Source organism: Streptomyces sp. NPDC005706, assembly GCF_040631045.1.
Taxonomy (GTDB): domain Bacteria; phylum Actinomycetota; class Actinomycetes; order Streptomycetales; family Streptomycetaceae; genus Streptomyces.
The window spans coordinates 55,646-113,316 of sequence record NZ_JBEXYS010000024.1 but is presented as its reverse complement, the minus strand read 5'-3'; the positions used below and the strand labels follow the sequence as shown (position 1 = coordinate 113,316).

Below are 57,671 nucleotides of genomic sequence, written 5' to 3'. Positions count from 1 at the left end.
AGTTACGGCGGTGAGCACGTGGTCCGGCGCAAGGACATCGACGGTTCGGTCAGCGTCCCCGACTTCTACGGCAAGGAGTTGAGGTGGCAGCGGGAGGCCGCGGGGCTCTCGCTGGAGCGGTTGGTCGAGGGCAGCTTCTACGGCAAGTCGCACCTCAGCGACATCGAGCACGGCAAGCGGCGCATGCCGATGGATCTGGCCCGCCATGTGGACCGGGTCCTGGGCACCGACGGCTACTTCGAGCGGCACTGTGAGGATGTGCGGAGGGCGCGGCGGGGGCCGCACGCCGCTTACTTCGAGAGGGCTTTGGAGGCGGAGAAGCACGCCGAGTCGATCGAGTTGTGGTCTCCGAGCATCCTGCCCGGGCTGTTGCAGACAGCACCCTACGCACGTGCGCTGGTCCACTCCGCTCACCCGTCCGCGTCGGACGAGTGGGTCGAGGAGAAGGTGCGGGCGCGGCTCGATCGTGCCCGTCTCTTCGAGGGCGATCACGCGGTCCCGGAGTACTGGGCCATCCTCCACGAGTCACTGCTCACGGACGCCATCGTGCCGCTTGAGGGCATGGCTGAACAGCTCGACCGCATCGTGGAACTGACGGACCGGCGCCGGATCGTTCCGCAAGTCGTTTCGCGGAGGAGTGGCGCGTATCCCCTCATGGCCGCCTCCATCATGATCATGACCTTCCCGGATGCCCCGCCGCTGATCTACACCGAGGCGTCCTACAGCGGAGACACCATCGAGGATCCGGCTCTCGTGAAGCAGTACCGCAAGGCATACGATCGGCTCAGGGCCGTCGCGCTGTCACCGGGCGCGTCCCTCGCCATGATCAAGGCAGCCGCAGAGGATTACCGAAATGGCAAGCGACCGGATCGACTTGAGTGAAGCGCTCTGGCTCAAGAGCAGCTACAGCAATGGCGATGGCGGGGAGTGCGTCGAAGTGGCGAGCGACTTCCCCGGCGCTGCCCTCTGGCGCAAGTCGAGCTACAGCAACGAGAGCGGCGGCAACTGCCTGGAAGTCGCCCGCAACATCCCCGGCCTCGTCCCCGTCCGCGACTCCAAGGTTCCGCACGGCCCCGCCGTCGTCCTCGGTGCCGCGGCCTGGGCCGGTTTCGTCGCCTCGCTCAAGCGGTGAAAAGGATTGGACGGGACGATGCCGGGCTTGTAGCTTGCGGTTGACCGTGACGCCGCCCGAGGAGGTGAGACCCATGAACGCTGTATCGACGTGGGTGCTCCCCCTTCCCGTCACGGCCGGCGACTGACGTAGGTGTCGCCGGGAGCGCCTCGACAACAAGGCACTCCCGAAAGGCAACACCCGTGCATTCTCTTCGGTTCACCGCCGAGTCGTCGTCGAACGGCGTGGTCGAGCGCGACTTCACCGTGGGCGACGTCCCCGGCGTCCTCTGGTCGCCGGCCTCCGGCGCCGATCGCGCGCCGCTCGTCCTGCTGGGCCACGGTGGCGGCGCCCACAAGAGGCACCCGGCGGTGACGGGCCGCGCCCGCCTTCTCGTGACCGGCTGCGGTTTCCATGTCGCCGCCATCGACGCGCCCGGTCACGGCGACCGTCCGCGCACCGCGTACGACGAGCGGGAGATCGCCGAGCTGCGCAGGGCGCAGGCGGCGGGCGAGCCGGAGGGGCCGGTCGTCGTCCGTTACAACGCCCGTCTGGCGGAGCTCGCCGTGCCCGAGTGGCGGGCGGCCCTGGACGCCCTTCAGGGACTTCCGGAGATCGGCGCCGACGGGCCGGTGGGCTACTTCGGCATCGCCATGGGCACCGCGATCGGGGTGCCGCTGGTGGCGGCCGAACCCAGGATCACGGCCGCGGTACTCGGCCTGATGTGGCCCGATGCCCTGGTCGAGACGGCGAAGCGGATCACCGTTCCGGTCGAGTTCGGCATGCAGTGGGACGACGAGCGCATCCCGCGTGAGGCCGGTCTCGCGCTGTTCGACGCCTTCGCCTCGAAGGAGAAGACATTGCACGCCAACGCGGGCAAGCACTTCGACTTCCCCAGGTTCGAGGCCGACGGCGCGGCCCGGTTCCTCGCCCGGCATCTCGGCCGGGCGGTCACCTCACCGGCCTGAACGTGAGCGGCGGCGTCCGGTCCGTCCGTCGGGCGCCGCCCCCGAAGCCCAGGGGGCCGTCGTCCTCACGCCTCCGGGATGTCGAACCGGGCCAGGTCCCGCAGCCAGGCACGCGCGTTGCCGTCGGACGGGGCGCGCCAGTCGCCGCGCGGGGAGAGGGAGCCGCCGGCCGAGACCTTCGGGCCGTTCGGCATCGCCGAGCGCTTGAACTGCGCGAACCCGAAGAAGCGACGGCAGAAGACCTCCAGCCAGCGCCGGATCTCGGGCAGGTCGTACGCCACCCGCTTGGCCTCCGGGAAGCCCGGCGGCCAGTCGCCGGCGTCCGGGTCGTGCCAGGCGTGCCAGGCCAGGAAGGCGATCTTCGACGGCCGGAAGCCGTAGCGCAGCACGTGGAAGAGGGTGAAGTCGTGCAGCGCGTACGGGCCGATCTTCGACTCCGTCGACTGCATCTCCTCGCCCGGGACCAGCTCCGGGCTGATCTCGGTGTCGAGGATCGCGGCGAGCGTCCGGCCGGTCTCCTCGCCGAACTGGCCGCTGCTGATGACCCATCGGATCAGATGCTGGATCAGTGTCTTCGGCACGCCGCCGTTGACGTTGTAGTGGCTCATCTGGTCGCCGACGCCGTACGTGGACCAGCCGAGCGCCAGCTCCGAGAGGTCACCGGTGCCGAGCACGATGCCGCCGCGCTGGTTGGCCAGCCGGAACAGGTAGTCGGTGCGCAGACCCGCCTGCACGTTCTCGAAGGTGACGTCGTACACCGGCTCGCCGGAGGCGAACGGGTGGCCCATCTCCTTCAGCATCAGCCGCGCGGTCGGCGTGATGTCCAGCTCGGCGGCGGTGACCCCGAGCGACTCCATCAGCTTGTGGGCGTTGTCCTTGGTGTGGTCGCTGGTGGCGAAGCCGGGCAGGGTCCAGGCCAGGATGTCGCTGCGCGGGCGGCCCGCTCGGTCCATCGCGCGGGCGGCGACGATCAGCGCGTGCGTGGAGTCCAGGCCGCCGGACACCCCGATGACCACCTTCGGGCCGCCGATCGCCTGCAGCCGCTGCTGAAGGCCCTCGACCTGGATGTTGTACGCCTCGTAGCAGTCCTGGGCGAGGCGGTCGGCGTCGGACGGCACGAACGGGAAACGCTCCAGGCGGCGCCGCAGACCCAGGTCGGTGGAGGGCGGGTCGAGTTCGAAGGCGACCGTACGGAAGTCGTCGGTGCGCGCCTTGTGCGTACGGCGGTTGTCGTCGAACGTGCCCATCCGCTGCCGCTCCTGCCGCAGCAGGTCGAGGTCCACGTCGGCCACCGCGTAGCTGTCGCCGAGCGGGAACCGCTCGGTCTCGGCCAGCAGCACACCGTTCTCGTAGACCATCGCCTGGCCGTCCCAGGACAGGTCGGTGGTCGACTCACCGAGACCGGCCGCCGCGTAGACGTACGCGGCGAGGCAGCGGGAGGAGGCCGAGCGGCACAGCAGCTTGCGGTCCTCGGCCCGGCCGACCGTGATCGGGCTGCCCGAGAGGTTGACCAGGACGGTCGCGCCGGCGAGGGCCGCCTCCGCGCTGGGCGGCACCGGCACCCACATGTCCTCGCAGATCTCGGCGTGCAGCACCAGGCCGGGCACGTCCCCGGCCGTGAACAGCAGGTCCACGCCGAACGGCAGGCTCTCGCCGCCGAGCCGGATCGATCCGCCGCGCTCGTCGGCGCCGTCGCCGATCTGCCGGCGCTCGTAGAACTCCCGGTAGTTCGGCGGGTACGACTTGGGCACGACGCCGAGGACCCGGCCGCGGTGCACGATCACCGCGCAGTTGTAGACCCGGTTGCGGTGGCGCAGCGGGGCACCGACGACCAGCACCGGCAGCAGATCCGCCGACCCCGCCACCACCTGCTGGAGCGCCTCCTCGACCTGGTCGAGCAGCGCGTCCTGGAGCAGCAGGTCCTCGATGGAGTAGCCGCACAGCACCATCTCCGGGAAGACGGCGACCGCGACGCCCTCCTCGGCGCACCGGCGTGCGTGACGCAGGACCGCTTCGGCGTTGGCGGGCGGGTCCGCGATGACGGTGTGACCCGTACACGCGGCGACCCGTGCGAAGCCGTGCTGATAGATCGACCTGAAGTTCAACGGAGGCACGCGCCCAGTGTAATCGTCAGAGCGACACGATAGGGGGTGCGGGGGTGTGTGCCGCGCCCGGGAACGACGAGGGGGCGTGGGGTGCGAGCACCCCACGCCCCCTCTACCGGGTCAGCGGATCAGTGACGCCGGTACGACTGGACGTAGCCGTTCGCGGGCGAACCCACGCCGGTGACGTCGTCGTAGCCCTTCACCGCGGACAGCGAGCTGTCCTTGCCGAGGCTGCGGACCGAGGTCGCGAGGCCGTCGGCGGCGTCGAAGCCGTTCAAGAAGTCGATCCGGGCGACCGCCAGGCCGGAGCCCGTCGGGTTGTCCGTGACGTCGTGGAAGACGCCCTTCTTGCCGTACTTCGCGTAGATCGCCGGGTTGGCGAAGCCGAGCGCCTTGCCGCCGCGCGCCTCCTGGGCCAGGGCCTGGACCGCCGCGATCACCGGGGCGGCCAGCGAGGTGCCGCCGATGCGGTACTCGCTGTACTGCTCGGTGCCGTCGGGGAAGGTCTGGGTCTGGCCGACCAGGAAGCCCGTGTTCGGGTCCGCGATGGCCGCGATGTCCGGGACGACGCGGTTGCCGGCGGCGTTGTTGGCCGTGGCGAGCGCCTTCGGGACGACGTTCTTCTGGTAGTACGGCTGCGGCACCGTCTTGCTGGTGCCGCCGCCCGCGCCCGAGGTGTAGGCGCCCGGGAAGCCCGTCCAGCTCTTGCCGTCGGCCGACAGGGACGCCTTCTCGGTGCCCCAGCCGGTCTCCCACTGGTACTTGTCGCCCTTGCCGACGGCCAGCGAGGTACCGCCGACCGCGGTCACCCACGAGGAGTTGGCCGGGGTGTCGACCTGCTTCACACCGGTGTTGGCGACCTCGTCGCCGTTGTCACCGGAGGAGAAGTAGAAGCCGATGCCCTGCACCGCGCCGAGCTGGAAGACCTGGTCGTAGGCGGCCAGGAGGTCCGGCGTCTGGTTGGCCTCGATGTCGCCCCACGAGTTGGAGACGATGTCGGCCAGGTGACCGTCGACGATCTTGCTGAGCGAGTCCAGCAGGTCGTCGTCGTAGCAGGACGCGGCGCCCACGTACGTGACGTCGGCGGCCGGCGCGACCGCGTGCACGGCCTCGACGTCGAGGGTCTCCTCGCCGTACCAGCCGGCCGCGCCGCACTCCTCGGTCTTGGTGTAGTTCTTCGGCAGCACCTGGTGGAGCTGGCCGGTCTTCCAGGCCGCGTCACCGTTCTTCACCGCGTACTTGCCCGCGTCGAAGGCGATGGTCGGCGAGGCGTACGCGTCGGTGATGGCGATGCGCACGTGCTTGCCGGTGTAGCTGCCGGCGCCGTAGGCGGAGCGCAGCTGCTTGCCGGTGTAGCCCTTGATCGCGTACGGGACCTTCTGGCCGTACGCGTCCGGCAGCGTGCTCGCGGTCTTCGAGCCGTAGTACGAGGAGAACGGCCCGGAGTTCTTGAACACGGCGTCCGGCGGCGGAAGCTGGTCCTTGTGGTGCGCCTTGTGCGGGGCGTTGTCCAGACCGGTGACGGTCAGGACGGCACCCTTCAGACCGGCCGGCGCGGACGCGGTCGTCGCCGGGGCGCGGTAGGTCTTCGAGCCCTTGGCGAAGTTGTGGAACTGGGTGCCGAACGCCTTCTCGGCGGCGGCCACGTCACCGGAGACGGTGACGTAGTGCGAGGTGACCTCGGTGACCGTCAGACCGGCCGACTTCAGCCAGGACTTGACGGCCGTCACCTGGGCCTTGGTGGCACCGAAGCGGGCCTGCGCCTTCTTGGCGCTCAGGAACTTGCCGTACAGCGGCGAGTTCGGGTCGGACACGGCCTTGGCGTAGGCCGACAGACCGGCCGCGTCCCGTCCCGCCAGATAGACCCGGGCCTTGACCTGGGCGTCGTTCGAGGTGGCACCCTTGTCCGCCTTGGCGGTGGCCCACGCGGGCCGGGTGCCCTTCAGCGCGTCACGGGCCGGGCCGTCCGCGGCGTGCGCCGTGGGTATGCCCAGCGCCAGCGCACCGGCGATCATCGGCAGCGTCGCTGCCATGCTCACGCCGGCGCGCACCTTGGCGCGGTTGGATCTCATAGAACCCCCTGCGATGCGGTTCGCATGCACGTAGTGGCTGGTACGTCGTGGAGGAACGCACCGGCCCGCGGCGGTTCGGACCGGCGAATGGATCACACGACGATGGCCACTCTTGCGATGAACCGTTCATGCCAGGGGAACGCAAAGGTCAAGAGAAGCTCAAACAACCTTCATTCAAGGCGATTTGAGTTTTTTACGATGAGAGTCCGGATGGTGATGCTATGAACGGGGCTGTGCGCCACGCTCCTTGAGCATCCCGGCCATCAGCTCGATCTCCGACTGCTGCGCCTCGACCATGCCCTGCGCGAGCCGCTTCTCCACCCCCACCGTGCACTTGGCGGCACAGCCCTGGGCCATGTGGACGCCGCCCTTGTGGTGGTCCGTCATGAGCTGGAGGTAGAAGACCTCCGCCTGCTTGCCGTTCAGCGTGCCGAGCTTCTTCATCTCGGCGTCGGTCGCCATCCCCGGCATCAGCGCCCCGTCCTTGCCGGCGGGCATGTCGCCCATGCCCATCCAGGTCATCGGCGGGTCGGCGGACACCTTCGGCAGCTCCCAAAGGTCCAGCCAGCCCAGCAGCATGCCGCGCTGGTTGGCCTGGGTCTGCGCGATGTCGTAGGCGAGGCGGCGCACCTCCTCGTTCTTCGTGCGGTCCCGCACGATGTACGACATCTCGACGGCCTGCTGGTGGTGGACGGCCATGTCCCGCGCGAACCCGGCGTCGGCGGACCCGGCCGCCGGCGTCGCGGTGTCCGTCCCGCCGGAGTCCTCGGCCACCGCGTACGTGATCGCGCCGGCCGCGACGAGCACCGCCGCGGCCGCGCCCGCCGCCCAGCCGACGTGCCGCCGCCTCACTTCATCGCCCCACCGGTGCACGAGGCGCCCGGCTCGGGCGTCTGCTTGCCCTGCACGTACGTGGCGAAGAACTTGTCCACCTCCGGGTCGCTCGCGCTCTTCACGGTCACCTGGTGGCCCCACGCGGACAGGATGATCGGGGCGGCCTGGTTCTCGAACGGGCTCATCAGCGAGTACGGCGTCTTCTTCACCTTCGCCGAGAGCGCGTCGACGTCCGCCTTGGCGGCCTTGCCGGTGTACGTCACCCAGACCGCGCCGTGCTCCAGCGCGTGCACGGCGTTCTCGTTCTGCACCGGCTCGGTGTAGACGTCGCCGTTGCAGTTGAGCCACACCGGGTTGTGGTTGCCGCCGACCGGCGGCTGCATCGGGTACGACACCTTGCTGGTGACGTGCGTCCGCGACAGCTTCCCGGACCAGGTCCGCACCCCGTCCTTGCCGGTGGTGAAGTGCCCCGAGTCGCCGGAGTTCTTGGCGTCGCCGCTCGCTGCCGAGTCCTTCTTGCCGGACTGCGAGTTCACCAGCACCACACCGCCCACGGCGAGGCCGGCGACGACCACCACGCTGGCGGCGACGGTGAGCACCCGGTTGCGGCGCGCGCGGGCGCGCTCGGCGCGCCGCATCTCCTCGATGCGTGCCTTGCGCGCGGCGGCGCTGCTGTTCTTGGCGGAACCCATGAGGCGTGTCCTTCTGGGGGAAGTGGCGTGGACGATGGGGCTCGCCGATCGTAGTGCGCTCGGCGGGCCGTGCCCCAGCGAGGGCACCGGAACCGAATAATTTGAACCCGCGATGCGCATTACCTACTCTCGTGGTATGCGGCTGCTGCGCTCCACCGACCTGGCCCTGCGGGTCCTCATGCGACTCACCGTCGCCGACGAGACCAGCCCCACGACCCGTCAGGTCGCGGGGGACATGGACGTGCCCTACACCCACGCGGCCAAGGTCGTCGCCGAACTCCAGCACATGGGGCTGCTCGACGCCCGGCGCGGCCGGGGCGGAGGCCTGAGTCTGACCGAGAAGGGGCGCACGGCGTCGGTGGGCGCCGTGGTGCGCGCCTTCGAGGGCGACGGCGACGTCGTCGACTGCGAGGGCGCCGGCCAGGGCGTCGCACCCTGCCCGCTGAACACGGGCTGCCGGCTGCGGGGCGCGCTGCGCGGAGCCCAGGAGGCCTTCTACGCGGCGCTGGACCCGGTGACGGTGCAGGACATCGTCGTGAACCCGACGGCTCCGCTGCTGCTGGAGATCGGCCGGGCGCCGCAGCCCCGGTAGGGGAGCCCCCCGATCCAGGCAGGGGGGGGGTGACGTGCCCGGTGACACGGAAGGGAGCCCCGCGGGACCGGTGAGGTCCCGCGGGGCGCCCTTCGCGCCCGTCCGGGTCAGGCGGCCTTGGCGAGCCAGAGGTCCGGGCCGAACACCTCGTAGTGGATGTCGGCGGGGGCCACGCCCTTCTCGATGAGCTGGGCGCGCACCGCGCGCATGAAGGGTAGCGGACCGCAGAGGTAGGCGTGCGTGCCGGCCGGGACGTCCACGTCCGTCAGGTCGACCAGGCCGGTCCGCCCGGCACCCTCGGCATCCTGCTCGTAGAAGAAGACCGGCTCGGCGTCGGGCAGCTTGGCCGTGTACGCCTCGTGGTCGGAGCGCAGGGCGTGCGCGGCGGGGGAGCGGTCGGCGTGCACCACGGTCACCGGCGCCCGGTGACCGGTGAGGGCGAGCTGCTCCAGCATGGCGATCATCGGCGTGACGCCGATACCGGCGGAGGCGAGCAGCAGCGGCGCCTCGGTGTCCTCCAGGACCAGGTCGCCGTAGGGGGCGGAGAGCTGCAGGACGTCACCCTCGCGCACGTGGGCGTGCAGGTGGTTGGAGACCTCGCCGTCGGGCGCGGTGCCGTCGCCTGCCACCCGCTTGACGGCGAACTGCCGCTCCGGCGAGCCGGGGGCCGCGGTCAGGCTGTACTGGCGGATCTGCCGGGCGCCGTCCGCGAGGGTGACGCCGACCGAGACGTACTGGCCGGCGCGGTAGCCGGGCACCGGGCCGTCGTCCACCGGGCGGAGCTTGAAACCGGCGACGTCGGCGGTCTCGTCGATCCGCTCGACGACCTTCCACTCGCGCCAGCCCCGCTGCTCGCTCTGCGCGTACAGCCGCTTCTCGATGGCGATGAGGGCGTTGGCCATCAGCCAGTAGACGTCGGTCCAGGCGGCGGCGACCTCGGGGGTGACCGCGTCGCCCAGGATCTCGGCGATCGCGGCGAACAGGTGCTCGTGGACGATCGGGTACTGCTCGGGGACGATGCCCAGCGAGGCGTGCTTGTGGGCGATGCGCTCGAGCATCGCGTCGGGCCGCTGCTCGGGGTTGTTCACCAGGTACGTGGCGAAGGCGGCGATGGAGCCCGCCAGGGCCTGCTTCTGGATGCCGGCGGCCTGGTTGCCGCGGTTGAACAGATCCCGCAGCAGTTCGGGGTGGGCCTCGAACAGCCGGGCGTAGAAGCGCTCGGTGATCTCGCCGATGGCCGCGCCGACGGCGGGCAGGGTGGCGCGGACGGTGGCTGCTGACTGCTCGGACAGCATCAGGACTCCTCGATGGGCTCGATCGCTTCGACTCGCTCGATCGCTCGACTGATCAAAACGGTAGAGAAACTTGCATCTGAGATGCAAATTAAAGAGGGGTGGTATCGGTCACGCCCGAAGCGGACCGGCCATTACGGATGCCGCCCTGGGCAGGCAAGATGGGCGGCAGAGCGGTACACCTGCCGTAAGTGAGGCGTTCAGGCCGAGGACGCCCGGGCGATCAAGGTCCGCAACGCACGTGAAACGGTGTTGTGGTGTGATGCTCAGGTGCCCGACCGCCTGCCCCCGCGATGCGGGAACCCGGGCGGCCTGACCAGCAAGGATGGGGAAGCGGAAGATGGACAAGCAGCAGGAGTTCGTGCTCCGGACGTTGGAGGAGCGCGACATCCGGTTCGTACGCCTGTGGTTCACGGACGTGCTGGGCTTCCTCAAGTCCGTGGCCGTCGCTCCGGCCGAGCTGGAGCAGGCCTTCGACGAGGGCATCGGCTTCGACGGCTCCGCCATCGAGGGCTTCGCCCGCGTCTACGAGTCCGACATGATCGCCAAGCCGGACCCCTCCACCTTCCAGATCCTGCCCTGGCGGGCCGAGGCCCCCGGCACCGCCCGCATGTTCTGCGACATCCTGATGCCCGACGGCTCCCCGTCCTTCGCCGACCCGCGCTACGTCCTCAAGCGCGCTCTGGCCAAGACCTCCGACCTGGGCTTCACCTTCTACACCCACCCCGAGATCGAGTTCTACCTGCTCAAGGACAAGCCCGTCGACGGCTCCCGGCCGACCCCGGCCGACAACTCGGGCTACTTCGACCACACCCCGCAGAACGTCGGCATGGACTTCCGCCGCCAGGCGATCACCATGCTGGAGTCGATGGGCATCTCGGTGGAGTTCTCCCACCACGAGGGCGCCCCCGGCCAGCAGGAGATCGACCTGCGCTACGCCGACGCCCTGTCCACGGCGGACAACATCATGACGTTCCGCCTGGTCATGAAGCAGGTCGCGCTGGAGCAGGGCGTGCAGGCGACCTTCATGCCGAAGCCGTTCTCGGAGTTCCCCGGCTCCGGCATGCACACCCACCTGTCCCTCTTCGAGGGCGACCGCAACGCGTTCTACGAGTCGGGCGCCGAGTACCAGCTCTCCAAGGTCGGCCGCTCCTTCATCGCGGGCCTGCTCAGGCACGCGGCGGAGATCTCCGCGGTCACCAACCAGTGGGTGAACTCCTACAAGCGCATCTGGGGCGGCTCCGAGCGCACGGCGGGCGCCGGCGGCGAGGCCCCCTCCTACATCTGCTGGGGTCACAACAACCGCTCGGCCCTGGTCCGCGTGCCCATGTACAAGCCCGGCAAGACCGGCTCCGCGCGCGTGGAGGTCCGCTCCCTGGACTCCGGCACCAACCCGTACCTGGCCTACGCCGTCCTCCTGGCGGCGGGCCTGAAGGGCATCGAGGAGGGCTACGAGCTTCCCCCCGGCGCCGAGGACGACGTCTGGGCCCTGTCCAACGCCGAGCGCCGCGCGATGGGCATCGAGCCCCTCCCGCAGAACCTCGGCGAGGCCCTGACCCTCATGGAGAGCAGCGATCTGGTCGCCGAGACCCTCGGCGAGCACGTCTTCGACTTCTTCCTGCGCAACAAGAAGTCGGAGTGGGAGGAGTACCGCTCCGAGGTGACCGCGTTCGAGCTGCGGAAGAACCTGCCGGTGCTGTAGTAGCAGGTCAGAGGCGCTCAGGTAGGGACAATCCTGTGTGGCCGACCGCTACTGGCGATCGGCCACACCGCGTCGAAGCCGGCGCGCCGCCGGCGCCCGCACCGTCAAGTCTCATCACGACCGAGGTCTGAGCGTCCCGGCGCGGGCCGGCCATCCGGCTAAAGGGCGTTGATCTGCCAGGCGATCACGCCGGTCGATCCCCTGGTGCCGTCGGCGTTGATGCGGACCGGCTCGTCCGCGGTGATCCGCTGCTGAATTACCGACTTATCGCATGGCACCGTGGTCTTCGTACCGGCTTTCGCGGGCACGAACGTCAGCTGCGCAGTCCCGTTTCCGGCGCATGCGAGGCTGATTCGATAGGTCTTCCCCTTGCTCAGTGTGGGTTCGCTGTGAATGCCGTCGGTCACGCGTTCGGCGCCGGCCTCGACAGGCGTTCCGCTGCGAACGGCGGCGAGAGCCGCCTGGGCCTGCTTACTGAGTTCTTGCTCCGACGGCTTGGATGCCGTCCGAGCCGAACTCGGTGCGGACGGCTGTGAAGAATCCGCCCTGTCCTCGCCGCTGCCAGACGTCGTGCACGCGCTGAGCAGGAACGCCGACATCAATACGGAGCATCCGGCGAGCTGGGCCGTCCGCCGGCTCGAATAGGTCATGACGTGGTTTCCCAATACTTCCAGCCGGTTTCCGACGTCGGCAGGACCGCCGTACCGTGGCCGAGCTCGCGCGGGGCTCCGCAACCGCTGCCGACGGTCTGGAGTTTCTTCCAGTGCACTTTGTAGCCCCAGGAACCGTACTGCAGGTGACCGTACCGGTTCCTGGCGATGTCGTGGCTGTAGGTGTGGCCTGTGGTGATGCTGACGCTGCCGGCCACCTTGACGGAAATCGTTGTTTTGGCCTTCGCCAAAATCGCGCCGGCCGACCACTCACCGCTCCCCGTGACTTCCAGTGAGATGGTGCCGCTCCTGGTCACGGACACCGACATGGTGCCGCCCGGGCCGTCCTTGTACTTGGTGCCGTTCCACCACGAAGGCACGTGATATGCCTTCTTTGATGACAATTCGTACCAGGTCGACGGTCCGCTGCAGATCCCCGAAAGTCCGTCGGGAAGTGGTTGGTCTGTCTCGTCCTCCCAGCCCTGCCTGTCGTTGACTTCCGTCGTCTGGTCGGCGGATGCGGCCGTGTCGTCGACCGGCTGCTCTTCTGCGGCGGCGGTGCCTGCCGCAGTGAGACACAAAAGCAGTGCTGCGGCAGCGCTGGTCAGTGCGCGCCGTGAAGTCATGCCCATGTGACACCTTTGTGTGGACCGCCCCCCTAGCGGTCGGATGCATGGACACTAGGTGTAACCGCATGTACGCATCAAGTTCAAGATCCATTCCCTGAGGGAAACTTGAGAGTCCGGAATCTCGCCCGGCGAGGGCGGCCGCTTCCGGCGGGCGGGAAAACCGCTGTCCCGGCTCCGGGGCCCGGTGATAGACAGCCGCGGTGGAAAACAACCTGGAGTTCTCCGGCCTGCTGCGGCTGATCGACGAACGGTCGGCCGCCTTCCGTGCCGCCGTCGCCTCCGCGCCCGACCTCGAAGCGCGGGTGCCGTCCTGCCCCGAGTGGACGCTGTTCGACCTGGTGCAGCACCTGGGCGGGGGAGACCGCTTCTGGGCCGCCGTCGTCGGCGCGGGCCCGGCCGACGTCCCCCCGGCCGAGGCCGTCGCCGAGCGCGCCGCCGTCGCCTCCGGCGTCACCGTGGCCGCGCCGCGCGAGCGCGAAGCCCTGTCGGCCTGGCTGGCCGAGTCGACGGAGCTGCTGCTGGGCGCGCTGCGCGAGGCGGGCCCGGACCGCGGCTGCTGGACGTGGTGGGGTGCGTCGCAGTCGCCGCGCGACTCCGGTGGCGTCGCCCGGCACCGGGTCCAGGAGACCTCGGTGCACACCTACGACGTCCAGCTCACCCTGGGCGCCCCGCGGCCGCTGCCGGACGAGGCGGCGCTCGACGGTGTCGAGGAGTTCCTGTCCACCTGCTGCGCGACCACCAGTGCATGGCCGCACAAGCCCACCGCCTTCGACTTCCACGCCACCGAGGGCCGCTCCTGGCGCCTCACGGTGGACGGCGACGGCGCACGGTTCACCCGCCTGCCCGCCACCGCCACCGGCGAGGGCCCGGAGATGGCCGGTGCCTCCGTCCGGGGCACGGCCGGTGAGCTGGTCCTCTTCTTCTACGACCGGGTCCCGGCGGAGTCCGTGCGGATCGACGGGGACGCCGGACTCATCGGCCTGCTCCGGGCCTGGGAACCGGAGGACTAGGGAACTCCCGTGCGCGGGTCAGCAGTTGACGGGCCGGTTGCCGGAGGCGACCCGGCAGAAGTCCGCCCCGGGCCCGCCGTCGACCGTGCCGGCGTTCGGGCCCACGAAGAGCGAGTCGCCGCCGTCGCCGCCGAGGATCCTGCCGCTCGCCGTGGTACCGGAGTTGGCCGTGACGGAGTCGCCGCCGGCGCCACCGTCGACGGTGCCGGCGACGGCACCGTTGATGGCGATGTAGTCGCTCCCGCCCAAGCCGTTGACGCTGTCGCCCGGGGCGAGGGGGCCGCAGCTGATGTAGTCGGAGCCGGCGGTGCCGTTGACGGTCGTGCCGGACACGGGAAGGCCGTTGACCGTGCACGACGTCAGGGCCTGTGCGGGCGTCGCGGTCAGGACGAGGGGAGCGGCCACGAGGGCGGCGGCGCAGAGCGTGCGCATCGCGTGTCTGATCATGCAACGAATGGATTCACGGTGACCGCGTGATCGCAATCCAGCACCGTGGGTGAGGCCGCCGTCCGGGGCGGTCCGCCGCCCGGACGGGCCACCGGGAGTCGGTGGCCCGTCATGCGGGTCATCTGCCCCGGGCCGCCTGCGCGGGGCGCTGCCGGTGGCGGGAGATGCGCTGGCGCGGTGGCCGGGTCAGGGTGACCTGACGGACCAGTTGCTGGAAGCAGGTCAGGGCGGCGAGGGCCGGCAGGACGGCCGCGGCCACCCCGGTGAAGGACCTCTCGGCCTCGGCCACGCAGAGCGTCATCGCGACGGAGGAGAACAGCAGCACCACGCACCAGGAGTGCAGGGCGCGCCGCCGGTGCAGCGCGGTCCGCAGGATGGAGAGCGAGGCCACCATCCAGGGGCCGTAGACGAGCAGCGGCCACCAGTGCAGCGGACCGCTCCGGGTCCTGGCCGCGATGTGCTGCAGCGGGGCGTAGGCGGCCAGGCCGCCGAACACGCTCACCATCGCCGCGACGGCGGCGGCGAGGGCCGCGATCAGGAAGCTGACCGTCTGCAGCCACGTGAAGCGCAGTTTCCGCGTCCGCACCTTCCGGTGCCCGACGGGATGGCGCCGGAGGGGCGGCAGTTCGCTGGTGATCCGCGCCAGATTCTCCATCGGGTCGCCGGTGCCCGGCTCGGCGCCGTACGACGGGTCGCTGTCGTACGCCGGGTCGGTGCCGTACGACGACGGGTCGCTGTCGTACGCCGGGTCGGTGCCGTAGGACGGCTCGGTGCCGTACGCGGGCCCGGCGCCGTACACCGGCTCGGCCCCGTACGCGGGCCCGGCGCCGTACACCGGCTCGGCCCCGTACGCGGGCCCCGTGCCGTACACCGGCTCGGCCCCGTACGCGGGCCCCGTGCCGTACACCGGCTCGGCCCCGTACGCGGGCCCCGTGCCGTACACCGGCTCGCTCCCGTACACGGTCCCCGTGCCGTACGACGGCTCACCCCCGTACACGGCCCCGGTGCCGTACACCGGCTCGGCGACGCCGTACCACGGCTCGGTGCCGTACGGCTGCCCGCTGCGCGGTGGCGGCACGGCGGCCCCCGGATATGCCGCCTGCGAGCTCGCGGCGTCCTGCAGCAGATAGGTGAGTTCCTCGACCGGGTCCCAGCTCTCCTCCAGGGGTGCCGTCGAATAGAAATCCGCGTATTCGTTGTTCACGGAAAAGATTCGCCCCCGTCAGCCGGCCGCGTGGCAGCCGGAGCGTCCCTGGTCGTTCCGGCGCCGGCCGAGGTCCCCCTGGGCCGCTTCGAGCACCCTCAAGCGCCTTGCGTTCGTCATATTCCGCTAACGCCACCGAACTCCTCCGGATGCGCGGCATTCGAGTGAGTCTGGACCGGATGGGGCATGCGCGACGTCATTTGTGATGAAGAGTCGAATACTCCGTTAAGAAGTCGTTCGACCCGGAAAAGCGGGGGACAGGCCCGCCGTCAGCAGGCGCCGTGCGGTGCCGGTCCCGTCCGCCGGGACCGTGTAGAGGTCGGCCCCGTAGTCACCCGGCAGCGCGTACACCACCGTGTGGTCGTCCCGCCACAGCGCCTGGTCGTCCACGCTCCGGGTCTCCGCCAGCGGCGTCTCGCGCATCGTGCGCAGGTCCAGGACGTACAGGCGCCAGGGGGCGTCCTCGGGCAGGCCCTTCACCCGCTTCTTGTAGGCGACGCGGGTGCCGTCGGGGGAGAGGGACGGGCACTCGACGTTGCCGTGCAGGGTGGTCACCGTGCGGGTGCGCAGATCGCCGCGCACCAGGTAGGTGCTGCCCCCGGTCGCCAGCGTCGCGTAGAACGTGCGGTCGTCGGCGGCGAACGTCACGCCCCAGAAGTTCACGTCGGCCGCCCGGTGGCGGCGCCCGTCCTTGACGATCCGGAAGGACTCCAGGGTCGGGATCAGCCTGCCGGTACGGGTGTCGACGATCGCCGCCCGGGTGGAGAAGTCGGTGCCCGCGTACGAGTCGCCGCCCACGAACGCCGTCCAGGCGGCGAAGTGCCCGGTGGGGGAGACCCGGGCCCGGGACGGGATGCCGGGGACGTCGTAGCGGGCGCGTTCCTTCAGGCGCGCGTCCAGGATCAGCGCGCGGTAGGTGTCCGAGACCGGGCCGTGCACGGCCTGCAGGCAGACCCCGGTGCCGGCGGCGGCGTGGAACCGCAGGCACTTGACGCCCGAGGCGGTGCGCGGCCCGGACGGGGCGGCGGCCGGGACCGTGGTCAGCTCGTCGCGGTGCGGACCCCACGCCATGTTCCGGAACACCATCCGGCCGTGCCCCGTCAGCGTCACCGGGCCGGGGGCCACGGCCGGGCCGCCGGCCCGCGTGCGGTCGCGGCGGTCCGCCCGCGCCGACGCGTGCAGCACGGACGCCAGGGCGACCGCCGCCAGCACCGCGACGGCCGTGAGCAGGATCAGGATGCGGGTGCGTGCGGTCATGCGGTCGAGGTGCCTTCCGGTGTGCCCGGGACGCGGGGTGTGCTCCCGGGACGCAGGGTGAGGGAGAACGCCGCGCACCCGGCCAGCGCGACCGTCGCCCCGGCCAGTGCCGCGCGGTCGCCCCACACCGTCCAGGCCGCGCCGAACAGCAGCGAGCAGGCGAAGCGGGCCAGCGCCTGCCCGGTCTGCACCACCGCAAGGCCCGAGGAGCGCAGCGCCTCGGGCACGCCGTCCGAGGCCGCCGCCATCAGCACCCCGTCGGTGGCCGCGTAGAAGGCGCCGTGCAGGGCCAGGACGAGGTACGGCAGGGCGGTGCCGTGCCAGGAGGTGAGCAGCAGGGCGTAGCAGAGGAGCAGGGCCGCGTGGCCGGCCAGGAAGACCGCCCAGCGGCCCACCCGGTCCGCCAGCCGGCCCAGCGCCATCGCCAGCAGCAGGAACGCGGCGGCCGTGCCGAGCGGCAGCAGCGCGAACCAGCGGTCGGGCACGCCGAGACGGCGCTGCAGCAGCAGGTAGACGAAGGAGTCGCTGACCGTGGCCAGGCCCAGCAGCAGCGCGCAGACCGTGACGCGGCGCAGGTCGCGGCGGCGCAGCAGGCCCAGCGCCGCGCGCACCGTGGGGCGTTCGGCGGGGGCCGGGGCCGGTCCCGCGGGGCCGCCGCCCGGCACGAACAGCACGAGCACCACCACCCCGGTCACCGCCACGCAGAAACTGACCGTGAAGACCGCGTCGTAGCCGTCCACCGTGGCCCGCAGGATCAGGAAGGCCGCGAGCGGGCCGAGCAGGGCGCCCGCGGTGTCCATCGCGCGGTGCACCCCGAACGCCCGGCCGCGTGTCTCCGGCGTGCTGGACAGCGAGATCAGCGCGTCCCGGGGAGCCGTGCGCAGGCCCTTGCCGGTGCGGTCGGCGGCCAGGACGATTCCGATCGGCGTGAGCGAGTGCGCCACCAGCAGCAGGGGCTTGCACAGCGCCGAGACGCCGTAGCCCAGCCCCGCCACCCACTTGTGCCGGCCGCCGCCCCGGTCGGCCAGGTGCCCGCCCACCAGCCGTACGAGGGCGGAGAAGCCGTTGTGGACGCCGTCGAGCAGGCCGAAGCCCAGCGGGGACAGGCCGAGCCCGGCCACCAGGTACAGCGGCAGCACCGCCGTGACCATCTCCGACGACACGTCGGTGACCAGGCTGACCGTGCCGAGGGCGAGCACCGTGGGGGCGACCGCGGCACGGCGCCGCCCGGCCACGGGCCGGACGGCGCCTTCCGCGGACGCCGGCGTACCGGCGCGGCTGTCCGCTACGTACACGTCAGGACGCCCAGACGCCGGTGATGTCCTTGGCGGCGGCCGCGTTGCCCGCGTGCGTGCTCAGGCCCTGGGTGTCCTCCAGGGTGCGCAGCAGGTCGTAGTGGTTGTAGGTGGTGGCGGACGACGAGCCGGGCGTGACCGGCTGTCCGTACAGGACCGTCGGGATGCGGTTGCCGCTGAGCCGGTTGTCCTCGTCGAAGGTGACGACGAGCAGGCTGTTGTGGGTCTTGGCCCAAGTCGCGTACGCGCCCAGGTTGTTCTGCAGCCAGGTGTCACCGCTCGACACCGAGCAGTCGTGCATGTCGCTGCACAGGTTGGGGACCACGAAGGAGAGCTGGGGCAGCGTCGAGTAGTCCGCCGGGAACTGCGCGAAGGTCTTCGCGCTGGACGTCGGCACGTTGCCGAAGCCGAACCACGGGTTGTGCTTGCGGGCGTACTTGCCGCTGCTGCACGTGGTCGAACCCTGGCCGGGCAGCGTCTCGTTGTAGCTGGCCCAGCTGCGGCCGGCGGCGATCATCTCCGAGGCCAGGTTCGGCGCGGACGAGAAGCCCGGGGTGTAGCAGCTGTCGTCCGTGACGCCCTGCGTCGAACCGGAGAACAGGGCGAAGTAGTTGGGCTGGCTCGGGTGGGTCTCGGCGTACGCCTGGCTCAGGTTGGCGCCGCCGGACTTGAGCGAGTTGATGTACGGGGCGCTGGAGGACCCGATGACCTGGCTGTAGGCGTGGTTCTCGAAGACCACGACGACCACGTGGTCCGGGCTCGGCACGGCGCCCGCGGCATGCGCGGACTCACCGCCGAGCCCGGTCCACAGACCGATCGCGGCCGCGGCGAGCGCGGTCGCCGAGGCCACGAGCGTACGGGCGCGGCGGTACACGGGACTGCCGGACACATCAACCTCCGGGAGGGGGTACGGGGCTGGCGGTGCGGACAGAGCATGCACACGCCAATATGCCCGTGGCCCACAGGCCCGAACCCCGCGGATGAAGAGCGGGTGAACTGCTGGGTGCCGGTCCCGTCCGGGCCGGGTACCCACGGGCCCATGGCGCGGATTCTCGTGGGTACTTGCGGCTGGACCGACCGGGCACTGATGACGAGCGGCTGGTACCCGCGCGGCCACCGGGACACCGAGGGCCGCCTGCGGTACTACGCCGGCCGCTTCCCCGTGGTGGAGGCCGACTCGCCCTACTACGCGCTTCCGAGCCCCGGCACCACCCGGCTGTGGGCGGAGCGCACCCCGGCCGGATTCCGCTTCGACGTCAAGGCGCACTCGCTCCTCACCGGCCACCCCACCCGCCCGGCGGCACTCCCCGCCGACCTGCGGGACCGCGCCCGGGACGACGGCCTGCTGGACGAGGTGTGGGCCCGCTACGCCGAGGCGCTGGAGCCGCTGCGCGAGTCCGGCCGCCTCGGCACCCTGCTCTTCCAGTTCCCGCCCTCCCTGGCCCCGGGCCCGCGGGCCGAGGCGTTCGTCCGCGGCTGCCGCGAACGGGCCCGCGACTGGCCCTTCGCCGTCGAGTTCCGGGATCCGGCCTGGTGGCGGGCCGGCCAGGAGCGCGCCACGACCGCTCTGCTCGCCGGCCTGGACGCCACCGCCGTCGCCGTCGACACGGCGCAGGGCCTGCCCACCTCCATGCCCCCGGTCGCGCCGGTGACCACCGGCCGCCTGTCGGTCGTCCGTTTCCACGGCCGCAGCCCGCACTGGGGCACCGGCGGCAAGGAGGACCGCTTCCGGCACGGCTACACGGAACGGGAGCTGGCCGGCTGGCTGCCCCGCGTCCGCGAACTCGCGGCCCGCACCGACGAGGTGCACCTGCTGTTCAACAACTGCTGCGCGGACGCGGCGGCGCGGGCGGCGGAGACCATGCGGGGCCTGCTGGACGTCACGGTGCCACGCCAGGCGGGCCACTCCTGCCGCGAGCCGATCTGAGCGATCGGCTCAGCCGGACGGCCCCCGCCCGCCCCGCCCCGCCCCGCCGCGGCCGCGCCGGGCACGGCGATCCACACGCTCGGACGGGCGGGCCCCGGCCCCGCCGCTCCGGGCCGGAGCCCGCCGGCGGCCGGGCCCGCCCGACAGCCGGCGTGAGCGAGCCGGTGATGGGAGCCGGTGACGCCCCCCCACCCTCCACCACCCCGTAACGACCCGCGCGCCGGCGCCGCCACGGGCACGGGGTCGGCCCGGATACGGCGTCGCCACAGGCACGGTTTCGGCACGGCGTCGCCACGGGCACGGCGTCGCCGCGGGCACGGTGTCGGCCCGGATACGGCGTCGCCCCGGGCACGGCGTCGGCCTGGGCACGGCGTCGCCACGGGCACGGCGTCGCCGCGGGCACGGTGTCGGCCCCACGCACACGGGCCGCCACCAGGACCCGGGTGGAGGGCGCCCCCGTCCGGTACCTGCGAGTCCCCCGCGTCGCAGGCCCCCGCCACCGAAGGCACGCCCGCCCGGTCGCCGCGGGCGTCCCCGCCATCGGGATCAGGCGGCCCCGGCCCCACTGCGGTTAGGCTCGGCGCAGGACGAGGTGGACTGATCGCAGGGGAGGCCGGGCATGACGCCGGGGCGCAGGAGCAGTACCTTCACGCGGCTGCTGCGGCACGGCTTCACCGACCCGTCCGACGCCGAACGCCTCCTGGACGGTGCCGAGCTGGCCCCGGTGCGCGACGACCCGGTGCTGCTGGAGGCCCTCGGCGCCACCGCCGACCCCGACCTCGCCCTGCACGGACTGGTCCGGCTCCTGGAGGCGCAGCCCTCCCCGACCGCCCGCCGCGAGCTGCTGGACACCCTGACCGCGGCCAAGCCGCTGCGCGACCGCCTGCTCGGTGTCCTCGGCGCCTCCGCCGCCCTCGCCGACCACCTCGCCCGGCACGCCGGTGACTGGCAGGCGCTGGTCACCTACGAGCCCCGGGACCTGCACCGCGGGGTGGAGGAGTTCGAGCGGGGCCTCGCGGAGGCCACCGACCCCGTCTCCCTCCGGGTGGCCTACCGCCGCTGTCTGCTCTCCATCGCCGCCCGGGACGTCTGCGGCACCATCGACGTCGCCGACACCGCCGCCGAGCTGGCCGACCTCGCCACCGCCACGCTGCGCGCCGCCCTCTCCCAGGCCCGGAAGGCCGCCCCGGAGGACGCCGCCGCCTGCCGCCTCGCGGTGATCGCGATGGGCAAGTGCGGCGGCCACGAGCTGAACTACGTCTCCGACGTGGACGTGATCTTCGTGGCCGAGGCGGCCGACGGCGCGGACGAGGACAAGGCGCTCAGATCCGCCACCAAGCTCGCCTCGCACATGATGCGGATCTGCTCGGAGACCACCGTCGAGGGCTCCATCTGGCCCGTCGACGCCAACCTCCGCCCCGAGGGCCGCAACGGCCCCCTGGTGCGCACCCTCAGCAGCCACCTCGCCTACTACCAGCGCTGGGCCAAGACCTGGGAGTTCCAGGCCCTGCTCAAGGGCCGCCCGGTCGCCGGTGACGCCGAGCTGGGCAAGGCCTACGCCGACGCCCTCCGCCCCCTGGTCTGGCAGGCCGCCGAGCGGGAGAACTTCGTCGCCGACGTGCAGCGGATGCGCCGCCGGGTCATCGAGAACATCCCCGCCGCCGAGCTCGACCGCCAGCTCAAGCTCGGCCCGGGCGGGCTGCGGGACGTCGAGTTCGCCGTACAGCTCCTGCAGCTCGTGCACGGCCGCACCGACTCCGCCCTGCGCAGCGGCACCACCCTGGACGCCCTGCGGGCCCTCGCGGCCGGCGGCTACGTGGGCCGCGAGGACGCCGCCCGCCTCGACGAGGCCTACCGCTTCCTGCGCTCCATGGAGCACCGCATCCAGCTCTACCGGCTGCGCCGCACCCACCTCGTCCCCGAGGCGGAGGCCGACCTGCGCCGCCTCGGCCGCTCGCTGGGCCTGCGCACCGACCCGGTGGCCGGACTGCAGCGCGAGTGGAAGCGGCACGCCGGCGTCGTACGGCGGCTGCACGAGAAGCTCTTCTACCGCCCGCTGCTCGACGCGGTCGCCCAGCTCGCGCCCGGCGAGGTCCGGCTCAGCGCCGAGGCGGCCCGCGAGCGCCTGGTCGCCCTCGGCTACGCCGACCCGGCCGCCGCCCTGCGCCACCTGGAGGCCCTCGCGTCCGGAGTGACTCGCAAGGCCGCCATCCAGCGCACCCTGCTGCCCGTCCTGCTCGGCTGGTTCGCCGACTCCGCCGACCCGGACGCCGGCCTGCTCAACTTCCGCAAGGTCTCCGACGCGCTCGGCAAGACCCCCTGGTACTTGCGGCTCCTGCGCGACGAGGGCGCGGCCGCCGAGAACCTGGCCCGCGTCCTGTCCGCCGGCCGCCTCGCCCCCGACCTGCTGATGCGCGCCCCCGAGGCGGTGGCGCTGCTCGGCGACGGCGACCGCGGCGCGGGCCTGGAGCCCCGCGAGCGCGGCCAGCTCGAGCAGGAGGTGCTCGCCGCCGTGCGCCGCGCGGAGAACGCCGCCCAGGGCGTCACCGCGGCCCGCGGCGTCCGCCGCCGCGAGCTGTTCCGCACCGCCGCCGCGGACATCGTCGGCTCCTACGGCACCGAGACCAGCCCCGCCGAGGCCGACCAGGGCGCCCTGGTGGACCGGGTCGGCGCCGCCGTCTCCGACCTGACCGCCGCCACCCTCGCCGGCACCCTGCGCGCGGTGGTCCGCGAGGGCTGGGGCGACACCCTGCCGACCCGGTTCGCGATCATCGCCATGGGCCGCTTCGGCGGGAACGAACTGGGCTACGGCTCCGACGCCGACGTGCTCTTCGTGCACGAACCGCAGGACGGCGTCGCCGAGCAGGAGGCCGCGGCGGCCGCCAACAAGGTCGTCGCCGAGATGCGCCGGCTGCTGCAGCTCCCGAGCGCCGACCCGCCGCTGCTCATCGACGCCGGCCTGCGCCCCGAGGGCAAGTCCGGACCGCTGGTACGCACCCTGAAGTCGTACGAGGCCTACTACCGCCGCTGGTCGCTGGTCTGGGAGTCGCAGGCGCTGCTGCGGGCCGAGCCGGTCGCCGGGGACGCCGATCTCGGGCGCCGCTTCACCGAGCTGATCGACCCGCTGCGCTACCCGCACGCGGGGCTCGGCGAGGACGCGGTCCGGGAGATCCGCCGGCTCAAGGCCCGCATGGAGTCGGAGCGGCTCCCGCGCGGCGCCGACCCCAAGCTGCACACCAAGCTCGGCCCCGGCGGCCTGTCCGACGTCGAGTGGACCGTGCAACTGCTCCAGCTCCGCCACGGCGCCCACGAGCCCCGTCTGCGCACCACCCGCACCCGAGCCGCCCTGGCCGCCGCCCGGGAGACCGGGCTGCTCTCCGCCGAGGACACCGCCGTACTGGACGAGGCATGGGTGCTGGCCACCCGGGTGCGCAACGCGGTCATGCTGGTCCGCGGCCGGGCCGGCGACACCTTCCCCACCGAGCCGCGCGAACTGGCCGCCGTCGGCCGCTACCTCGGCTACGGCTCCGGGCACGCAGGGGACATGCTGGACGCGTACCGCCGCACCACCCGCAGGGCGCGCACGGTCGTGGAGCAGCAGTTCTACGCGGACGGCGCCTGAGCCCGCGCGGCGGCCCGCGACGGCACCAGCCTCGGCAGCCCGTACGGCAGGCTGCCGTACCAGAGCCGGGCCACCGCGAAGCCGAGGGCCAGGCACACGGCCCCGCCCACCGCGTCCAGCCAGAAGTGGTTGGCGGTGGCGACGATCACCAGCAGGGTCGCCGCCGGATACACCAGTCCCAGCACCCGCACCCACGGCACCGACGCCAGCGCGAAGACCGTCAGACCGCACCACAGCGACCAGCCGATGTGCATCGAGGGCATCGCCGCGTACTGGTTCGACATGTGCTTCAGGTCGCCCGAGGCCATCGAACCCCAGGTGTGGTGCACCATCACGGTGTCGACGAAGCGCCCGCCGTTCATCAGCCGGGGCGGGGCCAGCGGGAACAGGTAGTAGCCGGCCAGGGCCGCACCCGTGGTCGCGAACAGCGCCGTCCGGGTCGCCGAGTAGCGCCCGGGATGCCAGCGGTAGAGCCACACCAGGACCCCGATGGTGATCACGAAGTGCAGCGTGGCGTAGTAGTAGTTCATCCCGACGATCAGCCAAGTGACCGTGTTGACGGCATGGTTGACATACTGCTCGACGGCGATGCCCGCCTGGTGCTCGGCCCGCCAGACCCAGTCGGCGTTGCGCAGCGCCTGCGCCCGCTGCTCCGGGACCGCGTTGCGGACCAGTGAGTACGTCCAGTAACTCACCGCGATCAGCAGGATCTCGAACCACAGCCGGGGCCGGCGCGGGCCGCGCGGACGGTACCGCGGACCCTGCCCGTCCTCGCCCGTGACGGCCCGCGGAACGGCCGCGTCCTCGCGGCCTTCCGGATCTGTCACGGCCGAGTCGCTCATGGTCACGCAGTCTGCCAGAAAAGACATCTCCGACAGATCATCCCAAGCCCGGTTCGGGGCCGCACGTTCTACGGCGCGCGCGGGGCTCCCGTCCGCGGTCCCGGGCGGGCCGCCAGGCGTGCTCGCACCGGCTCAGCCGCGGGCGCGGTCCCCCGGGGCCGAGGCGGTCGAACCGCGCACCACCAGCTCGGGCATGAACACGAACTCGCTGTGCGGCGCGGGCGTGCCGCCGATGTCCTCCAGCAGCGTGCGCACGGCCGCCTGCCCCATCGCCGGGACCGGCTTGCGGACCGTGGTCAGCGGCGGGTCGGTGAACGCGATCAGCGGGGAGTCGTCGAAGCCCACCACCGAGATGTCCCGCGGCACCTCCAGGCCGAGCTGCCGGGCGGCCCGTATCGCGCCGAGCGCCATCATGTCGCTCGCGCAGACCACCGCCGTGCAGTCCCGCCCGATCAGCGCGGTCGCGGCCGCCTGGCCGCCCTCCAGGGTGTACAGCGAGTGCTGGATCAGCTCGGTCTCCACCGTCTGCGCGGGGAGCCCGAGCTGCTCCTGCACCGCCCGTACAAAGCCCTCGATCTTGCGCTGCACCGGCACGAACCGCTTCGGGCCGAGCGCCAGCCCGATCCGGGTGTGGCCCAGCGACGCCAGGTGCGTCACCGCCAGCGACATCGCGGCCCGGTCGTCCGGCGAGATGAAGGGTGCCTGGACCTTCGGCGAGAACCCGTCCACCAGCACGAACGGGACGCCCTGCGCCCGCAGCCGCTCGTAGCGCTGCATGTCGGCGGTGGTGTCCGCGTGCAGCCCCGAGACGTAGATGATCCCGGCCACCCCGCGGTCCACGAGCATCTCGGTCAGCTCGTCCTCCGTCGACCCGCCCGGGGTCTGGGTGGCGAGCACCGGGGTGTAGCCCTGCCGGGTCAGCGCCTGGCCGATGACCTGGGCCAGGGCCGGGAATATCGGGTTCTCCAGCTCAGGGGTGATCAGCCCCACGAGCCCCTCGCTGCGCTGCCGCAGCCGCACCGGACGCTCGTAGCCGAGCACGTCCAGCGCGGCCAGCACGGACTGGCGGGTGGTGGCGGCGACGCCGGGCTTGCCGTTGAGAACGCGGCTGACGGTCGCTTCGCTCACCCCCGCCTGCGCAGCGATGTCCGCAAGCCTTGTGGTCACGCCACCGGACTGTACCGGCCGGACCCCGCCTTGCACACCGACGGGACGCCGTGCGCGGGCGGCTGATCGGCCTGCCGTGGATTGCTGCCTCATCGCGCTCCTCGTCTTCGCGGTCCCTTGTGAGGTCCTTGTCGAGCCGGTGTCCGCTCGCAAGGGATGATTCCGGCGACGGAGGCGGATGGCAAGGCCTTGCAGAGTCTTGCACAAGTGTCCGTCAACCCGTGTACCGGCGGTGGATCAGGGTTTCGGTGGGATCTGGCGCAGGTCACGGCGAGGTAACCGTCGTGTTCTCTTGCACTTTTTTGCTGCAAGGTCTTTCGCGGGGCTTTCAACGCTGTTACGTTCCTGGTCGCCCGGCCGCCGCAACGGCGCAGTCGGCAAGACAGCAGGGCCGGCGGACGGGGCCGCCCCTGCATCACACGGGCTTTAACCCTCAAGGAGAACTCATGCGGCGTGGCATAGCGGCCTCCGCGCTGGTGGCGTCCTTCGCCCTGGCGGCGACGGCGTGCGGCGGTGGCGACAGCGACAGCAAGTCGGACGGCCCGGTCACCATCACCTGGTGGGACACCTCCAACGCCACCAACGAGGCACCGACGTACAAGGCCTTGGTTCAGCAGTTCGAGGCCGCCAACAAGGACGTCAAGGTCAAGTACGTCAACGTGCCCTTCGACCAGGCGCAGAACAAGTTCGACACCGCCGCCGGCTCCAAGGGCGCCCCGGACGTGCTGCGCTCCGAGGTCGGCTGGACCCCGGCCTTCTCCAAGAAGAGCTACTTCCTGCCGCTGGACGGCACGGACGCCCTGGCCGACCAGGCCAAGTTCGAGCCGAACCTGATCAAGCAGGCCCAGTACCAGGGCAAGACCTACGGCGTGCCGCTGGTCACCGACACCCTCGCCCTGGTCTACAACAAGGCCCTCTTCAAGAAGGCCGGCATCACCGAGGCCCCCAAGACCTGGGACGAGCTGAAGTCCGACGCCGCCAAGGTCCAGGCCAAGGCGGGCGTGCCCGGCTACTGGGGCTCCACCCAGGCCTACTACGCCCAGTCCTTCCTGTACGGCGAGGGCACCGACACCGTCGACGCCGCCGCCAAGAAGGTCACGGTGAACTCGGCCGCCGCCAAGAAGGCCTACGGCACCTGGCTGAGCCTGTTCTCCGGCAAGGGTCTGCACAAGGCCGACACCACCGCCGACGCCTACGCCCACATCCAGGACGCGTTCGTCAACGGCAAGGTCGCCGCGATCATCCAGGGCCCCTGGGAGATCACGAACTTCTACAAGGGCAGCGCCTTCAAGGACAAGTCCAACCTCGGCATCGCCACCGTCCCGGCCGGCTCGGCCGGCAAGGCGGGCGCCCCGACCGGCGGCCACAACCTCTCGGTCTACGCCGGCTCCGACAAGGCCCACCAGGCCGCGGCGCTGAAGTTCGTCAACTTCATGACCTCGGCGAAGTCCCAGGAGACCATCGCCCTGAAGAACTCCACCCTGCCGACCCGCGGTGACGCCTACACCGCCCAGGTCAAGGCCGACCCCGGCATCGCCGGCTACCAGGGCGTCCTCTCCGCCGCCCAGCCCCGTCCGGCGCTGCCCGAGTACAGCTCCCTGTGGGGTCCGCTGGACACCGAGCTGCCCAAGATCGCGGGTGGCAAGGAGTCGCTGGACAAGGGCCTGAGCAACGCCGAGCTGGCCGTCGCCAAGCTGGTGCCCGACTTCAGCAAGTGAGCCCGGGTGGCCGCCGGATCCTCTCCTTGAAGGGGGGAAGGATCCGGCGGCCACCGCCCTGTGCCCGGCCCAACCCTGATCTTCCAGAAGGTGTCGAACCATGACAGTCGCCATCGACCGCGCGACCGGCAAGCGCCGCGGTGACCGCGCGCCTCGGCCCGGGCTGGGCCGGCGCATCAAGAGTGGCTACCAGAAGCACTGGTACGCGTACGCGATGATCGCCCCGGTGGCGGTCGTGCTGGGCGCGCTGGTGATCTACCCGCTGGTGTACGGCCTGTACCTGACGCTCACCGACGCCAACAGCCTGAACACCGCCCGCACCATCGGCGTCAACCACATCGACGCCACCTACAAGTTCATCGGGCTCGACAACTACAAGGACATCCTGTTCGGCCCGACGTCGTACGACCGCTTCTGGTCGCACTTCATCTGGACGATCGCCTGGACCGCCCTCTGCGTCGCGCTGCACTACTGCATCGGCCTCGGCCTCGCCCTGCTGCTCAACCAGAAGCTGCGCGGCCGCACCTTCTACCGGCTGATCCTCATCCTGCCGTGGGCCGTGCCCACCTTCGTCACCGTCTTCGGCTGGCGCTTCATGCTCGCCGACGGAGGCATCATCAACTCGGCGCTCGACGCGCTGCACCTGCCGGCCCCGCTGTGGCTGGAGGACACCTTCTGGCAGCGGTTCGCCGCCATCATGGTCAACACCTGGTGCGGTGTGCCCTTCATGATGGTCTCCCTGCTCGGCGGCCTGCAGTCCATCGACTCCTCGCTCTACGAGGCGGCCGAGATGGACGGCGCTAACGCCTGGCAGCGCTTCCGCTTCGTCACCCTTCCGGGCCTGCGGTCGGTCAGCTCCACCGTCGTCCTGCTGGGCATCATCTGGACGTTCAACCAGTTCGCGGTCATCTTCCTGCTCTTCGGCAACACCGCCCCGGACGCACAGATCCTCGTCACCTGGGCCTACTACCTGGGCTTCGGACAGCAGCCGCGTGACTTCGCGCAGTCGGCCGCCTACGGCATCCTGCTGCTGGCCATTCTGATCGTCTTCACCTCGTTCTACCGCCGCTGGCTGAACCGCAACGAGCAGCAGCTCGCGATCTGAGGCAGGAGTCCCCATGAGCACCACGACACCTCCCGAGGCCACCGCCCAGAAGCCGGTGACCCCCCAGGTCCTCGAGGCCCTGAACCGTGGCCCGGCGCCCCGCCGGGGCAAGCGCCGCCCCCTGGCCTCCCTCGCCTCCCACGGCATCCTCACCGTCGCGAGCCTGATCGCCCTGTTCCCGATCGCCTGGCTGGTCTACCTCTCCCTCGGACCGGACAAGGACGACTACCTGCACCCGGGCGGCATCTGGCACAAGATGACGTTCAGCAACTACTCGTTCGTCCTGCAGCACACCGGCTTCTTCGACTGGATGAAGAGCTCGCTGATCGTCTCGCTGGGCACCACCGTCATCGGCGTCTTCGTCGCGGCCACCACCGGCTACGCCGTTTCCCGGATGCGCTTCCCCGGCTACAAGAAGTTCATGTGGGTGCTGCTGGTCACCCAGATGTTCCCGATCGCCGTGCTCATCGTGCCGATGTACCAGATCCTGTCGGACCTGCAGCTCATCGACAGCTACCTGGGCCTGGTCCTGGTCTACTGCTCGACCGCGGTGCCCTACAGCGCCTGGCTGCTCAAGGGCTACTTCGACACGATCCCGTTCGAGATCGACGAGGCGGGACGGGTCGACGGCCTCACCCCGTTCGGCACCTTCTTCCGGCTGATCCTGCCGCTCGCCAAGCCGGGCCTGGCGGTCGCCGCCTTCTACAACTTCATCACCGCGTTCGGTGAGGTCGCCTTCGCCTCGACGTTCATGCTCGACGACAGCAAGTACACCTTCGCCGTCGGTCTGCAGAGCTTCGTCAGCGAACACGACGCCCAGCGCAACCTGATGGCGGCCACCGCCGTGCTGGTCGCGATACCCGTGTCCGCGTTCTTCTACCTCGTGCAGAAGAACCTCGTCACCGGCCTCACCGCCGGCGGCACCAAGGGCTGACGCCCGCCGGAGCAAAGCTCCCGCGCGCCGCGAGGCGCGCGGGTAGGCGGCCGCGGTGTCCATCCGACCCCGCCGGCACCGCGGCCGCCTCGCAAGCACCGGCCACCGCCGCCGTACATACGCCCATCACTGACCCTTCCCCCGCGCCCGGCCCCGCCCTGGCGGGGGGACCCCCACCGCATCAAGGACGCCATGAGCCAGCAGAATTCTGCAGCCCCGGCCACCGACTCCGCCGTCGCCACCGTCGCCGCCAGCCGTGACTGGTGGCGGGACGCGGTCATCTACCAGGTCTACCCGCGCAGCTTCGCCGACAGCAACGGCGACGGCATGGGCGACCTGGAGGGCGTGCGCTCCCGCCTCCCGTACCTGCGCGACCTCGGTGTCGACGCCGTGTGGCTCAGCCCCTTCTACGCCTCACCGCAGGCGGACGCCGGCTACGACGTCGCGGACTACCGCGCCGTCGATCCCATGTTCGGCAACCTGCTCGACGCCGACGCCCTGATCCGCGACGCCCGCGGGCTGGGCCTGCGGGTCATCGTCGACCTGGTCCCCAACCACTCCTCCGACCAGCACGAGTGGTTCAAGCGCGCCCTCGCCGAGGGCCCCGGCTCCCCGCTGCGCGAGCGCTACCACTTCCGCCCCGGCAAGGGGACGGACGGCGAGCTGCCGCCCAACGACTGGGAGTCCATCTTCGGCGGCCCGGCGTGGACCCGGGTGACCGAGCCGGACGGCACCCCGGGCGAGTGGTACCTGCACCTGTTCGCCCCCGAGCAGCCCGACTTCAACTGGGAGCACCCGGCCGTCGGCGACGAGTTCCGCTCCATCCTGCGGTTCTGGCTGGACATGGGTGTGGACGGCTTCCGCATCGACGTGGCCCACGGCCTGGTGAAGGCCGACGGCCTGCCCGACCTCGGCTCCCACGACCAGCTCAAGCTGCTGGGCAACGATGTCATGCCGTTCTTCGACCAGGACGGCGTGCACGAGATCTACCGTCAGTGGCGCACCGTGCTCGACGAGTACGCCGATACGATGGGGCCCGAAGGGCCTTCCGCAGAAGGGCGGGGGCGGGAGACGGGTGGGCGGATCTTCGTCGCCGAGGCGTGGACGCCGACCGTCGAGCGCACCGCCAACTACGTCCGCCCGGACGAACTGCACCAGGCCTTCAACTTCCAGTACCTGGGCACCGAGTGGGACGCGGCGGAGCTGCGCACGGTCATCGACCGCACCCTGGAGGCGATGCGCCCGGTCGGCGCCCCGGCCACCTGGGTCCTGTCCAACCACGACGTCACCCGGCACGCCACCCGCTTCGCCAACCCGCCCGGCCTCGGCACCCAGATCCGCACCGCCGGCGACCGCGACCTCGGCCTGCGCCGGGCCCGCGCGGCCTCCCTGCTGATGCTCGCCCTGCCCGGCTCGGCGTACGTCTACCAGGGCGAGGAACTGGGCCTGCCGGACGTGGTGGACCTCCCCGACGAGGTGCGCCAGGACCCCGCGTACTTCCGGGGCGCCGGCCAGGACGGCTTCCGCGACGGGTGCCGGGTGCCGATCCCGTGGACCCGCGAGGGCTCCAGCTACGGCTTCGGCGACGGCGGGAGCTGGCTGCCGCAGCCGGCGAGCTGGGCCGAGCTGAGCGTGGAGGCGCAGACCGGCGTGCCCGGTTCGACGCTGGAGCTGTACCGCTCCGCGCTCGCCCTGCGCCGCTCCCAGCCCGGTCTGGGCGCGGGCGAGTCGGTGGAGTGGCTGCGGGCCCCGGAGGGCGTGGTGGCGTTCCGGCGCGGCGAGTTCGTGTGCGTCGCCAACACCACCGGCGAGTCGGTGACCATGCCGGCGTACGGCCGGGTCCTGCTCGCCAGCGATGAGGTGACCGAGGCCGGCGGCGAGGCGAAGGTGCCCGCGGACACCACCGTCTGGTGGACCGCGGCGGACTGACGCACCCTCTGAAATTTCTTGCATCAACTTCACACCGGCCCGCTGCCTTTCAGGCAGCGGGCCTTTAACATCTGCGTCACCGCAAGTTTGCTGAAATATTTCAGCAAGCGCCTTCAGCGGTACCCCACACCCTTCGATGAAGAAGGAACCCCACATGGCACGCAGAATCCTCTCCGCGGCGACCGCCCTCACGGCCGCTGCGCTTGTCATGACCCCGACTATGGCGCAGGCCTCCCCGCCCGGCACCAAGGACGTCACCGCGGTGCTCTTCGAGTGGAACTACGCCTGGGTGGCCCGCGAGTGCACCAGTACCCTCGGCCCCGCCGGCTACGGCTACGTCCAGGTCTCCCCGCCCGCCGAGCACATACAGGGCTCGCAGTGGTGGACCTCGTACCAGCCCGTCAGCTACAGGATCGCCGGCCGGCTCGGCGACCGCGCGGCCTTCCAGAACATGGTGAACACCTGCCACTCGGCGGGCGTGAAGGTCGTCGTCGACACGGTGATCAACCACATGTCGGCGGGCAGCGGCACCGGTACCGGCGGCTCGTCGTACTCGAAGTACAACTACCCGGGCCTGTACTCGTCCTACGACTTCGACGACTGCACCTCCCAGATCAGCAACTACCAGGACCGCTGGAACGTCCAGCACTGCGAACTGGTCGGCCTGGCCGACCTCGACACCGGCGAGGAGTACGTCCGCAAGACCATCGCCGGCTACATGAACGACCTGCTCACCCTGGGCGTGGACGGCTTCCGCATCGACGCGGCCAAGCACATCGACAGCGCCGACCTCGCCAACATCAAGTCGCGCCTGACGAACCCCGGCGCCTACTGGAAGCAGGAGGTCATCTACGGCGCGGGCGAGGCCGTCCAGCCCACCGAGTACACCGGCAACGGGGACGTCCAGGAGTTCCGGTACGCCTACGACCTCAAGCGGGTCTTCAACAACGAGAAGCTGGCCTACCTCACCAACTACGGCGAGGGCTGGGGCTACATGAGCAGCTCCAAGGCCGGCGTCTTCGTCGACAACCACGACACCGAGCGCAACGGCTCCACCCTCAACTACAAGAGCGGCGCCAACTACACCCTGGCCAACGTCTTCATGCTGGCCTGGCCCTACGGCGCCCCCGACATCAACTCCGGCTACGAGTGGTCCGACGCGGACGCCGGCCCGCCCAACGGCGGCCAGGTCAACGCCTGCTGGCAGGACGGCTGGAAGTGCCAGCACAAGTGGCCGGAGATCATCAACATGGTCCCCTTCCGCAACGCCACCCGGGGCCAGTCGGTCACCAACTGGTGGGACAACGGCAACAACGCGATCGCGTTCGGCCGGGGCAGCAAGGGCTACGTGGCCATCAACCACGAGTCCTCCTCGCTGACCCGCACCTACCAGACCTCGCTGCCCGCGGGCACCTACTGCAACGTGCAGAACAACACCACGGTGACGGTGAACTCCAGCGGCCAGTTCTCGGCCACCCTCGGCTCGAACACGGCGCTGGCCATCTACGCCGGCAAGTCGAGCTGCTGACAGGCCCGTGACCGGGCCCACCGCGTCCCGCCCGGGCGCGGTGGGCCCGGTCACGGCCCCGGGGCCGACCGGAGCAATCGCGGGTGCGTGGCTCCGGCACCTGTTCGAGGCTGGCCCCATGAGCATCCGTCCCTGGGTCGTCGTCGAGGCACCGGACGGCCGCGGCCTGCGCCGGGTCACCATCGGCAACGACACCGTGGGCAGCGCCTGGTCGCGCCGTGAGCTGCGCCGGATGCTGGACCGCCTCGGGTACCCGGACCTCGATCTGGCGGACCCGGCCACGGTGTGCTGGCGCGGAGGGGACAGCGGTACCTGGCCCGACCGGGCCCTCCGCCGTCGTGCGACCGGTGCGCTCATGACGGCGGGACTGCTCGCCTCCGCGGTCCTCGGCGGGCTGATCGGATGGCCGGACGCCTCCGGCGCCCAGACGTTCGCGCAACGGCTGACCGGGGCCCTGTTCGTGCTGTCCGGTCTGGTGCAGCTCGCTGCGGCGGTCGCGGTGTTCGACCACTGGGGGAGGCGGCAGTCCCGGATCTCCGGTGCCGTCGTCCTGCTCGGCGTCCTCATATCGCTGGCCACCGACAGCCTTCTCGTCCTGATGTGGCTGGAGGAGACGGAGTACACGCCCTACATGCTGGCGTTCATGCCGCTGTGGTGCTGGTCCGTGTGGGCCCTCTGGCTGCTGGTCCGGCAGCGGGTGTGGCGAGGGGTGCCGCACCCCAGGACGTTCGCCGCCGGCGTGTTCGTGCCGGCGGTCTTCACCGCTCTCAGCCTGGCGTACTCGACCATGTTCCAACCCGCGGTGGCCCCCATACGCCTGACCCTGAAGACGGAATTCGGAACAGCGCGGGCGGACCGCACACGCCCCTTCGTCCAGGTCCCGCTGAAACTCTCCGTCAAGAACACCGGGGATTTCTCCGTGTACGTCGTCATCGACGACTTGAGCGTCTACGGGAGAACCGCCAAGTATTCCGAGCGCGGCACATCGACCACGGAAACGTGGCGGAAGAGCTTCGACGAGAACGACGAGGAGGCGGAACTCAACGTCGATCAACCGGCCTTCACCCTCATAAGCAGCGGACGCTTCTACCCGCCCGGCCAGGTGATCGAAGGAGGGCAGGAAGACACCCTGCAGCATGTGTTCCAGATCCCCAGAAGCGCAAAATATGATGTGCTCTACGCCATGGCACAGATAACATACATAAAGACGGACCGAGGTCATATCGACGCCGCTGAATTCCGCAGGTCGCATCCGTCGTGGAGGAAGAGCGAGGGTCGCTTCTACTGTTCCGCGGAGAATTCGTGCCCGCCGCAGCTCATACATCTCGCCCGGTTGCGCAGCGACAACAACCTGGTCGAGGTGACCCGTGGCGCGCGCTACGTCCTGGCGATCTGGGCTCCGGCCGAAACGCCCGTGTACTCCATATCCTCGTACCACTTCCAGAGCAAGGGCATCGTTTTCTCGCAGGAGAAGCGAGAGGTGGACCGGTACGGTGTCGCGACGATCGGTGCGAAGTCGGAGGTCTCCATGGCGGAATTGCTGAAGTCTATTCCTTCTCCTTCGCCACCTTGACCCAGGTGCCCGACTCGACCCCCGAGTCCTGGTCGAGCCGCAGAGCGGCCCGCAGGCAATGCAGCGCCGGAGTTCCCAGTGCCCCGAACAGCTCGCTCGCCGGCACCGAGTCGGCCAGCCTGGGAATGAGCCGCTTGATCTCGAGCTGCGCGTCGGCGAACTTGTCGTTGCGCAGTTGAGTGAGGACATCGAGGAAGTCGTCGCCCTTCTCCCTGGACTTCCAGAAGTCCTTGACGCCCTCGGTGTTCCACTTCTCGGGGAGCAGGTCCTTCAGATCCCTGCCCAGGCTCTTCTCCGGGGCGTACTCGAAGATGGAATTGGTGCAGACCTCGGCCGCCTTGCCGAGCCGCACGTCCGGCAGGCCCTGCGCGGAGACCGCTTCCTCCTGCTTCTTCCTCATGCGCTCGATCTGCTTGTCCAACTCCTTGCGCGCCTTCTCCCGTTCCTCGTCCGACGCCCTGGGGTCTCCGGCCCTGTCCAGCGACGAACTCGCCTCGTACGCGCTCTGCGCCAGTTCCTTGCGCCCCCCGTCGGGCGTGTTCGGGTCGCCGCTCGTGAGCATCGCCACCATGACCGCCTGCGCGCTCCGCAGGCCGCCCGGACCGGTACGACCCGTTCTCGCCACGTTGCCCGTGTAGCGCAGCAGCCGGCTCGTGGTCCGGACGTGGTAGTCGCGTACCGCTTGCGGCATGCCGCGGTCACCGAGCCGGGGGAGGCCGGAGGCCAGACCGCCGACGACGGAGAAGGCCTGTTGTTGATCCTCGGGCGGCAGCGCGGAGTTGCCGGCCGCGTCCAGGGTGGAGACCACCTGCTTCACGAGACCGGTCAGCTCCCTGCGCACCGCCGGGGGTGTCCGGGGGTCACCGATCACCTCCAGGGCGGAGCTCACCGCCCGGGCGCTGCGCAGGACCGCGTCACGTTCCTGCGGCGGGGTCCGCGGATCCCGCGCCGTGCGCAGGGCGGCGGTCAGTCGCTCGACGCTCGGGGCCAGTTCCCCGGGCACTTCGTCCTTCTTCCGGTCCAGGTCCGCGGTCGCCCCGTCGATCTCCTGCTCCTGCTCCGGCTGCTCGGGGGCGGTGGAGCGCGCCGTGTCGCTGTCGGTGGGGTTCGGGGTCCCCGACCCGCTCGTGGTGGACGGGGAGGGCGATGTCTCCGAGGGCGTGCTGTGCGGCGTCGTGGGGCCGGGGGGCGTCGAGGGTGACGTGGTGGTCGGTGCCGGCGGAGGAAGCGTCGGCGACGGGGGCTCCGGAGAGGGAGGCGTGGACTCGGCGGGCGGATCCGACGAGGCCCGGTCGCCGGTCATGGGCGCCGGCGTGGCGGCCGCCTGGCCCAGGGGAAACGCGAGCGCCGCTGCCAGGACGGACGCACCGGCCAGGTGCGCGACGTGTCGCCGGGTGGTGCTGGCCATCATGAATCCTCTTCACCCGTTCGCCGTGTCCGGCGACGCGGTGCGCGCCGGTGGAGAGGCCGGGTGGCCCGGTCCTCGGCGATGGTCCCGGCCCGGCGGGCCGGGCGTCGCCGTCGCGGCCACCCCCTCCCTCCACGCTCACTCCGGGGGCGGTGCGCCGCAACCGGGGTGCCGGGGGCGGCGCCGCTCCGTCCCGCGGCGGACGCGAAGCCCGATTGAAGCGTCAACGGTTGTTCCGTCAACCGATCGGTGTGAACGCCCCCTTCGTCCCGCTCGCGCCGGCCAGCGGAGCTCCCTCGCGGCGCCCCCGGCGGCGGAGAAGCCGGGGTGCAAGTACTTGCTATGGGTTTCAACCCTCTTGCTGTAAACCTTTCGTGGGCGATACGGTCGCGCGGGCGCCCGGCATCGGAGCCGAGCCGCGGCGTGGGGTCGGACCCAGAAGAGCCGTAATCGCTAGGAGTTCCCGCCTGTGATACCGAGATGGCCGGCGCCCTCGAAGCGCCGTACCCCGTACCGGCGGAGGGCCGCGGCCGTGACCGCCGCCGCCCTCGCCGCCGCCCTCGTGCAGCCGGTGTCCGCCCACGCGGACACACCGCCCGCGCCCCCCTCGGACGCCGCGCTCGCCGCCCAGGCCGCCCGGCACGACGACACGCGCGAGCAGTTCTACTTCGTCATGCCGGACCGTTTCGCCAACGGGGACACCGCCAACGACAAGGGCGGGCTCACCGGTTCGCGCCTGAGCACCGGCTACGACCCCACCGACAAGGGGTTCTACCAGGGCGGTGACCTCAAGGGCCTGACCAAGCGGCTCGACTACATCAAGGGGCTCGGCACCACCTCCATCTGGATGGCGCCGATCTTCAAGAACCGCCCCGTCCAGGGCACCGGCGACAACGCCTCGGCCGGCTACCACGGTTACTGGATCACCGACTTCACCCAGGTCGACCCGCACTTCGGGACCAACAAGGACCTGTCGACCCTCATCTCCAAGGCACACGCCAAGGGCATGAAGGTCTTCTTCGACGTCATCACCAACCACACCGCCGACGTCGTGGACTACCAGGAGAAGTCCTACGGCTACCTGTCCAAGGGCGCCTTCCCGTACCTGACGAAGGACGGCAGGCCCTTCGACGACAGCGACTACGCCGACGGCACGAAGAAGTTCCCGGCCACCGGCGCCGGTTCCTTCCCCTACACCCCGAAGGTCACCAGCGCGAGCAAGGTCCCCGCCTGGCTCAACGACCCGACGATGTACCACAACCGGGGCGACTCGACGTACGCCGGCGAGTCCACCACCTACGGCGACTTCTCCGGCCTCGACGACCTGTGGACCGAACGTCCCGAGGTCGTGCGGGGCATGGAGAAGATCTACCAGCGGTGGGTCGGGGACTACGGCATCGACGGTTTCCGCATCGACACCGTCAAGCACGTCGACATGGACTTCTGGACCCGGTGGGCGACCGCGCTGGACGCGTACGCGGCCGCGCACGGGCGGAAGAACTTCTTCATGTTCGGCGAGGTCTACTCCGCCGACACCTCCGTCACCTCCCCGTACGTCACCCAGGGCCGGCTGGACGCCACCCTCGACTTCCCCTTCCAGGACGCGGCCCGCTCCTACGCCTCCCAGGGCGGCAGCGCGCGGAAGCTGGCGGGCGTCTTCGGTGACGACTACAAGTACACGACCGACAAGGCCAACGCGTACGAGCAGGTCACCTTCCTCGGCAACCACGACATGGGCCGCGTCGGGTACTTCCTGAAGCAGGACAACCCCAAGGCCACCGACGCCGAGATCCTCAAGAAGGACAAGCTCGCCAACGAGCTGATGTTCCTCAGCCGCGGCAACCCGGTCGTCTACTACGGCGACGAGCAGGGCTTCACCGGCGCCGGCGGCGACAAGGACGCCCGCCAGACGATGTTCGCCTCGAAGGTCGCCGACTACCTCGACGACGACGAGATCGGCACCGACCGCACCCACGCGAGCGACGCCTACGACACCGGCGCCCCGCTGTACCGGCAGATCGCCGCGCTCGCGAAGCTCCGCAAGGCCAACCCGGCCCTGACCGACGGGGTCCAGACCGAGCGCTACGCCGCCGACGGCGCCGGGATCTACGCGTTCACCCGCACGGACGCGAAGACCGGCCAGGAGTACGTCGTCGCCCTCAACAACGCCGACGAGGCGAAGACGGCGGCCTTCGCGACCGGTTCGGCCCGCATGTCCTACCGGGGCGTCTACGGCGCCGAAGGCACTCGCGCCTCCGACGCCGACCGCGAGCTCACCGTCACCGTCCCGGCCGGCGCCACCGTCGTCTACAAGGCCGCGGGCACCCTCGCCAAGCCCGCCACCGACCCGACGATCACCCTGAAGGCACCGGCCGCCGGCGCCACCGGGACCGTCGAGCCGAGCGCGGACGTCGAGGGCGGGCGGCTCAACCGCGTCGTCTTCGCCACCCAGGTCGGCAACGGCAAGTGGCGCACGCTCGGCTCCGCCGACCACGCCCCCTACAAGGTCACCCAGGCCATCGGCGAGGACGTACCGGCCGGCACCGCCCTGCGCTACAAGGCGGTCGTGATCGACTCGGCCGGGCACACCGCGAGCGCCACGGCGAGCACCACCACCGGCACCCCGGCCGCCCCCGAGGTCCCCACGGCCTCCTCCCGCGACTACGCGGTCGTCCACTACAAGCGCACGGACGGCGACTACGCCGACTGGGGCCTGTACGCCTGGGGCGACCTCGCCGACGGCGAGGCGACGAACTGGCCGGCCAGCCACCCCTTCGTGGGCCGCGACGCCTACGGCGCCTTCGCCTACGTCAAGCTCAAGCCCGGCGCCTCCAACGTCGGCTTCCTGGTCATCGACAAGGACGGCAACAAGGACGTCTCCGCCGACCGGTCCATCGACGTCACCAGGACGGGTGAGGTCTGGATCGAGCAGGGCAAGGACGACGTACTCACCGAGAAGCCCGACTACCCGGCCCAGGACACCGCCAAGGCGGTCGTCCACTACCACCGCGCCGACGGCGACTACGACGGCTGGGGCCTCCACGTCTGGACGGGCGCCGCGAACCCCACCGACTGGTCGAACCCCCTGAAGCCGGTGAAGACTGACGCCTATGGCGCGGTCTACGAGGTGCCGCTCACCGAGGGTGCCACCAGCCTCAGCTACATCATCCACAAGGGCGACGACAAGGATCTCCCGACCGACCAGTCCCTGGACCTCAAGGCCGACGGGCACGAGGTGTGGCTGTTGAACGGCCAGGAGCAGTACCTCCTGCCGCAGCCCGCGGGCAGCGCGGCCGCCCTCGACCTGACCACCTCCAAGGCGATCTGGATCGACCGGGACACCGTCGCCTGGAACGGCGCCGACGGCGCCGCCTCCACCCAGCTGCTCTACTCCCCGGACGGCTCCATCGCCGTCAAGGACGGAGCGCTGACCAGCGACGACGAGCACTGGCTGCGTCTGGACAAGACGGCGCTCACCGACGCCCAGAAGGCGAAGTTCCCGCACCTGAGGGACTACACCGCCTGGTCCGTCGACCCGCGTGACCGGGACCGGGTGCGCGCGGCCCTGAACGGGCAGCTCGTGGCCTCGCAGCGGGCCGCCAACGGCGCCGTGCTGGCGGCGACCGGCGTGCAGATCGCCGGGGTGCTGGACGACCTGTACCCCGGCGCGACCAGGGCCGCCCTCGGGCCGACCTTCCACGACGGCAGGCCGACCCTCGCCGTCTGGGCGCCGACCGCGCAGAGCGTCCACCTCGACCTCGACGGCAAGGCCGTGAAGATGCGCCGGAACGCCACCACCGGCGTCTGGTCCGTCACCGGCCCGGCGTCCTGGAAGGGCAAGCCCTACCGGTACGTCGTGAAGGTGTGGGCGCCCAGCGTCCGCAAGATGGTCACCAACAAGGTCACCGACCCCTACTCGGTCGCCCTCACCGCCGACTCCGAGCGCAGCCTCGTCGTCGACCTGAACGACCGGACCCTGGCGCCCGGCGGCTGGTCGGGCCTGCGCAAGCCCAAGGCCGTACCGCTGAAGGACGCGCAGATCCAGGAGCTGCACATCCGGGACTACTCGGTCGCCGACAAGTCCGTCCCGGCCAAGGAACAGGGCACCTACCTGGCCTTCACCGACAAGAACAGCGACGGCTCCAGGCACCTGCGCGCGCTGGCGAAGTCCGGCACCTCGTACGTGCACCTGCTGCCGGCCTTCGACATCGCCACCATCCCCGAGAAGAAGTCCGACCAGGCGAGCACCGACTGCGACCTGGCCTCCTACCCGGCCGACTCCGCCAAGCAGCAGGAGTGCGTGGCGAAGACCGCCGCCAAGGACGCCTACAACTGGGGCTACGACCCGTATCACTACACGGTCCCCGAGGGCTCGTACGCCACCGACCCCGACGGCACCGCCCGTACGGTCCAGTTCCGGAAGATGGTGCAGGCGCTCAACCAGGACGGCCTCCGGGTCGTCATGGACGTCGTCTACAACCACACGGCCGCCGGCGGCCAGGCCGACACCAGCGTGCTGGACCGGATCGTGCCCGGCTACTACCAGCGGCTCCTCGCCGACGGCTCGATCGCCAACAGCACCTGCTGCGCCAACACCGCGACCGAGAACGCGATGATGGGCAAGCTGGTCGTGGACTCGATCGTCACCTGGGCCAAGGAGTACAAGGTCGACGGCTTCCGCTTCGACCTCATGGGCCACCACCCGAAGGCCAACATCCTCGCGGTCCGCAAGGCCCTCGACGCGCTCACCCTCAAGAAGGACGGCGTCGACGGCAAGAAGATCATCCTGTACGGGGAGGGCTGGAACTTCGGCGAGGTCGCGGACGACGCGCGCTTCGTGCAGGCCACGCAGAAGAACATGGCCGGCACCGGCATCGCCACCTTCTCCGACCGGGCCCGTGACGCCGTGCGCGGCGGCAGCCCCTTCGACTCCGACCCCGGCGTCCAGGGCTTCGCCTCCGGGCTGTACACCGACCCCAACTCCTCCACCGCCAACGGCACCGAGGCGGAGCAGAAGGCCCGGCTGCTGCACTACCAGGACCTGATCAAGGTCGGCCTGAGCGGCAACCTCGCCAAGTACCGGTTCACCGACTCGGCCGGCAAGGAGGTCACCGGCGCCGAGATCGACTACAACGGCGCCCCGGCCGGTTACGCGGACGCGCCCGGCGACGCCCTCGCCTACGTCGACGCGCACGACAACGAGTCGCTGTTCGACGCCCTGACCTACAAGCTCCCCAAGGACACCTCCGCGTCCGACCGGGCCCGCATGCAGGTCCTGGCGATGGCCACGGCCGCCCTCTCGCAGGGCCCGGCGCTCTCCCAGGCGGGCACCGACCTGCTGCGCTCGAAGTCGCTGGACCGCAACTCCTTCGACAGCGGCGACTGGTTCAACGCCATCCACTGGAACTGCGCGGACGGCAACGGCTTCGGGCGCGGCCTGCCCATGGCGGCCGACAACGAGTCCAAGTGGCCGTACGCCAAGCCGCTGCTGAGCACGGTGAAGGTGGGCTGCCCGCAGATCACCGGCGCCTCGGCCGCCTACCAGGACCTGCTGCGCATCCGTACCTCGGAGAAGGCCTTCTCCCTCGGCACGGCCGCGCGGGTGCAGGACCGGCTGTCCTTCCCGCTCTCGGGCAAGGACGAGACGCCCGGCGTGATCACCATGCGCCTCGGTGACCTGGTCGTCGTCTTCAACGCCACCCCGCAGCCCCAGGAGCAGCGGATCGGCGCCCTCGCCGGCACGCACTTCCGGCTGCACCCGGCGCAGGCGGCGGGCACCGACCCGGTGGTGAAGTCAGCCTCCTACGCGGCCGGTTCGGGCACGTTCACCGTCCCGGCGCGGACCGTGGCCGTGTTCAGCGCATCGAACAAGTAGGGTCAGGCCGACGCCTTAGAACAGGAGTGCTCATGCCGCAGATCACCGTCGACTACTCCCACACCATGGAGGCCGCCTTCGACCGCGCCGGCTTCGCGCGGGAGCTGCACGAGGCGACCGCCGGGATCGCGGCGGCGAAGCTGGAGGCCTGCAAGACGCAGTTCCGGCCGAGCGCGTACACGGTGTTCGGCACCGAGGACCCGGCGGCACAGCGGGACGCCGTCGTGCACGTGACCATCGGGCTCCTCGCCGGCCGCAGCGACGAGACGAAGGCACGGCTCACCGAGGCCGTGCTGGAACTGCTCCGGAAGTACATCGGTGAAGGTGGCCCGAGCGTGCACGGGTCCGCCGAGATCCGCGACCTGGACGCCTCCTACCGGAAGTTCGACCGGTAGGAGGCTAGGAAGCCAGGGCGATGAGCCGGCCGACGAGCTCCGCGAAGGGGCCGTCGGCCGGCTCGTTCTCCACCATCGTGCGCAGCAGCAGCGCCATGTCCGCGTCGTGGGCGGCGCTGACGGCGGCCAGGGCGGCGAAGTCGTGCACGAGCTGGACCTCCAGTTCGGCGCGCGGGACGCGCCGGCCGTCCAGCCAGATCAGCGCCGTCGACTCGGCCAGCGAGATCCAGCTCCGGACGACCAGTTCCAGGCGTGGGGGAGCGTCGGTGACGCCCAGGTGCGCGAGCATCTGCTCGTAGGCGGCCTGCCGCACCGAGTCGATCAGCGCGTTGGTCGTGGAGGAGCCGACCGCCGGGCCACCGCGCATCAGCGCCGAGAAGCCGGGGCCGTGCTCGTCCACGAAGTCGAAGAAGCGGCGCATCACCCGCAGCAGCCGGGCCCCGAGCGGGCCTTCGTGCGGCTCGGCGAAGCGGCTCGCCAGATCCTCGGAAGCGCGCTTCAACGCGGCCTCGTACAGGCTGAGTTTGCCGGGGAAGTAGTGATAGACCAGCGGGCGCGAGATGCCCGCCGCGGCCGCTATCTCGTCGATGGAGACCTCGTCCGGCGAGCGCCTGCTGAACAGGTCCAGGGCGACACCGATCAGCTGCTGGCGCCGCTCCTCCACGCCCATCCTGCGGCGAACCCCGGTAGTCATACGAACACCTTACCGATCGAATTCGGCCGTCGGCGTTCACATGTCGAGCACCAGCCGGTCGCTCCTGGCCCGCGACACACAGATCAGCATCGAATCGGCACGCTCCGCGTCCGTCAGCAGCTCGTCCCGGTGGTCGACCTCGCCCTCCACGACCCGCTGTTGGCAGGTTCCGCAGAAACCCTGCTCGCAGGAGTAGGCGGTGTCCGGCAGTTCGCTCCGGACGGCGGCCAGCACGGAGGAGCCGGCCGGGACGGTCAGCGTCCGCCCGCTGCGCCGCAGCTCCAGCTCGAACCCGGCGTCCCCCGTGGCGGACGCACGCGCTGCGAACCGCTCAAGGTGCAGCGTGGCGCCCTCCGGCAGCCGCGCCTCCACGGCCGCCGTCAGCCCCTCGGGCCCGCAGCAGTACACGGCCGTGCCCTGGGGCAGACCGGCGAACAGCGCGTCCAGGTCCGGGCGCCCGTCCTCGTCCTCGGCCACGAGCGTCAGCCGGTCCCCGGCGAGTTCCCGCACCTGCTCCAGGTACGGCATCGAGGCCCGCGTCCGCCCGCCGTACAGCAGCCGCCACTCGGTGCCGTCCGGCAGGGCGCGCAGCATCGGCAGGATCGGGGTGATGCCGATCCCGCCCGCGACGAACACGTACGAGGGGGCGGCGCGGAGCGGGAAACGGTTCCGGGGCCCGCGCACCTCGAGCTCCATGCCCTCGGCGAGCCGCTCGTGCACCTCCCGCGAGCCGCCCCGCCCGTCCGGTACCAGCCGGGTGGCCAACGTGTACGAGGAGGTGTCCGCCGGGTCGCCGCACAGCGAGTACTGCCGCACGAGACCCGACGGCAGCACCAGGTCCAGATGCGCGCCGGGCTCCCAGTGCGGCAGGTCCGGGCCCTCCAGACGCAGTTGCACGACCCCCTCGGCGATCGTCTCGAGCCCGGTGAGCAGCGGCCGCCGGGCCCGGGCGCGGGGCCGGCCGGAGACCGGCGGGTCCAGGGCGGGCAGGGGCCACAGCGGCGAGACCCGCACCCGGCGGCGCAGCGCCCTCCGGGTCAGCAGGGCGGCGCCCGCGACCAGCGCGACGGTCAGCGGTTTCGGCATCACGACCCGTCCTTCCGTGCGGCCGACGCGGCGGGGGAGCCGGCCAGATAGGCGACGGCCTGGGCCGTGGAGCCCTCCTGCGAGGGATGGTAGGAGCGGCTGAGGTAGCGGGGGACGGACCGCACCATGGCGCCGGTGGTGGGCAGCGTGCCGCGCCGGCCGCTGCGGTGAAACTCCCCGAACGAGGCCCTGCCGTCCACGAGGGTGGGGTCGTTCTCCATGAAGAAGCGCGCCCCACGCTGCCAGAGGAACAGCAGCGCGCCGAAGGCGGCCGCCCAGGTGCGCACCCGGCGCCGGTAGCCGCCGTCGAGGTGCTGAAAGAGGTCGAAGGCGACGGAGCGGTGCTCGACCTCCTCGGCGCCGTGCCAGCGCAGCAGGTCCAGCATGGTCGGATCGGCGCCTCGCCGGTCCAGTTCACCGGCGTTCAGCACCCAGTCGCCGAGGAAGGCCGTGTAGTGCTCGATGGCCGCGATGAGCGCGACCCGCTCCAGCAGCCACCACCGGCGCGCCCGGCCCGGCGGCAGGGTGCGGTCGCCGAGCAGCTTCTCGAAGAACCAGTCGACCTGCGCGGTGTACGGCGTCGGATCGAGCCCCTGCTCCCTGAGGTGCGGCAGGACCTCGTCGTGGGCCTGGGAGTGCATGGCTTCCTGCCCGATGAAGCCGATGACGTCCTCGCGGAGCCGGTCGTCCCGGATCAGCGGCAGCACCTGCTTGTACACGTGCACGAACCACCGCTCACCGGCGGGCAGCAGCAGATGCAGCACGTTGATGGTGTGCGTGGTGAACGGGTCGCCGGGCACCCAGTGCAGCGGTGTGTCCTCCCAGGAGAAGGACACGTCGCGGGCCTTGAGCGGTATCCGCTCGGACTCCACCGGCCGGGCCTGCTTATTGGACATGGCGTCAATGTACTGACGGGTAGGCCCGCTGAGAACCCTTCTGCGCCGCCTTGTTGACGTCGGTGTCAACGAGGGCCGGGAACGTCCCGTCTAGCGCAGCCCGCCGATCGTCCTGCCGTCCTTCAGGGTCCCCGTCAGGTCCGCCCGCGTCCCCTGACCGGCCTTGACCGCCAGCAGCGGCCCCCGACCGGTCGCGGTGATCCCGCCGCTCGCCCGGACCCCGGTGACGTCCGGGCCGCCCGCGGCCAGCAGGTACCAGTCCCCGGTCCTCGCCTTCCACAACACCCCGGCGAGCACCTGCGGATCACGGGGTCCGCAGGCCGCCACGTCGGCGCCCTTGGCGACCACCGCCCCGGCGGTCCCGCCCGGCGTCCGGAACTGGGCCAGCGCGGCCGTACCGCCGCCGCGCCAGGTCTCGGTCCTGGTGCACGCCCACTGGCCCGCACCGCTCCCGTCGGGCAGCGGCTGCGCGGCGAACGCCCAGGCGTTGACGCCGCGCACCCCCACCGAGCGCTCCGTGGCCAGCGAGCAGGCGAACGGCGCCCAGGCGCGCAGCCCCTCGGCCCCGGCCGCCTCGACGGGGGCGCCCGGACGCCCGGCGGTGAGGTGCGCGGGCACCAGCTCGCCCAGATCGGTGTGGAGCTGATCGCCCGAGGGGCCGGTGAGCTGGAGCACGTTCCACGAGGTGCAACTGCCGGTCCGCAGGGCCGGGCTGGCCAGCGGCGCGGTGACGCCGTCGGTGACGGGGAGCGGCAGCGGGGCCGCGTCCGGCTTCATCAGGTCCCGCTGGGCGGCCTTGCGCACCCAGGGAGCGGTCAGATAGCGCACGTTGCCGTCGGAGCGGCCCAGCACCAGCGCGCTCGCCTCGGTGCCGGTCGCGCCGTCGGTCCGGGCGAAGTCCAGGGCCGCGCCCGCCGTGCCGTCCCTGGGCTCGGCGTAACGGGCGATGCGCAGGCCGTCGTAGAGGATCACCACGCGCGCGCTGTCCACCTCGCCCGCGTACAGCAACTGGGGCGGGCCCGCCGGGCCGCCGGTCTGGGTGCCCGGGGTCGCCGAGACGCGGACCGTGTCGCCGGGCCTGGCCCACACGGCGAGGGCGCGGCGCAGCAGCGCCCGGTCGCCGGTGAGCGCGCCCCGCGCCGGCCACACGGAGAAGTCGGTGCGGGCGGAGGACCGCCAGGCGGCCGGTGCGATCCGGATCAGCTTGCCCGGATTCAGGGCGGCTTCGGCGGCCGGGTTCTCCGCGTAGGGCGGTGCGGCGGCGCCGTCGGGGCCCCAGCCGCCGCCCGGCAGGGTCACCAGGGCGCCGCACACCGCGAGCGCGGCCGCCCCGGCGAGCGCCGCCTTGGTGTGCTGGCGGCGGCGCACCAGGTCGGTGGGCCTGGCCTGCAGCGAGCAGGGGTCGAATTCCGGGGAGGAGAGCAGGGCGTCCTGCGCGGGCACCCCGTTGGCCTCGGACAGCGCCGCCTCGGGGCGGTCGACCCCGGCGGACGCGAGGATCCCGCGGACGCCCGAGTCCGGCAGCCGCTCCAGACCGCGCAGCACGTACGCGGCGCGGGCCGGTCCGGACAGCACGGACAGCCGCTGGTCCAGCGCGAGTTCGTCGGCCCCGCCGGAGCGCGGGAACAGCCGCAGTCCCCACACGCGGGGCAGCGGCGGGCGCAACGGCGACAGCCGCGGCCGGCCCCTGCGGGTGCGGGCCGCCGCCAGCGCCGTACGCACGACCTCCTGCCGGACGAACGCGTACCCGGGGTCGCCGTCCCGGCCCGCGGACTGGGCCGGGATCACGGACTTGCGCCGGCGGCCGCGGGGCAGGGCGCGCTGCGCGAGAGCGTGTGCCGTCAGCACCCGGCGGCCGCGGGCGAGGTCGGGTGGCAGGACCAGGTAGGCGAGCCGGACCAGCCGCGGGTAGTGCTCGACGAGCGCGGCCTCGGCCTGGTCGACGCCGACGTCGCGACCGGCGGCGGTTTTCGTGTGACGCTGGGCTACATCCTGTGACTGCACATCCCGGTGAACGAGCGAGCCGTCGGCAGGTCACCGCCGGGCGGGTGGCTCGCTCCGGGGCGGCTCACTCCTCCGGTTCGACCAGCAGGCGCGCGTAGTTGGCCATCGACCGCTGGTAGCGGGGCAGGTGCGGGGCGAGGGCGCCGAGCACCAGGGACAGTCCCTCGCGGTCGCGGCCCAGACTGGACAGGCACAGGGCGAGACAGGCCCGCACCGCGTCGTCCAACTCGTCCGACGGGGCGCCGAGTTCGGGGGTGAGCAGGGCGACGCCCTCCTCGGCCCGCCCGGTGTTCCGCAGCGAGCTGGAGAGCTGGATCCGCGCCCGGCGGCCCTTGTAGCCGTCGAGGCCGCGCGCCAGCGCCTCCCGGTACAGCGGCACCGCCCGGTCCGAGTGGCCGGTGGAGTCCCAGGCGCAGGCCCGCTCGAACGGGCCCAGCGGGCTGTCCTCCGGCAGCTCGGCGACGAGCTTGTCGATCAGGTCGCGGAACTCCTGCGCGCGCTCCTCCGGGTAGTCGTCGAAGGAGGCCCAGGCGGCGGTCACGCGGTCTTCCCAGTCTTGGTTCACCGGGTCACCCTCGCACACCTGTGCCCGCCGCCACACAGGATTGAGCGCGCCGGGCCCCGCGGCCGTATCCGTTGGGCGGGGTCCCGTGCCAGGGGCTCCACGCGGCATGCTGGTACCAGGACCGGAGGAACGATGAGGGTGACACGCGCGGTGCTCGGCGCCGCGGCCGTACTGGCGCTGGCGGGCTGCGGTGCGGGCGGGGAGGGCGAGAAGGTGCCGCCCACCGCGACCGGCAGCCTGGAGAGCCTGGCCGCCGAGGTGCGCTGCAAGCCGAACATGCAGACCGACGCCGACGAGATCCGCCAGGCCATCTGCCGCAACGGTGACGGGAAGTTCATCCTCGCCACCTTCGCCACCGACCGCGGCCAGCGGGAATGGATCAACGACGCCAAGGACTACGGCGGGCACTACCTCGTCGGCCGCAAGTGGGTCGCGGTCGGCGACGACGGCGTCGTCCAGGCGCTGCGCGGCACGCTCGGCGGTGATGTGGAGACCGGCACGAACCACCACGCGCACAGCGGCTGAACCGGCCGCGCGGACACGGCGAAGGCCGGTGGCGGGAGGGACCCGCCACCGGCCTTCTTCCGTTCGCGCGTCTCAGGGGATCACGCGCAGTTCTGACCGCGGTTGACGCAGTTCGCGATCTTGTTGGCCAGTCCGCCCGTCGTGACGCTGATGAAGTCGTCGTGGTCGGTGGCCGCCTTGTGCAGCTGCTCGGGGAAGCCGTCCACCGCGTAGGCGTTCTTCACCTGGCCGTTCTGGACGACCGGCGGGGTGATGTTGTACACCAGGCGCATCGTGAGCTGCGGAATGGCCTTGAAGCCGTTCTGGCAGTTCCCGCCCGCGTCGGCGAAGGCCACGTGCGTGCGGTGGTTGGCGCTGTCGATGTTCTGCCCGTCCCAGCAGCTCTGGAAGGCGAACGTGCGCACCACCTTGCTGCCCTGCGGGCAGATCGGGTACTGCGTGGTCAGCTGCACCTTGTTCTCGAAGCCGGTGCAGCTCCAGTGCGCGTTGGCGTTGGCCAGACCGTTGGTGGTGGTCTTGGCGTCACCGGTGATGATCCGCAGGAACTGCGGCATCGCGACGACCTTGGCGGTCGGGCTGCCCACGTACTTGATCTGGGCCTGGGCCGGCACCAGGATCTTGCCGACGTTGCCTTCCTTGCCGCCGCCGTCCGCGTTCTGGTCGAAGTCCTGCGAGCCGTCCTGGACCCGGACCACGGGCCAGTAGTACGACGACAGGTCGTTGCTGTTCTGGCAGCTCGTGCCGCCCTGGAGGAACGTGTTGTTGCTGGAGAACGCGTTGACCTTCTGGTTGCCGACGTAGTCGTGCAGGTGGTGGGCGCCGTTGGTCACGCCGGGCGCCACGATCACGTTGTCGGTGTTGTGGTTCTTGTTCGCGTTCACCCCGCAGCGCGTGGTGAACGTGCCGGTCGACGCGTTGCCGGACTTGCGCGGCTTGGCCTGCACATTCGCCTGGACCTTGGTGATGTCGACGAAGTCGGCCGCGGCCGGGCCGTTGCCGGCCTGCCCGCCGTTGTTCTGCTGCTGACCGCCCTGCTGCTGACCGCCTTGCTGCTGGCCGCCTTGCTGCTGGCCGCCTTGCTGCTGATCGCCCTGCTGCTGGCCGCCCTGCTGCTGACCGCCGTTCTGCTGTTGACCGCCTTGCTGCTGGCCGCCGTCCTGCTGCTGCCCGCCGGTGGTCTGGTTGGCGTTCTGCGCGGTGCAGGTGGCCAGGGTGTCCAGGTCGCCGGGCGCGGTGCCACCGACGCGGGTGATCTCCAGCCTGATCCGGTCCAGGATGGCCTTCCGCCGGTCCTGGAGCGGCTGCAGGATGGAGTTCTGGACGAAGCTCGTGTCTCTGGCCTGCGCGTCCCGCGTGGTCGCCAGACGCTGGTAGGCGTCGGTGATCTGGCGGTCGAGGTTGGACAGCTCTCCGGCGACCTCGCCCCGGGCCTGGTTCGGCACGTTGGTCAGCTTCTGGCCCACGTCCGGACACGAGATCGTCGCGACCTGCGCCGTGGCGGCCTTGGTCTGGTTGCCTCCCCACGACTGGTTGTTCGACTCGTGCGCCGAGGCGTAGAAGTTCGCCCAGATCAGCCCGCCCCCACCGAGCGCTAGGGCCGCCGATGCGGCTATGGCCTTGGTGGCCAGCGGCGTACGGCGTTTTCGTGTGTTGCGTCCCATGGAACTCCTCTGACTTCCTTGCGGGGCAGCATCGAGGCGCCCGACAGGAGTGAAGCGGCGCCCTTCCATACGGACGCCGCCCCGGAGGTGTTCAGCCGTCTCCCGAACCAGTCGGCGGAACGCGGTGTGTCATGAGCCTCAAATGGCGCATGACCAGCGGTAGTTGATTTTCACATCAGCGGCCGCGGTCGAGGTACGCCAGCACCGCCAGTACGCGCCGATTGTCGTCGTCCGACACCTCCAGGCCCAGTTTGGTGAAGATGTTGGAGGTGTGTTTGGCGATGGCCCGTTCCGTCACCACGAGCTGCCCGGCGATCGCCGCGTTCGAGCGGCCCTGCGCCATCAGCTCCAGCACTTCCAGCTCGCGCGGGGTGAGATGGCCGAGCGGACGGTCGTCGGCCGCCCGTCGCGACAGCAGTTGCTGGATCACCTGCGGGTCCATCGCCGTGCCGCCGGCGGCCACCCGCCGCACCGCGTCCACGAACTGGCCGGCGTCGAACACCCGGTCCTTGAGCAGATAGCCCACCGCGCCGCTGCCGTCGGCCAGCAGCTCACGCGCGTAGAGCTGCTCGACGTGCTGGGACAGGACCAGCACCGGCAGCCCGGGCCGCTCCCGCCGGGCCCGCAGCGCGCACTGCAGGCCCTCGTCGGTGTGCGTGGGCGGCAGGCGTACGTCGACGACGGCGACGTCCGGCTTCAGCTCCGCGAGGGCGCGGTCGAGTTCGGGGCCGGACTCGACGGCCGCCACGATCTCGAAGTCGTAGGCCTCCAGCAGCCGGACCAGTCCGTCGCGCAGCAGGAAGAGGTCTTCGGCTAGGACAACGCGCACGGGAGCTCCATGGTGACCAGGGTGGGACCGCCGACGGGGCTGCTGACGGCCAGGACGCCGTCGAATGTACCCAGCCGCCGCTCCACCCCGGCCAGCCCGGACCCCGCGCCGACCACCGCGCCGCCCCTGCCGTTGTCGGTGACCGTGATCCGCAGCATCCCGTCGGCGTGGTGCAGGTCCACCCAGAGCCGGTCGGCGCCGGAGTGCTTGACGGCGTTGGTGAGCACCTCGCTGACCGCGAAGTAGGCGGCGGACTCCACCGGCGCGTCCGCCCGGCCGGACAGCTCCACCGTCACCTCGCTCGGCAGCGGCAGCCGCAGCGCCAACGCCCGTACCGCGTCGCCGAGTCCGCGCTCGGCCAGCACCGGCGGATGGATGCCCCGGACCAGGTCGCGCAGTTCCTCCAGGGCCTCCACCGAGTTGCGGCGGGCCTGGGTGAGGAGCCGCTTGGCCTGCGCCGGGTCCTTGTCGAGCAGCATCTCCACGGTCCCGAGGTCCATGCCCATCGCGACCAGCCGGGCCTGGGCGCCGTCGTGCAGGTCCCGTTCGATGCGGCGCAGCTCGGCGGCCGAGGTGTCCACGGCGTCGCGCCGGGTCTCGGTCAGCACCCTCACCCGCTCGGCGAGTTCGCCCCGGTCCGCGCCGAGGACGGCCCGGGTGAGGCGGAAGTGGGCGGTCAGCAGGCGGGGGGTGAAGCGGAGGGCGGCGAACAGCAGGACCGCGGCGAGGGCGGCGGCGCCGATCGCGCTCATCCCGCCGGTGACCGGCACGAAGCCGTACCAGTAGGTGTCGCCGTCCGCGAGCACCCGCCACAGCCCCGCGGCCACCGCGAAGCCCTCCAACGGGTAGAGGACGAGCACCGCGGGCAGCAGCGCCGTGACGAAGCCCGCCGTCAGGTCCACCGGCAGCCACAGCAGGTCCCGCCGCACCTGCCGGTCCCCGAGCATCGTGAAGGTACGCGTCCAGGGGTTGGCGCCGGCGGGCACGGGCCGGTACGCCGACGGGATCGGCACCCCGCCCCACTCGGCCGCGATCCTGCGCCGGGTGTCCGCGACGTCGCGCACCCCGCCGAGGATCCAGGGGGTCGTGACGATGCCGATGCCGATCGGTACGAGCGCGACGGAGACCAGGGTCAGCGTGAGACACAGCACCGTGACGGGCAGCATCGCCACGGCCAGTACGAGCCCCCGTACGGCGGCGAGTGCGGCGTCCCGTGCCCGCGCGCGCACCGCGCCGCCCTTCGTGTCGGTAGTCATGCGGTCAGTCTGGCCGACCCTCCGGCGCCGGTCACTCGCCCGGAGCCCCCGGTCAGGGGGTGGTGCCAGGTACACCCCGGGCCGCGGCGAGCACCTCCGCCTCCACCCGCGGATCGACACCCACCGAGGTCCGGTCGGACCGCTGCGGTGCCGTGCCCCCGATACCGGTCAGCCACCGCCAGGTGTCCGCGACGGTCTCACCCGCGGGCCGGCACCGCAGTCCCGTGGCCAGCGCCCGTGAGACGTCCGAGCGGTGCACGGCGTCGTACATCTCGCCGTCCGGCGGCACCCACACCGGCAGCCCGGTCCACGGCTCGATCCCGGCGTCCAGGATCAGCCCCGGTTCGGTCCACCGCAGTTCGGCGTCCGCGCCGGTCGCCCGGACGCACGCCTCGAGCAGCTCGCCCATCGTGGTCAGACCCGGCGGGCCGACCAGGTCGTACGGGCCGCTCAGTGCCCGCTCCACCGCGCCGAGCAGCCAGCCGGCGAGGTCGCGGACGTCGATGTACTGCACGGCCAGGTCGCGCGGCCCCGGTGCCAGGACCGGGCCGCCGCGGGCGATCCGGTTCAGCCACCAGGGCAGCCGGCCCACGTTCTCGTACGGGCCGAGGATCAGCCCGGCCCGGACCAGCAGCGAGTCCCCGGCGCCGAAGGCCTCCACGGCCGCGAGTTCGCCGCCCCGCTTGTCCCGCGCGTAGTCGGTCGCCCCGGCGCCGGCGGCGGCGCCCTCGACCAGCGGGGCGTCCTCGCGGGCCCCCCTGGGCCAGGGCCAGGCGTACACGGACCGGCTGGAGACGTAGACGTACCGGCCGGCGCGGCCGCGCAAGCGCCGCGCCGCGTCCCGGACCGCCCGGGGCGCGGCCGACCAGGTGTCGACCACCGCGTCCCAGGTGCCGTCGTCGGCGGCGAGGGCGGCGAGCCCGTCGGGCGCGGTGCGGTCGCCGTGCAGCGACCGCACCCCCGCGGGAGGCGCGTGCCGTCCCCGGTGGAAGACGGTCACCTCCCAGCCGCGCGCGAGCGCGGCCTCCACGACGGTCCTTCCCACGAACTCCGTACCGCCCAGCACCAGAAGTCTCATGCCGGTGAGCGTGCCCGGTACCGGCCCGGGGAGGGAAGGGCTGTCTGCCGACGGCAGACGGCCCGGCTCAGTCCCCGGTCGGCGGGGTGTACTTGTAGCCGACCCGGCGCACGGTCTGGATCGACCGGCGGTGCCGCTCGCCCAGCTTCCGGCGCAGCCGGGCGATGTGGACGTCGACGGTACGGCCGTCGCCGACGTGGCCGTACCCCCACACCGTGGTCACGAGCTGGTCGCGGGTGTGCACCCGGTTCGGGTGCGCCACGAGGTGGGCCAGCAGCTCGAACTCCAGGTAGGTGAGGTCGAGCTGGCGGCCGTCGACGCTGACGGTGCGCTGTACGGCGTCGATCCGCACCAGCGGGTCGCCGTCCGTCCCGGCCGCCGCGCCGGCCGCCGCCCCGGTTCCGTCCGGCAGCGTGACCGGGAGGAACGGCGGCCGCTGGTCGGCCGGGACCAGCACCAGGTAGCCGACCATCGGAGGCTGTCCGGGGAGGGCGGGCACGGTGTGCTGCGGCGCGGGCAGCCAGGTGGCACCCGGCGGCAGAAGGTCCGCGACGTCCACGACCTCGTCCCGGTCGACGGCCCGCAGCCGGTGCCGGGGGCCGCTCTGGGCGGGGGCGGGAAGGGTGGCGGTGGAGAGGGAACGAGTGGTCGCCATGAGAGGTCAGCTCTTTCGCGCGAGGAGTTCGTCGGAAGGTGCGGCGGCCGCGATTCGTGGTCGGGCGCGCCGGGAGACGTACGTCGTTCCGCGCTGGCCGAAGGCCGGGGTGTACGGCTTTAGAGGGCCCGCGCGTTCGCCGCGCGGCAACACACTCGGTCGAAGTCGTGGTGCTGACGGGAGGGCCAGAACGGCTCGAGGTCGTGACGACCCGTCGCGGTGCGGTTCTGGAAGCCGGCCATGGGCCCATTGAAGCAGAAGCGGGGCCCGGGCGGACCCCTCTCTCACAGCTTGGACGCCCGCCCGGCTCGAAGTGGACCCCGAGCGCGACCGGGACGCCGAAGGGGCGCCCGCCGTCCTGGCGGGCGCCCCTTCGGGAGAGCGGTGCGGATCAGACCTGGCCGGCCTTCTCCAGCGCGGAGCAGCAGGTGTCCACCAGCAGGCGGGTCACCACGTACGGGTCGACGTTGGCGTTCGGGCGGCGGTCCTCGATGTAGCCCTTGCCGTCCTTCTCGACCTGCCACGGGATGCGGACCGAGGCACCGCGGTCGGAGACGCCGTAGGAGTACTCGTTCCACGGGGCGGTCTCGTGCAGGCCGGTGAGGCGGTCGTCGATGCCGGCGCCGTAGTTCTTGACGTGGTCCAGCGGCTTGGAGCCCTCACCGAGCGACTCGCACGCGGTGATGATCGCGTCGTAGCCCTCGCGCATCGCCTTGGTGGAGAAGTTGGTGTGCGCGCCGGCGCCGTTCCAGTCACCCTTGACCGGCTTGGGGTCGAGGGTCGCGGAGACGCCGAAGTCCTCGGCGGTGCGGTAGAGCAGCCAGCGGGCCACCCACAGCTGGTCGGAGACCAGCAGCGGGGCGAGCGGGCCGACCTGGAACTCCCACTGGCCCGGCATGACCTCGGCGTTGATGCCGGAGATGCCCAGGCCCGCCTTCAGGCAGTTCTCCAGGTGCGCCTCGACCACGTCACGGCCGAAGATCTCGTCGGAGCCGACACCGCAGTAGTAGCCGCCCTGCGGGGCCGGGAAGCCGTTCTCGGGGAAGCCCAGCGGACGGGTGCCGTCGAAGAAGGTGTACTCCTGCTCGATGCCGAAGATCGGCTCCTGGGCGGCGAACCGCTCGGCGACCTCGGCCAGCGCGGCACGGGTGTTGGACCGGTGCGGGGTCATGTCGATGTCGAGGACCTCGCACAGCACGAGGATGTCGTCGCCGCCGCGGATCGGGTCCGGGCAGGTGAAGACCGGCTTGAGCACGCGGTCCGAGGAGTGGCCCTCGGCCTGGTTCGTGGAGGAGCCGTCGAAGCCCCAGATCGGCAGTGCGTCGAGACCGGCCGGAGCACCCGTGATGATCTTCGTCTTGGAACGGAGCTTGGCCGTCGGCTCGGTGCCGTCGATCCAGATGTACTCAGCCTTGAAGGTCACGGGGCCACATCCTTCGGGGGTGGGTCGGGCGCACTCGCGGGTGCTTGCGGCGCTGCGGCACCGGTGCGCCGCTTCGATCTGCCCGGCAGCCTGTCAACAGGCGATTTCCCGGCCGTTGCCCGTATGTGAACCCCGTGTTACCCGGCCCTTCTGTGTCCGGACTCACGTGGTGAGGCGGCGCGGCAGGCAGGAGCGCGGCGGCACGCGAGGGACGGGGGACGCTCACCCGGCCCCGGCGGCCGCTTCCCGCACCCCGCCGAGGAAGCCCCGGACGGCCGCCAGCTGATGCTCGTCGTACCCCCGCAGCAGCTCCACCGACCGTTCGATCAGCGGCCCGAAGAAGGCCCGGCCCAGCTCGACCGCACGCTCCTCCACCTCGATGACGACCCGCCGCCGGTCCCGTTCCCCGCGCACCCGGCGCACCTGCCCGGCCCGCTCCATACGGTCCACCAGCGCCGTGGTCCCGGCCGAGTTGATGCCCAGTACCGCACCGAGCCGTCCGGCCGTCATCTCCTCGCCCGCGCGCCGGGCGTCCATGAGCGCGATCAGGGCGCGCACATCGGTGGGGTGCATGCCGTTGCGGCTCGCGAACCGGGCGCTGTGCAGGCCGAGTTCGACGGTGACGGCGCGCAGCAGGTGGACGATCTCCAGCTCGGGCACCGCATCGGGGCTGGGCGGGGTCGGCATGCGGTCCTCCGGGTTATCATCTCGCCGAACGAATATCTTGCTCGACGAGATAATAGGGGGTTCCGTCATGCCATGGGCGAGCGGGTACGACGCCGGCGCCTTCCGGGTCGCATACGACAAGGTGCTGGCGAAATGGCCGGCGGACCGCGAGGCGCTGACGCTCCTCACACCCTTCGGCGAGACCCGGGTCAACGCCTGCGGTCCGCGCGACGCGCCGCCGCTGCTCCTGCTGCCGGGCGGCGGCGGAGCGACCTCGGTGTCCTGGTACGCCCAGGCCGCCGAACTGGCGCGCACCCGCCGCGTGCTGGCCCCCGACCTGGTCGGCGCGCCCGGACTGAGCGTTCCGGCCGGCGACCGCCACCCCCGCACGGTCACCGACCTGGCCGCCTGGGTGGACGCCCTGCTGGACGGTCTTGACGCGGCCTCGGCCGACGTGGGCGGACACTCGTACGGCGCCTGGATCGCCCTGCACCACGCCCTGCGCTCGCCCGCCCGGGTGCGCCGCCTGTTCCTCCTGGACCCGACCGAATGCTTCGCCGGGTACAAGGCGGCGTACCTGCTGCACGCCCTGCCGATGCTGCTGCGGCCCGCGCCCCACCGGGTCCGCGCCTTCCTGGAGTGGGAGACCGGGCGGGGGACCTGCGACCCCGACTGGCTCCGTCTGCAGGAGGCGGCGGCCCGTTTCCCGGCCGTGCGGCCGGTGACGGGCCCGCGCCCGGCGCCGGAGGCGCTGCGCGCCCTGGACGTACGGGTCCTGCTGCTCGTGGCCGCGAACAGCAGGACCCATGACCCCGCCCGGGTGGCGGACCGGGCGGCCGCGACACTGCCGCACGTGGAGACCGGCGTACTGCCGGAGGTCTCCCACCACGCGCTGCCGCAGTCGGCGCCGCCCGGCCTGGGCCGTCACCTCACGCGCTTCCTGTCCGGCTGAGCCTCACCCCACCTTCTCGATGAGCGCGCGGCGGATGAGGAACTTGCCCGGCTCCCGGACCTGTTCGAAGGCGGCGTTGTTCAGCAGCGCGCAACTGCCGGAGACCGAGGTGACCTTCACCGTCGTGGACTTGTTGTTGTCCAGGTTGGTGACCTTCAGGGTCGTGCCGGCCGGGAACTGGTTGCTGGACGCGGCCGGGGCGCCGCCCTCACCGGAGAGCGTGACCGTCGAGCCCTTGCACACCTGCTGGCCCGAGGCCGCGGCACCGCCGGCGTCGTTCCCGCCGGCCGCCGGGTCCGAGGGCTGCGCGGACTGCTGCGCCCCACCGGCCTGCGCCCCGCCCGCCTGGGCGTCGGCACCCTGCTGCGCGCCGGCCCCCTGCTGCTCGTTGCCCTGCTGGCCGCCCTGCGCCGCCTGGGAGCCCTGAGCCGACTCCCCAACGGTGCATCCGGCGGCCTTCTGCTGGACCTCGATCTGCTTGATGACCGCCTCGCGGTTGGCGATCCGGGCCGCCGACTGCGCGTCCGGTTTCGCCTTCTGGTCCGCGATGAACTTGTCGTTGTTGCCGTGGGCCGTGGCCAGCCCCTGGCACACCGTCGAGTCCCCGGCGGACAGCGTCCGGGCGTTCTGCGGGCTCTGTGCGGCGTTCGAGGTGGACGCCAGCGCGAAGGCTCCGCCGCCCGCCACCGCCGCGGCACTGACGAGCAGCGCGAGCTTCTTCTTCGTGCTGAGAGTTCTCCTGCGAGACATGCGCGCCTCCTGAAGAGGTAGGGGAGCGTACGCCGCTATGTACGAGATCCCGAACAGGGTTACTCAGTGGTCACCGGGGTTCTTCCAAGTAACCTGCGTCACAACTCGGTTGGGCACCGCTCAGCTCTTGCTCCGGGACACCGCCTCCTGCACGGCCTCCTCGGTGCGGCCCACCACGGCGGTCCCGTCGTCCGCCGTGATGATCGGCCGCTGGATCAGCTTCGGGTGCTCGGCGAGGGCCGTGATCCACCGGTCCCGCGCGCTCTCGTCCCGTGCCCACTCCTTGAGCCCGAGCTCCTTGGCGGCGTCCTCCTGGGTGCGGGTGATGTCCCACGGCTCGAGTGCGAGCCGGCCGAGCACGGCCCTGATCTCGTCCTCGCTCGGCACGTCCTCCAGGTAGCGGCGGACGGTGTAGTCGGCCCCCTCGGCGTCGAGCAGGCTGATGGCGCTGCGGCACTTGGAACAGGCCGGGTTGATCCAGATCTCCATGCGGCACACCGTACGCGAGAACCGGGCCGGCGCACGCCGCGCGGCGGTCGCGGAGCGATGAGCCTGTTCGATTTCCCGCCGCCCCATCCGCACCTCCCGAACCTGCCGTGACACGGCGCCAACTTCCTGTCCCATCTGCGCATTTGAGCCACTCGGCGACTCCCTGAATGTCAGTGCCCGGCAGTAGAATGGGAGCAGTGTTCGAGGGAATCGCCGGAGACCTTCCGGCGGGTGCCCTGACCGCGACAGGAGGATGCCC

At 71.5% G+C, this 57,671-nt stretch carries 46 protein-coding genes and 1 pseudogene; 18 read left to right on the top strand and 29 right to left on the bottom strand.

The window, feature by feature from the left end; genetic code table 11:
* The first annotated feature begins 18 nt into the window (after positions 1–18).
* The 3 genes from ABZ478_RS29325 (at position 19) to ABZ478_RS29315 (ending at position 2,079) form a co-directional block, all read left to right on the top strand.
* On the top strand, positions 19–882 hold the full coding sequence (locus ABZ478_RS29325; protein WP_359553862.1) for a helix-turn-helix transcriptional regulator: 864 nt from the start codon (positions 19–21) through the stop codon (positions 880–882).
* On the top strand, positions 854–1,132 hold the full coding sequence (locus tag ABZ478_RS29320) for a DUF397 domain-containing protein (protein ID WP_359553860.1): 279 nt from the start codon (positions 854–856) through the stop codon (positions 1,130–1,132). The genes ABZ478_RS29325 and ABZ478_RS29320 overlap by 29 nt, the downstream gene beginning before the upstream one ends.
* A gap of 182 nt (positions 1,133–1,314) precedes the next feature.
* Positions 1,315–2,079 carry an alpha/beta hydrolase gene (locus tag ABZ478_RS29315; protein WP_359553858.1) on the top strand — a complete coding sequence of 255 codons (765 nt, stop codon included), beginning with the start codon at positions 1,315–1,317 and terminating at the stop codon, positions 2,077–2,079.
* Positions 2,080–2,144: 65 nt separating this feature from the next.
* Here the strand turns inward: ABZ478_RS29315 and ABZ478_RS29310 are convergent, their stop codons facing one another.
* The 4 genes from ABZ478_RS29310 to ABZ478_RS29295 form a co-directional block, all read right to left on the bottom strand.
* Entirely contained in the window at positions 2,145–4,193 is a 2,049-nt protein-coding gene (locus ABZ478_RS29310) for an NAD(+) synthase (protein WP_359553856.1), read from the bottom strand.
* A 119-nt stretch (positions 4,194–4,312) separates the two neighbouring features.
* Complete coding sequence (locus ABZ478_RS29305; RefSeq protein WP_359553854.1) at positions 4,313–6,256, bottom strand: S53 family peptidase; 1,944 nt, start codon at positions 6,254–6,256, stop codon at positions 4,313–4,315.
* Positions 6,257–6,475: 219 nt separating this feature from the next.
* Positions 6,476–7,108, bottom strand: a complete 633-nt coding sequence (locus ABZ478_RS29300) for a DUF305 domain-containing protein (RefSeq protein ID WP_359553853.1) — start codon at positions 7,106–7,108, stop codon at positions 6,476–6,478.
* Complete coding sequence (locus tag ABZ478_RS29295) at positions 7,105–7,782, bottom strand: DUF3105 domain-containing protein (RefSeq protein WP_359553851.1); 678 nt, start codon at positions 7,780–7,782, stop codon at positions 7,105–7,107. The genes ABZ478_RS29300 and ABZ478_RS29295 overlap by 4 nt, the downstream gene beginning before the upstream one ends.
* A gap of 136 nt (positions 7,783–7,918) precedes the next feature.
* Between ABZ478_RS29295 and ABZ478_RS29290 the strand changes: the two genes are divergently transcribed.
* Positions 7,919–8,374, top strand: coding sequence for an Rrf2 family transcriptional regulator (locus ABZ478_RS29290; protein ID WP_359553849.1), 456 nt, complete (start codon positions 7,919–7,921; stop codon positions 8,372–8,374).
* 107 nt (positions 8,375–8,481) lie between these two features.
* Here the strand turns inward: ABZ478_RS29290 and ABZ478_RS29285 are convergent, their stop codons facing one another.
* The gene (locus tag ABZ478_RS29285; RefSeq protein ID WP_359553847.1) at positions 8,482–9,669 is read right to left on the bottom strand and encodes a globin domain-containing protein; all 1,188 of its coding nucleotides are present in this window, start codon (positions 9,667–9,669) and stop codon (positions 8,482–8,484) included.
* Positions 9,670–10,006: 337 nt separating this feature from the next.
* On the opposite strand from ABZ478_RS29285, the gene glnA reads away from it, so the two are divergent.
* Positions 10,007–11,368: a type I glutamate--ammonia ligase gene (glnA, locus tag ABZ478_RS29280; RefSeq protein WP_199210301.1), complete on the top strand. Its 1,362-nt coding sequence runs from the start codon at positions 10,007–10,009 to the stop codon at positions 11,366–11,368.
* A 158-nt stretch (positions 11,369–11,526) separates the two neighbouring features.
* Here the strand turns inward: glnA and ABZ478_RS29275 are convergent, their stop codons facing one another.
* Positions 11,527–12,018 carry a hypothetical protein gene (locus ABZ478_RS29275; RefSeq protein ID WP_359553846.1) on the bottom strand — a complete coding sequence of 164 codons (492 nt, stop codon included), beginning with the start codon at positions 12,016–12,018 and terminating at the stop codon, positions 11,527–11,529.
* Positions 12,015–12,650, bottom strand: coding sequence for a hypothetical protein (locus ABZ478_RS29270; RefSeq protein ID WP_359553844.1), 636 nt, complete (start codon positions 12,648–12,650; stop codon positions 12,015–12,017). The genes ABZ478_RS29275 and ABZ478_RS29270 overlap by 4 nt, the downstream gene beginning before the upstream one ends.
* 197 nt (positions 12,651–12,847) lie before the next feature.
* Here ABZ478_RS29270 and ABZ478_RS29265 point away from each other — a divergent pair, with 197 nt between their 5' ends.
* Entirely contained in the window at positions 12,848–13,657 is an 810-nt protein-coding gene (locus ABZ478_RS29265) for a maleylpyruvate isomerase family mycothiol-dependent enzyme (RefSeq protein WP_359553843.1), read from the top strand.
* An 18-nt stretch (positions 13,658–13,675) separates the two neighbouring features.
* On the opposite strand, the gene ABZ478_RS29260 is transcribed toward ABZ478_RS29265, so the two are convergent.
* The 5 genes and pseudogenes from ABZ478_RS29260 to ABZ478_RS29240 form a co-directional block, all read right to left on the bottom strand.
* On the bottom strand, positions 13,676–14,104 hold the full coding sequence (locus ABZ478_RS29260) for a hypothetical protein (protein WP_359553841.1): 429 nt from the start codon (positions 14,102–14,104) through the stop codon (positions 13,676–13,678).
* A gap of 145 nt (positions 14,105–14,249) precedes the next feature.
* Positions 14,250–14,771, bottom strand: a pseudogene (locus tag ABZ478_RS29255) (DUF2637 domain-containing protein); the annotation flags it as partial.
* A gap of 762 nt (positions 14,772–15,533) precedes the next feature.
* Positions 15,534–16,565, bottom strand: coding sequence for a TolB-like translocation protein (locus ABZ478_RS29250; RefSeq protein ID WP_359553839.1), 1,032 nt, complete (start codon positions 16,563–16,565; stop codon positions 15,534–15,536).
* The gene (locus ABZ478_RS29245) at positions 16,562–17,860 is read right to left on the bottom strand and encodes an MFS transporter (RefSeq protein ID WP_359553838.1); all 1,299 of its coding nucleotides are present in this window, start codon (positions 17,858–17,860) and stop codon (positions 16,562–16,564) included. The genes ABZ478_RS29250 and ABZ478_RS29245 overlap by 4 nt, the downstream gene beginning before the upstream one ends.
* Position 17,861: 1 nt before the next feature.
* Positions 17,862–18,749, bottom strand: a complete 888-nt coding sequence (locus ABZ478_RS29240; protein ID WP_359553837.1) for an alkaline phosphatase family protein — start codon at positions 18,747–18,749, stop codon at positions 17,862–17,864.
* Between the two features lie 150 nt (positions 18,750–18,899).
* Between ABZ478_RS29240 and ABZ478_RS29235 the strand changes: the two genes are divergently transcribed.
* Together ABZ478_RS29235 and ABZ478_RS29230 are read left to right on the top strand one after the other, a co-directional pair.
* On the top strand, positions 18,900–19,787 hold the full coding sequence (locus tag ABZ478_RS29235) for a DUF72 domain-containing protein (RefSeq protein WP_359553836.1): 888 nt from the start codon (positions 18,900–18,902) through the stop codon (positions 19,785–19,787).
* 619 nt (positions 19,788–20,406) lie between these two features.
* Positions 20,407–23,409 (top strand): bifunctional [glutamine synthetase] adenylyltransferase/[glutamine synthetase]-adenylyl-L-tyrosine phosphorylase, encoded by a 3,003-nt coding sequence (locus tag ABZ478_RS29230; RefSeq protein ID WP_359553835.1) that lies wholly within the window; start codon positions 20,407–20,409, stop codon positions 23,407–23,409.
* Here ABZ478_RS29230 and ABZ478_RS29225 read toward each other — a convergent pair.
* Together ABZ478_RS29225 and ABZ478_RS29220 are read right to left on the bottom strand one after the other, a co-directional pair.
* The gene (locus ABZ478_RS29225) at positions 23,391–24,251 is read right to left on the bottom strand and encodes a phosphatase PAP2 family protein (RefSeq protein WP_359553834.1); all 861 of its coding nucleotides are present in this window, start codon (positions 24,249–24,251) and stop codon (positions 23,391–23,393) included. The two genes, ABZ478_RS29230 and ABZ478_RS29225, sit on opposite strands and share 19 nt — an antisense overlap.
* A 132-nt stretch (positions 24,252–24,383) precedes the next feature.
* Entirely contained in the window at positions 24,384–25,418 is a 1,035-nt protein-coding gene (locus ABZ478_RS29220) for a LacI family DNA-binding transcriptional regulator (protein WP_359553832.1), read from the bottom strand.
* 446 nt (positions 25,419–25,864) lie between these two features.
* On the opposite strand from ABZ478_RS29220, the gene ABZ478_RS29215 reads away from it, so the two are divergent.
* The 6 genes from ABZ478_RS29215 to ABZ478_RS29190 all read left to right on the top strand — a co-directional run bounded on the left by ABZ478_RS29215 (position 25,865) and on the right by ABZ478_RS29190 (position 34,205).
* Positions 25,865–27,136: an extracellular solute-binding protein gene (locus ABZ478_RS29215; RefSeq protein ID WP_359553831.1), complete on the top strand. Its 1,272-nt coding sequence runs from the start codon at positions 25,865–25,867 to the stop codon at positions 27,134–27,136.
* A gap of 100 nt (positions 27,137–27,236) precedes the next feature.
* The gene (locus ABZ478_RS29210) at positions 27,237–28,241 is read left to right on the top strand and encodes a sugar ABC transporter permease (RefSeq protein WP_359553829.1); all 1,005 of its coding nucleotides are present in this window, start codon (positions 27,237–27,239) and stop codon (positions 28,239–28,241) included.
* A gap of 13 nt (positions 28,242–28,254) precedes the next feature.
* Positions 28,255–29,175: an ABC transporter permease subunit gene (locus ABZ478_RS29205; protein ID WP_359553827.1), complete on the top strand. Its 921-nt coding sequence runs from the start codon at positions 28,255–28,257 to the stop codon at positions 29,173–29,175.
* A 192-nt stretch (positions 29,176–29,367) separates the two neighbouring features.
* Complete coding sequence (locus tag ABZ478_RS29200) at positions 29,368–31,104, top strand: glycoside hydrolase family 13 protein (protein WP_359553826.1); 1,737 nt, start codon at positions 29,368–29,370, stop codon at positions 31,102–31,104.
* 154 nt (positions 31,105–31,258) lie between these two features.
* Positions 31,259–32,632: an alpha-amylase family protein gene (locus ABZ478_RS29195; protein ID WP_359553825.1), complete on the top strand. Its 1,374-nt coding sequence runs from the start codon at positions 31,259–31,261 to the stop codon at positions 32,630–32,632.
* A gap of 118 nt (positions 32,633–32,750) precedes the next feature.
* Positions 32,751–34,205, top strand: a complete 1,455-nt coding sequence (locus ABZ478_RS29190) for a hypothetical protein (protein ID WP_359553824.1) — start codon at positions 32,751–32,753, stop codon at positions 34,203–34,205.
* On the opposite strand, the gene ABZ478_RS29185 is transcribed toward ABZ478_RS29190, so the two are convergent.
* The gene (locus ABZ478_RS29185) at positions 34,180–35,616 is read right to left on the bottom strand and encodes a hypothetical protein (protein ID WP_359553823.1); all 1,437 of its coding nucleotides are present in this window, start codon (positions 35,614–35,616) and stop codon (positions 34,180–34,182) included. The genes ABZ478_RS29190 and ABZ478_RS29185 overlap by 26 nt on opposite strands.
* A gap of 466 nt (positions 35,617–36,082) precedes the next feature.
* Here ABZ478_RS29185 and pulA point away from each other — a divergent pair, with 466 nt between their 5' ends.
* Both pulA and ABZ478_RS29175 read left to right on the top strand, forming a co-directional pair.
* Positions 36,083–41,488, top strand: coding sequence for a pullulanase-type alpha-1,6-glucosidase (gene pulA / locus ABZ478_RS29180; protein WP_359553821.1), 5,406 nt, complete (start codon positions 36,083–36,085; stop codon positions 41,486–41,488).
* A gap of 32 nt (positions 41,489–41,520) precedes the next feature.
* Positions 41,521–41,883: an isomerase gene (locus ABZ478_RS29175; protein WP_359553820.1), complete on the top strand. Its 363-nt coding sequence runs from the start codon at positions 41,521–41,523 to the stop codon at positions 41,881–41,883.
* Between the two features lie 4 nt (positions 41,884–41,887).
* On the opposite strand, the gene ABZ478_RS29170 is transcribed toward ABZ478_RS29175, so the two are convergent.
* The 5 genes from ABZ478_RS29170 to ABZ478_RS29150 form a co-directional block, all read right to left on the bottom strand.
* The gene (locus ABZ478_RS29170; protein ID WP_358940287.1) at positions 41,888–42,577 is read right to left on the bottom strand and encodes a TetR/AcrR family transcriptional regulator; all 690 of its coding nucleotides are present in this window, start codon (positions 42,575–42,577) and stop codon (positions 41,888–41,890) included.
* Positions 42,578–42,613: 36 nt separating this feature from the next.
* Entirely contained in the window at positions 42,614–43,663 is a 1,050-nt protein-coding gene (locus tag ABZ478_RS29165; protein WP_359553818.1) for a PDR/VanB family oxidoreductase, read from the bottom strand.
* The gene (locus tag ABZ478_RS29160; RefSeq protein WP_359553817.1) at positions 43,663–44,559 is read right to left on the bottom strand and encodes a metal-dependent hydrolase; all 897 of its coding nucleotides are present in this window, start codon (positions 44,557–44,559) and stop codon (positions 43,663–43,665) included. The genes ABZ478_RS29165 and ABZ478_RS29160 overlap by 1 nt, the downstream gene beginning before the upstream one ends.
* A gap of 90 nt (positions 44,560–44,649) precedes the next feature.
* Positions 44,650–46,563, bottom strand: a complete 1,914-nt coding sequence (locus ABZ478_RS29155; protein ID WP_359553815.1) for a hypothetical protein — start codon at positions 46,561–46,563, stop codon at positions 44,650–44,652.
* 64 nt (positions 46,564–46,627) lie between these two features.
* On the bottom strand, positions 46,628–47,146 hold the full coding sequence (locus ABZ478_RS29150) for a tetratricopeptide repeat protein (protein ID WP_359553813.1): 519 nt from the start codon (positions 47,144–47,146) through the stop codon (positions 46,628–46,630).
* A 114-nt stretch (positions 47,147–47,260) separates the two neighbouring features.
* Between ABZ478_RS29150 and ABZ478_RS29145 the strand changes: the two genes are divergently transcribed.
* Positions 47,261–47,653: a hypothetical protein gene (locus ABZ478_RS29145; protein WP_359553811.1), complete on the top strand. Its 393-nt coding sequence runs from the start codon at positions 47,261–47,263 to the stop codon at positions 47,651–47,653.
* A gap of 80 nt (positions 47,654–47,733) precedes the next feature.
* Here the strand turns inward: ABZ478_RS29145 and ABZ478_RS29140 are convergent, their stop codons facing one another.
* The 7 genes from ABZ478_RS29140 to ABZ478_RS29110 all read right to left on the bottom strand — a co-directional run bounded on the left by ABZ478_RS29140 (position 47,734) and on the right by ABZ478_RS29110 (position 55,242).
* Positions 47,734–49,314 (bottom strand): DUF1996 domain-containing protein, encoded by a 1,581-nt coding sequence (locus ABZ478_RS29140; RefSeq protein ID WP_359553810.1) that lies wholly within the window; start codon positions 49,312–49,314, stop codon positions 47,734–47,736.
* 175 nt (positions 49,315–49,489) lie between these two features.
* A complete protein-coding gene (locus tag ABZ478_RS29135; protein ID WP_358940283.1) occupies positions 49,490–50,143 on the bottom strand; it encodes a response regulator transcription factor in 654 nt (217 codons plus the stop codon).
* Positions 50,128–51,399, bottom strand: coding sequence for a sensor domain-containing protein (locus tag ABZ478_RS29130; RefSeq protein ID WP_359553808.1), 1,272 nt, complete (start codon positions 51,397–51,399; stop codon positions 50,128–50,130). Before ABZ478_RS29130 ends, ABZ478_RS29135 begins: the two co-directional genes overlap by 16 nt.
* A 52-nt stretch (positions 51,400–51,451) precedes the next feature.
* A complete protein-coding gene (locus tag ABZ478_RS29125; protein ID WP_359553807.1) occupies positions 51,452–52,477 on the bottom strand; it encodes an NAD-dependent epimerase/dehydratase family protein in 1,026 nt (341 codons plus the stop codon).
* Between the two features lie 67 nt (positions 52,478–52,544).
* Complete coding sequence (locus tag ABZ478_RS29120) at positions 52,545–53,132, bottom strand: winged helix-turn-helix domain-containing protein (protein ID WP_359553805.1); 588 nt, start codon at positions 53,130–53,132, stop codon at positions 52,545–52,547.
* A 391-nt stretch (positions 53,133–53,523) separates the two neighbouring features.
* On the bottom strand, positions 53,524–54,555 hold the full coding sequence (glnII, locus tag ABZ478_RS29115) for a glutamine synthetase (RefSeq protein ID WP_359553803.1): 1,032 nt from the start codon (positions 54,553–54,555) through the stop codon (positions 53,524–53,526).
* 222 nt (positions 54,556–54,777) lie between these two features.
* Complete coding sequence (locus ABZ478_RS29110) at positions 54,778–55,242, bottom strand: MarR family transcriptional regulator (RefSeq protein ID WP_359553801.1); 465 nt, start codon at positions 55,240–55,242, stop codon at positions 54,778–54,780.
* A 67-nt stretch (positions 55,243–55,309) separates the two neighbouring features.
* Between ABZ478_RS29110 and ABZ478_RS29105 the strand changes: the two genes are divergently transcribed.
* Positions 55,310–56,173 carry an alpha/beta fold hydrolase gene (locus ABZ478_RS29105; protein ID WP_359553800.1) on the top strand — a complete coding sequence of 288 codons (864 nt, stop codon included), beginning with the start codon at positions 55,310–55,312 and terminating at the stop codon, positions 56,171–56,173.
* Positions 56,174–56,176: 3 nt separating this feature from the next.
* Here the strand turns inward: ABZ478_RS29105 and ABZ478_RS29100 are convergent, their stop codons facing one another.
* Positions 56,177–56,923 carry a hypothetical protein gene (locus tag ABZ478_RS29100; protein ID WP_359553798.1) on the bottom strand — a complete coding sequence of 249 codons (747 nt, stop codon included), beginning with the start codon at positions 56,921–56,923 and terminating at the stop codon, positions 56,177–56,179.
* 120 nt (positions 56,924–57,043) lie between these two features.
* Positions 57,044–57,412, bottom strand: coding sequence for an arsenate reductase family protein (locus tag ABZ478_RS29095; RefSeq protein ID WP_359553797.1), 369 nt, complete (start codon positions 57,410–57,412; stop codon positions 57,044–57,046).
* Positions 57,413–57,671: the final 259 nt, after the last annotated feature.

Coding starts and splice junctions, on each gene's coding strand:
- ABZ478_RS29320 (WP_359553860.1), top strand. CDS start 854: ATGGCAAGCGACCGGATCGACTTGAGTGAAGCGCTCTGGCTCAAGAGC.
- ABZ478_RS29305 (WP_359553854.1), bottom strand. CDS start 6,256: ATGAGATCCAACCGCGCCAAGGTGCGCGCCGGCGTGAGCATGGCAGCG.
- ABZ478_RS29295 (WP_359553851.1), bottom strand. CDS start 7,782: ATGGGTTCCGCCAAGAACAGCAGCGCCGCCGCGCGCAAGGCACGCATC.
- ABZ478_RS29290 (WP_359553849.1), top strand. CDS start 7,919: ATGCGGCTGCTGCGCTCCACCGACCTGGCCCTGCGGGTCCTCATGCGA.
- ABZ478_RS29285 (WP_359553847.1), bottom strand. CDS start 9,669: ATGCTGTCCGAGCAGTCAGCAGCCACCGTCCGCGCCACCCTGCCCGCC.
- glnA (WP_199210301.1), top strand. CDS start 10,007: ATGGACAAGCAGCAGGAGTTCGTGCTCCGGACGTTGGAGGAGCGCGAC.
- ABZ478_RS29275 (WP_359553846.1), bottom strand. CDS start 12,018: ATGACCTATTCGAGCCGGCGGACGGCCCAGCTCGCCGGATGCTCCGTA.
- ABZ478_RS29270 (WP_359553844.1), bottom strand. CDS start 12,650: ATGGGCATGACTTCACGGCGCGCACTGACCAGCGCTGCCGCAGCACTG.
- ABZ478_RS29260 (WP_359553841.1), bottom strand. CDS start 14,104: ATGATCAGACACGCGATGCGCACGCTCTGCGCCGCCGCCCTCGTGGCC.
- ABZ478_RS29250 (WP_359553839.1), bottom strand. CDS start 16,565: ATGACCGCACGCACCCGCATCCTGATCCTGCTCACGGCCGTCGCGGTG.
- ABZ478_RS29235 (WP_359553836.1), top strand. CDS start 18,900: ATGGCGCGGATTCTCGTGGGTACTTGCGGCTGGACCGACCGGGCACTG.
- ABZ478_RS29230 (WP_359553835.1), top strand. CDS start 20,407: ATGACGCCGGGGCGCAGGAGCAGTACCTTCACGCGGCTGCTGCGGCAC.
- ABZ478_RS29225 (WP_359553834.1), bottom strand. CDS start 24,251: ATGAGCGACTCGGCCGTGACAGATCCGGAAGGCCGCGAGGACGCGGCC.
- ABZ478_RS29215 (WP_359553831.1), top strand. CDS start 25,865: ATGCGGCGTGGCATAGCGGCCTCCGCGCTGGTGGCGTCCTTCGCCCTG.
- ABZ478_RS29210 (WP_359553829.1), top strand. CDS start 27,237: ATGACAGTCGCCATCGACCGCGCGACCGGCAAGCGCCGCGGTGACCGC.
- ABZ478_RS29205 (WP_359553827.1), top strand. CDS start 28,255: ATGAGCACCACGACACCTCCCGAGGCCACCGCCCAGAAGCCGGTGACC.
- ABZ478_RS29200 (WP_359553826.1), top strand. CDS start 29,368: ATGAGCCAGCAGAATTCTGCAGCCCCGGCCACCGACTCCGCCGTCGCC.
- ABZ478_RS29195 (WP_359553825.1), top strand. CDS start 31,259: ATGGCACGCAGAATCCTCTCCGCGGCGACCGCCCTCACGGCCGCTGCG.
- ABZ478_RS29190 (WP_359553824.1), top strand. CDS start 32,751: ATGAGCATCCGTCCCTGGGTCGTCGTCGAGGCACCGGACGGCCGCGGC.
- ABZ478_RS29185 (WP_359553823.1), bottom strand. CDS start 35,616: ATGATGGCCAGCACCACCCGGCGACACGTCGCGCACCTGGCCGGTGCG.
- ABZ478_RS29175 (WP_359553820.1), top strand. CDS start 41,521: ATGCCGCAGATCACCGTCGACTACTCCCACACCATGGAGGCCGCCTTC.
- ABZ478_RS29170 (WP_358940287.1), bottom strand. CDS start 42,577: ATGACTACCGGGGTTCGCCGCAGGATGGGCGTGGAGGAGCGGCGCCAG.
- ABZ478_RS29165 (WP_359553818.1), bottom strand. CDS start 43,663: ATGCCGAAACCGCTGACCGTCGCGCTGGTCGCGGGCGCCGCCCTGCTG.
- ABZ478_RS29160 (WP_359553817.1), bottom strand. CDS start 44,559: ATGTCCAATAAGCAGGCCCGGCCGGTGGAGTCCGAGCGGATACCGCTC.
- ABZ478_RS29145 (WP_359553811.1), top strand. CDS start 47,261: ATGAGGGTGACACGCGCGGTGCTCGGCGCCGCGGCCGTACTGGCGCTG.
- ABZ478_RS29140 (WP_359553810.1), bottom strand. CDS start 49,314: ATGGGACGCAACACACGAAAACGCCGTACGCCGCTGGCCACCAAGGCC.
- ABZ478_RS29130 (WP_359553808.1), bottom strand. CDS start 51,399: ATGACTACCGACACGAAGGGCGGCGCGGTGCGCGCGCGGGCACGGGAC.
- ABZ478_RS29125 (WP_359553807.1), bottom strand. CDS start 52,477: ATGAGACTTCTGGTGCTGGGCGGTACGGAGTTCGTGGGAAGGACCGTC.
- ABZ478_RS29120 (WP_359553805.1), bottom strand. CDS start 53,132: ATGGCGACCACTCGTTCCCTCTCCACCGCCACCCTTCCCGCCCCCGCC.
- ABZ478_RS29110 (WP_359553801.1), bottom strand. CDS start 55,242: ATGCCGACCCCGCCCAGCCCCGATGCGGTGCCCGAGCTGGAGATCGTC.
- ABZ478_RS29105 (WP_359553800.1), top strand. CDS start 55,310: ATGCCATGGGCGAGCGGGTACGACGCCGGCGCCTTCCGGGTCGCATAC.
- ABZ478_RS29100 (WP_359553798.1), bottom strand. CDS start 56,923: ATGTCTCGCAGGAGAACTCTCAGCACGAAGAAGAAGCTCGCGCTGCTC.
- ABZ478_RS29095 (WP_359553797.1), bottom strand. CDS start 57,412: ATGGAGATCTGGATCAACCCGGCCTGTTCCAAGTGCCGCAGCGCCATC.